At 63.2% G+C, this 57441-nt stretch carries 57 protein-coding genes and 1 pseudogene (2 of these 58 only partly in view); 36 read left to right on the top strand and 22 right to left on the bottom strand.

Annotated features, from left to right (window positions below):
* The 15 genes from M1D32_RS10620 to M1D32_RS10550 all read left to right on the top strand — a co-directional run.
* Window positions 1-1010 carry the 3' portion of an ABC transporter ATP-binding protein gene (locus tag M1D32_RS10620; protein WP_458778654.1) on the top strand. It extends 805 nt beyond the left edge of the window, so the window shows 1010 of its 1815 coding nt (coding positions 806-1815); its start codon lies beyond the left edge, outside the window; it ends in the stop codon at window positions 1008-1010.
* On the top strand, window positions 1007-1387 hold the full coding sequence (locus tag M1D32_RS10615) for a GntR family transcriptional regulator (protein WP_458778653.1): 381 nt from the start codon (window positions 1007-1009) through the stop codon (window positions 1385-1387). The genes M1D32_RS10620 and M1D32_RS10615 overlap by 4 nt, the downstream gene beginning before the upstream one ends.
* Before the next feature lie 48 nt (window positions 1388-1435).
* Window positions 1436-4360 (top strand): excinuclease ABC subunit UvrA, encoded by a 2925-nt coding sequence (gene uvrA, locus M1D32_RS10610; RefSeq protein WP_458778652.1) that lies wholly within the window; start codon window positions 1436-1438, stop codon window positions 4358-4360.
* 67 nt (window positions 4361-4427) lie between these two features.
* The gene (locus M1D32_RS10605; protein WP_458778651.1) at window positions 4428-5144 is read left to right on the top strand and encodes an HAD hydrolase-like protein; all 717 of its coding nucleotides are present in this window, start codon (window positions 4428-4430) and stop codon (window positions 5142-5144) included.
* Window positions 5131-5799, top strand: coding sequence for a lysophospholipid acyltransferase family protein (locus M1D32_RS10600; RefSeq protein WP_458778650.1), 669 nt, complete (start codon window positions 5131-5133; stop codon window positions 5797-5799). Before M1D32_RS10605 ends, M1D32_RS10600 begins: the two co-directional genes overlap by 14 nt.
* Before the next feature lie 90 nt (window positions 5800-5889).
* Window positions 5890-7935 carry an excinuclease ABC subunit UvrC gene (gene uvrC, locus M1D32_RS10595; RefSeq protein ID WP_458778649.1) on the top strand — a complete coding sequence of 682 codons (2046 nt, stop codon included), beginning with the start codon at window positions 5890-5892 and terminating at the stop codon, window positions 7933-7935.
* Window positions 7936-8046: 111 nt separating this feature from the next.
* Window positions 8047-8970, top strand: coding sequence for an RNase adapter RapZ (rapZ, locus tag M1D32_RS10590; RefSeq protein ID WP_458778648.1), 924 nt, complete (start codon window positions 8047-8049; stop codon window positions 8968-8970).
* The gene (locus M1D32_RS10585) at window positions 8970-9986 is read left to right on the top strand and encodes a gluconeogenesis factor YvcK family protein (protein WP_458778647.1); all 1017 of its coding nucleotides are present in this window, start codon (window positions 8970-8972) and stop codon (window positions 9984-9986) included. Before rapZ ends, M1D32_RS10585 begins: the two co-directional genes overlap by 1 nt.
* 9 nt (window positions 9987-9995) lie before the next feature.
* On the top strand, window positions 9996-10976 hold the full coding sequence (gene whiA / locus M1D32_RS10580; protein ID WP_458778646.1) for a DNA-binding protein WhiA: 981 nt from the start codon (window positions 9996-9998) through the stop codon (window positions 10974-10976).
* A 99-nt stretch (window positions 10977-11075) separates the two neighbouring features.
* Window positions 11076-11702, top strand: coding sequence for a superoxide dismutase (locus M1D32_RS10575; protein ID WP_102978081.1), 627 nt, complete (start codon window positions 11076-11078; stop codon window positions 11700-11702).
* Between the two features lie 262 nt (window positions 11703-11964).
* Window positions 11965-12975 (top strand): type I glyceraldehyde-3-phosphate dehydrogenase, encoded by a 1011-nt coding sequence (gene gap / locus M1D32_RS10570; protein ID WP_163163533.1) that lies wholly within the window; start codon window positions 11965-11967, stop codon window positions 12973-12975.
* A gap of 10 nt (window positions 12976-12985) precedes the next feature.
* Complete coding sequence (locus M1D32_RS10565) at window positions 12986-14212, top strand: phosphoglycerate kinase (protein ID WP_458778645.1); 1227 nt, start codon at window positions 12986-12988, stop codon at window positions 14210-14212.
* 102 nt (window positions 14213-14314) lie between these two features.
* Entirely contained in the window at window positions 14315-15130 is an 816-nt protein-coding gene (tpiA, locus tag M1D32_RS10560; RefSeq protein WP_458778644.1) for a triose-phosphate isomerase, read from the top strand.
* A gap of 50 nt (window positions 15131-15180) precedes the next feature.
* A complete protein-coding gene (gene secG, locus M1D32_RS10555) occupies window positions 15181-15438 on the top strand; it encodes a preprotein translocase subunit SecG (RefSeq protein ID WP_307095161.1) in 258 nt (85 codons plus the stop codon).
* A 111-nt stretch (window positions 15439-15549) separates the two neighbouring features.
* Window positions 15550-15945 (top strand): RNA polymerase-binding protein RbpA, encoded by a 396-nt coding sequence (locus M1D32_RS10550; protein WP_458778643.1) that lies wholly within the window; start codon window positions 15550-15552, stop codon window positions 15943-15945.
* On the opposite strand, the gene pgl is transcribed toward M1D32_RS10550, so the two are convergent.
* The 6 genes from pgl to tkt are packed head-to-tail and all read right to left on the bottom strand — an operon-like array spanning window position 15898 to window position 24135.
* A complete protein-coding gene (gene pgl / locus M1D32_RS10545; protein WP_458782162.1) occupies window positions 15898-16668 on the bottom strand; it encodes a 6-phosphogluconolactonase in 771 nt (256 codons plus the stop codon). The genes M1D32_RS10550 and pgl overlap by 48 nt on opposite strands.
* A gap of 37 nt (window positions 16669-16705) precedes the next feature.
* On the bottom strand, window positions 16706-17647 hold the full coding sequence (locus tag M1D32_RS10540; protein WP_458778642.1) for a glucose-6-phosphate dehydrogenase assembly protein OpcA: 942 nt from the start codon (window positions 17645-17647) through the stop codon (window positions 16706-16708).
* The gene (zwf, locus tag M1D32_RS10535; protein ID WP_458778641.1) at window positions 17644-19218 is read right to left on the bottom strand and encodes a glucose-6-phosphate dehydrogenase; all 1575 of its coding nucleotides are present in this window, start codon (window positions 19216-19218) and stop codon (window positions 17644-17646) included. Before zwf ends, M1D32_RS10540 begins: the two co-directional genes overlap by 4 nt.
* A gap of 14 nt (window positions 19219-19232) precedes the next feature.
* The gene (locus M1D32_RS10530) at window positions 19233-20867 is read right to left on the bottom strand and encodes a glucose-6-phosphate isomerase (RefSeq protein WP_458778640.1); all 1635 of its coding nucleotides are present in this window, start codon (window positions 20865-20867) and stop codon (window positions 19233-19235) included.
* Between the two features lie 6 nt (window positions 20868-20873).
* On the bottom strand, window positions 20874-21989 hold the full coding sequence (gene tal / locus M1D32_RS10525) for a transaldolase (RefSeq protein ID WP_458778639.1): 1116 nt from the start codon (window positions 21987-21989) through the stop codon (window positions 20874-20876).
* 28 nt (window positions 21990-22017) lie between these two features.
* On the bottom strand, window positions 22018-24135 hold the full coding sequence (gene tkt / locus M1D32_RS10520) for a transketolase (protein ID WP_458782161.1): 2118 nt from the start codon (window positions 24133-24135) through the stop codon (window positions 22018-22020).
* Between the two features lie 513 nt (window positions 24136-24648).
* Between tkt and M1D32_RS10515 the strand changes: the two genes are divergently transcribed.
* The 3 genes from M1D32_RS10515 (at window position 24649) to M1D32_RS10505 (ending at window position 27204) form a co-directional block, all read left to right on the top strand.
* Window positions 24649-25608: a heme o synthase gene (locus tag M1D32_RS10515; RefSeq protein ID WP_458782160.1), complete on the top strand. Its 960-nt coding sequence runs from the start codon at window positions 24649-24651 to the stop codon at window positions 25606-25608.
* Between the two features lie 421 nt (window positions 25609-26029).
* Window positions 26030-26353 carry a helix-turn-helix domain-containing protein gene (locus tag M1D32_RS10510; RefSeq protein ID WP_458778638.1) on the top strand — a complete coding sequence of 108 codons (324 nt, stop codon included), beginning with the start codon at window positions 26030-26032 and terminating at the stop codon, window positions 26351-26353.
* 41 nt (window positions 26354-26394) lie between these two features.
* Entirely contained in the window at window positions 26395-27204 is an 810-nt protein-coding gene (locus tag M1D32_RS10505) for an IS3 family transposase (protein ID WP_458782098.1), read from the top strand.
* A 167-nt stretch (window positions 27205-27371) separates the two neighbouring features.
* On the opposite strand, the gene M1D32_RS10500 is transcribed toward M1D32_RS10505, so the two are convergent.
* Genes M1D32_RS10500 through M1D32_RS10490 form a run of 3 tightly spaced genes read right to left on the bottom strand, consistent with a single transcriptional unit; the run spans window position 27372 to window position 30110 of the window.
* On the bottom strand, window positions 27372-28316 hold the full coding sequence (locus tag M1D32_RS10500) for a COX15/CtaA family protein (RefSeq protein ID WP_458778637.1): 945 nt from the start codon (window positions 28314-28316) through the stop codon (window positions 27372-27374).
* A 7-nt stretch (window positions 28317-28323) separates the two neighbouring features.
* Entirely contained in the window at window positions 28324-29145 is an 822-nt protein-coding gene (locus M1D32_RS10495) for an ABC transporter permease (protein ID WP_458778636.1), read from the bottom strand.
* Window positions 29142-30110, bottom strand: a complete 969-nt coding sequence (locus M1D32_RS10490) for an ABC transporter ATP-binding protein (RefSeq protein WP_458778635.1) — start codon at window positions 30108-30110, stop codon at window positions 29142-29144. The genes M1D32_RS10495 and M1D32_RS10490 overlap by 4 nt, the downstream gene beginning before the upstream one ends.
* 203 nt (window positions 30111-30313) lie before the next feature.
* On the opposite strand from M1D32_RS10490, the gene M1D32_RS10485 reads away from it, so the two are divergent.
* From M1D32_RS10485 to M1D32_RS10460, 6 genes are all read left to right on the top strand, one after another.
* Window positions 30314-31147 (top strand): helix-turn-helix transcriptional regulator, encoded by an 834-nt coding sequence (locus tag M1D32_RS10485; protein ID WP_458778634.1) that lies wholly within the window; start codon window positions 30314-30316, stop codon window positions 31145-31147.
* Window positions 31147-32610 (top strand): Fe-S cluster assembly protein SufB, encoded by a 1464-nt coding sequence (gene sufB, locus M1D32_RS10480; RefSeq protein ID WP_458778633.1) that lies wholly within the window; start codon window positions 31147-31149, stop codon window positions 32608-32610. Before M1D32_RS10485 ends, sufB begins: the two co-directional genes overlap by 1 nt.
* Window positions 32611-32612: 2 nt before the next feature.
* On the top strand, window positions 32613-33896 hold the full coding sequence (gene sufD / locus M1D32_RS10475; protein ID WP_458778632.1) for a Fe-S cluster assembly protein SufD: 1284 nt from the start codon (window positions 32613-32615) through the stop codon (window positions 33894-33896).
* A 24-nt stretch (window positions 33897-33920) separates the two neighbouring features.
* A complete protein-coding gene (locus M1D32_RS10470) occupies window positions 33921-34280 on the top strand; it encodes a non-heme iron oxygenase ferredoxin subunit (protein ID WP_458778631.1) in 360 nt (119 codons plus the stop codon).
* 79 nt (window positions 34281-34359) lie between these two features.
* A complete protein-coding gene (gene sufC, locus M1D32_RS10465; protein WP_458778630.1) occupies window positions 34360-35148 on the top strand; it encodes a Fe-S cluster assembly ATPase SufC in 789 nt (262 codons plus the stop codon).
* A 14-nt stretch (window positions 35149-35162) separates the two neighbouring features.
* The gene (locus M1D32_RS10460) at window positions 35163-35495 is read left to right on the top strand and encodes a metal-sulfur cluster assembly factor (protein WP_458778629.1); all 333 of its coding nucleotides are present in this window, start codon (window positions 35163-35165) and stop codon (window positions 35493-35495) included.
* 71 nt (window positions 35496-35566) lie between these two features.
* On the opposite strand, the gene ypfJ is transcribed toward M1D32_RS10460, so the two are convergent.
* A complete protein-coding gene (gene ypfJ, locus M1D32_RS10455) occupies window positions 35567-36448 on the bottom strand; it encodes a KPN_02809 family neutral zinc metallopeptidase (RefSeq protein ID WP_458778628.1) in 882 nt (293 codons plus the stop codon).
* 59 nt (window positions 36449-36507) lie between these two features.
* Here ypfJ and M1D32_RS10450 point away from each other — a divergent pair, with 59 nt between their 5' ends.
* Together M1D32_RS10450 and M1D32_RS10445 are read left to right on the top strand one after the other, a co-directional pair.
* Complete coding sequence (locus M1D32_RS10450; protein ID WP_458778627.1) at window positions 36508-37914, top strand: class I adenylate-forming enzyme family protein; 1407 nt, start codon at window positions 36508-36510, stop codon at window positions 37912-37914.
* Complete coding sequence (locus tag M1D32_RS10445; protein WP_458778626.1) at window positions 37907-39082, top strand: thiolase family protein; 1176 nt, start codon at window positions 37907-37909, stop codon at window positions 39080-39082. The genes M1D32_RS10450 and M1D32_RS10445 overlap by 8 nt, the downstream gene beginning before the upstream one ends.
* A 16-nt stretch (window positions 39083-39098) precedes the next feature.
* On the opposite strand, the gene M1D32_RS10440 is transcribed toward M1D32_RS10445, so the two are convergent.
* The 4 genes and pseudogenes from M1D32_RS10440 to M1D32_RS10425 all read right to left on the bottom strand — a co-directional run bounded on the left by M1D32_RS10440 (window position 39099) and on the right by M1D32_RS10425 (window position 41815).
* Window positions 39099-39722 (bottom strand): energy-coupling factor transporter transmembrane component T family protein, encoded by a 624-nt coding sequence (locus M1D32_RS10440; protein ID WP_458778625.1) that lies wholly within the window; start codon window positions 39720-39722, stop codon window positions 39099-39101.
* Window positions 39719-40450, bottom strand: a complete 732-nt coding sequence (locus M1D32_RS10435; protein WP_458778624.1) for an energy-coupling factor ABC transporter ATP-binding protein — start codon at window positions 40448-40450, stop codon at window positions 39719-39721. The genes M1D32_RS10440 and M1D32_RS10435 overlap by 4 nt, the downstream gene beginning before the upstream one ends.
* Before the next feature lie 11 nt (window positions 40451-40461).
* Window positions 40462-41106 carry a biotin transporter BioY gene (locus M1D32_RS10430; RefSeq protein WP_458778623.1) on the bottom strand — a complete coding sequence of 215 codons (645 nt, stop codon included), beginning with the start codon at window positions 41104-41106 and terminating at the stop codon, window positions 40462-40464.
* Window positions 41107-41251: 145 nt separating this feature from the next.
* Window positions 41252-41815 (bottom strand): annotated as a pseudogene (locus M1D32_RS10425) (recombinase family protein).
* 674 nt (window positions 41816-42489) lie between these two features.
* On the opposite strand from M1D32_RS10425, the gene M1D32_RS10420 reads away from it, so the two are divergent.
* The 4 genes from M1D32_RS10420 to M1D32_RS10405 all read left to right on the top strand — a co-directional run bounded on the left by M1D32_RS10420 (window position 42490) and on the right by M1D32_RS10405 (window position 44354).
* Window positions 42490-43212, top strand: coding sequence for a hypothetical protein (locus tag M1D32_RS10420; RefSeq protein ID WP_458778622.1), 723 nt, complete (start codon window positions 42490-42492; stop codon window positions 43210-43212).
* Window positions 43213-43455: 243 nt separating this feature from the next.
* A complete protein-coding gene (locus M1D32_RS10415; protein WP_458778621.1) occupies window positions 43456-43608 on the top strand; it encodes a hypothetical protein in 153 nt (50 codons plus the stop codon).
* 71 nt (window positions 43609-43679) lie between these two features.
* Window positions 43680-43919, top strand: coding sequence for a hypothetical protein (locus tag M1D32_RS10410; protein WP_458778620.1), 240 nt, complete (start codon window positions 43680-43682; stop codon window positions 43917-43919).
* A 51-nt stretch (window positions 43920-43970) separates the two neighbouring features.
* Window positions 43971-44354, top strand: a complete 384-nt coding sequence (locus M1D32_RS10405) for a hypothetical protein (RefSeq protein ID WP_458778619.1) — start codon at window positions 43971-43973, stop codon at window positions 44352-44354.
* A gap of 844 nt (window positions 44355-45198) precedes the next feature.
* On the opposite strand, the gene M1D32_RS10400 is transcribed toward M1D32_RS10405, so the two are convergent.
* The 4 genes from M1D32_RS10400 to M1D32_RS10385 all read right to left on the bottom strand — a co-directional run bounded on the left by M1D32_RS10400 (window position 45199) and on the right by M1D32_RS10385 (window position 47400).
* Complete coding sequence (locus tag M1D32_RS10400) at window positions 45199-45429, bottom strand: hypothetical protein (protein ID WP_458778618.1); 231 nt, start codon at window positions 45427-45429, stop codon at window positions 45199-45201.
* A 31-nt stretch (window positions 45430-45460) separates the two neighbouring features.
* Entirely contained in the window at window positions 45461-45691 is a 231-nt protein-coding gene (locus M1D32_RS10395; protein WP_458778617.1) for a hypothetical protein, read from the bottom strand.
* A gap of 578 nt (window positions 45692-46269) precedes the next feature.
* Entirely contained in the window at window positions 46270-46731 is a 462-nt protein-coding gene (locus M1D32_RS10390; RefSeq protein WP_458778616.1) for a hypothetical protein, read from the bottom strand.
* A 378-nt stretch (window positions 46732-47109) separates the two neighbouring features.
* Window positions 47110-47400 (bottom strand): hypothetical protein, encoded by a 291-nt coding sequence (locus tag M1D32_RS10385; RefSeq protein WP_458778615.1) that lies wholly within the window; start codon window positions 47398-47400, stop codon window positions 47110-47112.
* Between the two features lie 208 nt (window positions 47401-47608).
* Here M1D32_RS10385 and M1D32_RS10380 point away from each other — a divergent pair, with 208 nt between their 5' ends.
* Entirely contained in the window at window positions 47609-48688 is a 1080-nt protein-coding gene (locus M1D32_RS10380) for a hypothetical protein (RefSeq protein WP_458778614.1), read from the top strand.
* Window positions 48689-48719: 31 nt separating this feature from the next.
* Here M1D32_RS10380 and M1D32_RS10375 read toward each other — a convergent pair whose 3' ends face one another.
* Window positions 48720-48923, bottom strand: coding sequence for a hypothetical protein (locus tag M1D32_RS10375; protein WP_458782159.1), 204 nt, complete (start codon window positions 48921-48923; stop codon window positions 48720-48722).
* Window positions 48924-49305: 382 nt separating this feature from the next.
* On the opposite strand from M1D32_RS10375, the gene M1D32_RS10370 reads away from it, so the two are divergent.
* The gene (locus M1D32_RS10370) at window positions 49306-50139 is read left to right on the top strand and encodes a hypothetical protein (RefSeq protein ID WP_458778613.1); all 834 of its coding nucleotides are present in this window, start codon (window positions 49306-49308) and stop codon (window positions 50137-50139) included.
* Between the two features lie 135 nt (window positions 50140-50274).
* On the opposite strand, the gene M1D32_RS10365 is transcribed toward M1D32_RS10370, so the two are convergent.
* Entirely contained in the window at window positions 50275-50595 is a 321-nt protein-coding gene (locus M1D32_RS10365; RefSeq protein ID WP_458778612.1) for a HEAT repeat domain-containing protein, read from the bottom strand.
* 569 nt (window positions 50596-51164) lie between these two features.
* On the opposite strand from M1D32_RS10365, the gene M1D32_RS10360 reads away from it, so the two are divergent.
* The 3 genes from M1D32_RS10360 to M1D32_RS10350 all read left to right on the top strand — a co-directional run bounded on the left by M1D32_RS10360 (window position 51165) and on the right by M1D32_RS10350 (window position 53193).
* Window positions 51165-51878, top strand: coding sequence for a hypothetical protein (locus tag M1D32_RS10360; protein WP_458778611.1), 714 nt, complete (start codon window positions 51165-51167; stop codon window positions 51876-51878).
* A 240-nt stretch (window positions 51879-52118) separates the two neighbouring features.
* Complete coding sequence (locus M1D32_RS10355) at window positions 52119-52322, top strand: hypothetical protein (protein WP_458778610.1); 204 nt, start codon at window positions 52119-52121, stop codon at window positions 52320-52322.
* A gap of 148 nt (window positions 52323-52470) precedes the next feature.
* Window positions 52471-53193 carry an AAA family ATPase gene (locus M1D32_RS10350; RefSeq protein ID WP_458778609.1) on the top strand — a complete coding sequence of 241 codons (723 nt, stop codon included), beginning with the start codon at window positions 52471-52473 and terminating at the stop codon, window positions 53191-53193.
* 894 nt (window positions 53194-54087) lie between these two features.
* On the opposite strand, the gene M1D32_RS10345 is transcribed toward M1D32_RS10350, so the two are convergent.
* Window positions 54088-54636 (bottom strand): hypothetical protein, encoded by a 549-nt coding sequence (locus M1D32_RS10345; protein WP_458778608.1) that lies wholly within the window; start codon window positions 54634-54636, stop codon window positions 54088-54090.
* Window positions 54637-55012: 376 nt separating this feature from the next.
* Here M1D32_RS10345 and M1D32_RS10340 point away from each other — a divergent pair, with 376 nt between their 5' ends.
* Window positions 55013-56227 (top strand): YncE family protein, encoded by a 1215-nt coding sequence (locus tag M1D32_RS10340; RefSeq protein WP_458778607.1) that lies wholly within the window; start codon window positions 55013-55015, stop codon window positions 56225-56227.
* 370 nt (window positions 56228-56597) lie between these two features.
* Here the strand turns inward: M1D32_RS10340 and M1D32_RS10335 are convergent, their stop codons facing one another.
* Window positions 56598-57441 carry the 3' portion of a vanadium-dependent haloperoxidase gene (locus M1D32_RS10335; protein ID WP_458778606.1) on the bottom strand. The gene runs 539 nt beyond the window's last position, so only the last 844 of its 1383 coding nucleotides appear in the window; its start codon lies off the right edge, out of view; it ends in the stop codon at window positions 56598-56600.

Genomic DNA, 57441 nt, shown 5'->3' with positions numbered 1-57441 from the left:
CCAATCTCAACTACATCGCGGTGGCAGTGGTCGGTGCCCTCCAGGTCATTGCTGGCGCCATGACCATCGGCGGCATCCAGGCCTTCATCCAGTTCAGCAGGCTCTTTACCCAGCCTGTCGGCCAGATTGGAGGCATGCTCAACCTCATGCAGTCCTGCATGGCTTCAGCAGCCCGTGTCTTCGCCCTGCTCGATGCGGGGGAGGAGCCCGCGGACCCGCCGGCACCGGATACGGTCACTGCGTCGCGCGGCCGCATCGTTTTTGATGACGTGACGTTCAGCTATCCGGACGCAGCGCCGGCGGTCCGCAACCTCACCTTTGCGGTGGAGCCGGGCCGGACGGTGGCGATTGTTGGTCACACCGGTGCGGGCAAGAGCACGGTGATTAACCTCCTGCTGCGGTTCTGCGAACCAGGTTCAGGACGGATCAGCATCGATGGGACGGACACCGCGGCCATGTCCAGGGACTTCCTGCGGGGGCAATTCGGGGTAGTGCTCCAGGACGCGTGGCTCTTTGCCGGCACCATCCGGGAGAACATCGCCTATGGAAATCCCGGCGCCGCAGAGGCCGACATCCAGGCGGCGGCGGAGGCCAGCTATGTGGACCGCTTTGTCAGGTCCCTGCCCCACGGGTATGACACCGTGCTGGAGAACGGCGGCGACGGGCTGAGCCAGGGCCAGCGGCAGCTGATCACTATCGCCAGGGCCCAGTTGGCCGGCCGGGCGGTGCTGATCCTCGATGAAGCAACGAGTTCGGTGGATTCAAGGACAGAACTGCTGATCCGCCAGGCCATGAAGCGGTTGCGCCGCGGCAGGACCAGCTTCGTAATTGCGCACCGTTTGTCCACGGTGCGCGACGCTGATCTAATCGTGGTCATGGACCACGGACGCATCGTTGAGCAGGGCAGCCACCAGGACCTCCTGGCTGCCAACGGCTACTACGCACGCCTTTACAACGCCCAGTTCGCCCGGCAGGCAGGACGGTCCGGGGTTCTCGAGGCCGGCATTTGAGCCCGGCATCCGGCTTCCCGGGCTCATGGAAGCCGAACGCGGCCAGCTCCGTACCGCTGTTCGAGCAGCTGCGGCTCCAGGTCATTCACCTGGCCGACGGCGGGAAGCTGCCGCCGGGCACCCGCCTTCCTGCCGTGAGGGCACTGGCGGAGCAATTGGACGTCGCACCGCATACGGTGGCCAGGGCATACAAGGAGCTCGAGGCGGCCGGCGTCGTGGCCACCCGCGGGAGGAACGGCACCGTAGTCTGTGCGCGTGACGAACGTCTCGGTGGACTTTCCGAAGCTGCGGCAGCCTATGCTGCCGCGGCGAAAGCCCAGGGTGCCTCGTTCGCCGAGGCGGTGCAGCTTCTGGCGGCAGCGTACGACGGCGCCTGACGGGCTCCCGCGTGGAGGTTCGAAGAAGTTTTCGATTAGCATTAGTGGGTGCCTAAAGCCGTAGCTGAAGAATCTGCCATCCAATCCGTTGAAGTCGCCGTAGCCAAAGCTGCGCCGCCGAAGCGCCCGGACCTCTCCCGCCTCGTTGTCAAGGGCGCCCGTGAGCACAACCTGCGCAACGTGGACCTGGACCTGCCGCGCGACGCCATGATCGTCTTCACCGGTTTGTCCGGCTCCGGCAAGTCCTCGCTCGCCTTCGACACCATTTTCGCTGAGGGCCAGCGCCGCTACGTCGAATCCCTCTCCGCCTACGCCCGGCAGTTCCTGGGCCAGGTGGACAAGCCCGACGTCGACTTCATCGAGGGGCTGTCGCCGGCCGTCTCCATCGACCAGAAGTCCACCAGCAAAAACCCCCGCTCAACCGTGGGAACCATCACCGAGATCTACGACTACATGCGTTTGCTCTGGGCGCGTGTCGGCCGGCCGCACTGCCCCGTATGCGGGGAGCCCGTGGCCAAGCAGACGCCGCAGCAGATCGTTGACCAGCTTCTTGAGCTGGACGAGGGCACGCGTTTCCAGGTCCTCGCTCCCGTGGTGCGTGGACGGAAGGGGGAGTTTGTCGACCTCTTCAAGGAACTCACCGCCAAGGGGTACTCCCGTGCCCGCGTGGACGGAAACCTGGTCCAGCTGAGCGACCCGCCAAAGCTGGGCAAGCAGTTCAAGCACACCATCGAAGTTGTGGTCGACCGCCTGGTCGTCAAGGAAGGCATCAGCCAGCGGCTGACCGACTCCATCGAAACGGCCCTCGGCCTCGCCGAGGGCCGGGTCCTGGCGGAATTCGTGGACCTGGACGCTGACGATCCCCACCGGCTCCGGGCGTTCTCCGAGAACCTGGCGTGCCCGAATGAACATCCGCTGGCCATCGACGAAATCGAGCCACGGTCGTTCTCCTTCAACAATCCCTTCGGCGCCTGTGCGGCCTGCAGCGGCATCGGCACCAAGCTGGAGGTGGACGAGGAACTCATCGTCCCCAACCCGGAACTCTCGCTCTCCGAGGGTGCCATCGCTCCCTGGTCCCTGGGTACGGCCACCACTGAATACTGGAACAGGCTCCTGGAAGGCCTCGCGAAAGAACTCGGCTTCTCCATGACTACGCCGTGGGAAAAGCTGGGCAGCGACGTCCGCCAGACGGTGCTGCACGGCAAGGACCACAAGGTTGTGGTGCAGTACAAGAACCGGTTCGGACGGGAACGGAAGTACAGCACCGGCTTCGAAGGTGCCATCCAGTACGTCCACCGCAAGCACGGCGAGACCGATTCCGACTGGGCCCGCGACCGCTACGAAGAGTACATGCGGCAGATTCCCTGCCCTGCGTGCAACGGCGCCCGCCTCAACCCCGCTTCCCTGTCGGTGCTCATCAACGGCAAGTCCATTGCCGACGTCGCCGCCCTCCCCATGCGCGACTGCGCTGAATTCCTGAACAACCTGGTACTCACCGGCCGTGAGGCGCAGATCGCGCACCAGGTGCTCAAGGAAATCCAGGCGCGGCTGACCTTCCTGCTCGACGTCGGACTGGAATACCTGAACCTTGAACGGCCGTCCGCCACCCTCTCCGGCGGCGAAGCCCAGCGCATCCGGCTTGCCACCCAGATCGGCTCCGGCCTGGTGGGTGTCCTGTATGTCCTCGACGAACCCTCCATCGGGCTGCACCAGCGCGACAACCGACGCCTGATCGACACCCTTACCCGGCTCCGGGACATGGGCAACACGCTCATCGTAGTGGAGCACGACGAAGACACCATCCATGTGGCGGACTGGGTGGTGGACATCGGACCGGGGGCCGGCGAACACGGCGGCCAGGTAGTCCACTCCGGCTCGTACAAGGAGCTGCTGGAAAACACGTCATCGCTGACCGGCGACTACCTGTCCGGGCGCAAGAAGATCGAGGTTCCGAACAAGCGCCGGAAGTATGACAAGAAGCGCGAACTGAAGGTCATCGGCGCCCGGGAGAACAACCTCCTCAACGTTGATGCCGCGTTCCCGTTGGGCCTCTTCACGGCCGTCACCGGCGTGAGCGGTTCCGGCAAGTCCACCCTGGTGAACGAAATCCTGTACAAGGTGCTGGCCAACAAGCTCAACGGCGCCAAGCAGGTGGCCGGCCGGCACAAGACCGTCCAGGGCCTGGAGCACCTGGACAAGGTGGTGCACGTTGACCAGAGCCCCATCGGCCGCACGCCGCGCTCCAACCCGGCCACGTACACGGGCGTCTTTGACAACATCCGCAAGCTTTTCGCGGAGACCACTGAAGCGAAAGTCCGCGGCTACCTTCCGGGCCGGTTCTCCTTCAACGTCAAGGGCGGGCGCTGCGAAGCCTGCTCCGGTGACGGCACCCTGAAGATCGAAATGAACTTCCTGCCGGACGTGTATGTTCCGTGCGAGGTGTGCCACGGCGCCCGGTACAACCGCGAGACTCTGGAAGTGCATTACAAGGGCAAGACCATCGCGGACGTGCTCAACATGCCCATCGAGGAGGGCGCGGAGTTCTTTGCCGCCTTCTCTCCGATCGCGCGCCACCTGAACACCCTGGTGGACGTAGGCCTGGGCTACGTCCGCCTTGGCCAGCCGGCAACCACGCTGTCCGGCGGCGAGGCCCAGCGCGTCAAGCTCGCAGCGGAACTGCAGAAGCGTTCGAACGGCCGCAGCGTCTATGTCCTGGACGAGCCCACTACGGGCCTCCACTTCGAGGACATCCGCAAGCTGCTGATGGTCCTGCAGGGCCTGGTGGACAAAGGCAACACGGTGATCACCATCGAACACAACCTGGACGTCATCAAGAGTGCCGACTGGATTGTTGACCTTGGTCCAGACGGTGGCTCGGGAGGCGGACAGATTGTCGCTTCCGGTACTCCTGAGCAGCTGGCCAAGTCCACCACCAGCCACACTGCGACTTTCCTCGCCGAAATCCTGCCGTAAGGAGCGAGGTATTCCCCGGCGGGTATGCGAGTTTCAGGCATGCGTGCTGTCGTGAGAAACTAACCCGGTGACTCAAACAACAGTGCCCGTGATCTTTGACCTGGACGGCACTCTTGTCGACCCGGCCGGTGGGATAACAGATGGAATTGCTTCGGCCCTTCGCGGGCTGGGGCTTCCGGTTCCCGGCCAGGACCTGCTCGAAGCGATGATCGGCCCCAAGCTGAGCGACTCGCTGCTCAACGTGGCCCAGGTACCGGCGGAATTCCTGAACGACGTCATCCGCCGCTACCGCGAGTATTACGTGTCTACCGGAATCGCCCAAGGCAAGCTGTACCCGGGTGTCCGGGAGGTCCTGGAGTCCTTCGTTGCCGCAGGCCGGCCCATCGCTGTGGCAACCCAGAAACCGCAGGGGTTGGCCCGCACGGTGCTGGAGCACCATGGGATCGACGTTTTGTTCCACGGCATCCACGGCTCGGCAGATGATGAATCCGCCGTGAAAGGCGTTCCGCTGGGAAAGACGGAGATCATTGCGGCCGCCTTGAAAGACCTGGGCACGCAGCACGCGCTGATGGTCGGGGACAGGGCCCAGGATGTCGCCGGCGCCATTGCCAACGGCCTGGACTGCATCGGCGTTGCTTGGGGCTTTGCCCCTGACGGGGAACTGGAAACAGCGGGAGCCGTGGCTGTGGTGGAAACCGCCGCGGAGCTGGTGGGCACCATCGACCGGATACAGGCCATCCACACGGCCGCCATGAGCGAGGTGACGAACGATGGCACTTTTTGATGCTGTCCGCTGGACCACGCGAAGCCTGATCTCCGGCTCCTGCCGCCCCACCGTCATCGGGCTGGAAAACGTTCCCACCGACGGTCCGTTTATTGTGGCACCCAACCACCTCTCCTTCTTCGACAGCGTCATCGTCCAGGCGCTGATGCCGCGCCCGGTGGCCTTCTTCGCCAAGGCCGAGTACTTCACCACCGGCGGCGTCAAAGGCAAGGTCATGAAGTCCTTCTTCGAATCCGTGGGCTCCATCCCCGTGGAACGCGGTGAGCAGGCCGCCAGCGTCCAGGCGCTCAGGACCCTTCTGGACATCCTCGAGTCAGGCAAGGGCATCGGGATCTACCCGGAAGGCACCCGCTCCCGGGACGGCATCCTCTACCGCGGACGCACCGGCGTAGGGTGGCTGGCGCTGACCACCGGAGCCCCGGTGATCCCGGTGGGCCTGATCGGAACGGAAAACCTGCAGCGTGCAGGCGAAAAGGGCGTCCGGCCGCAGCATTTCACCATGAAAGTGGGGGAGCCGCTGTACTTCGACAAGACGGGACCGGACCATTCGCTCCCGGCGCGCAGGGAAGTCACCGACCGGATCATGGACGCCATTGCCGAACTGAGCGGCCAGGAACGCTCCACCAGCTACAACCAGAGCAAGATCACCGAGTAGGAAACCGCCCGGCCTCTTGTCAAGGCCGGCAATGCATGGGGGAGCCGCCTCGTGGCAGAGGTACCCGGTGCGCCTCAGTAGAATGGATAGGTGGCAAATCCAGCAAGTTACCGCCCCCAGACGGGCGAGATTCCCACCAACCCGGGGGTCTACCGGTTCCGTGACCCCAACGGGCGGGTCATCTACGTCGGCAAGGCGAAAAGCCTCCGCTCCCGGTTGAACTCGTACTTCGCCAACCCGGCCGGATTACTGCCCAAGACCTATGCAATGGTCCACGCGGCCAGCACTGTGGAATGGACCGTGGTGGGCAGCGAGCTGGAATCGCTGCAGCTGGAATACACCTGGATCAAGGAATTCAAGCCCAGGTTCAACGTGGTCTTCCGCGACGACAAGACCTACCCCTACCTCGCGGTGACCATGGGTGAAAAGTACCCGCGCGTGCAGGTGATGCGTGGCGACCGGAGGAAGGGCACGCGCTACTTTGGCCCCTACACCGCTGGTGCTATCCGGGAAACCATGGATACGCTGCTCCGCGTCTTCCCGGTGCGCAGCTGCAGTGCCGGTGTCTTCAAGCGCGCCGAGGCAAGCGGGCGGCCCTGCCTGCTGGGGTACATCGACAAGTGCTCGGCACCCTGCGTGGGCCGGATCTCCCCGGACGACCACCGCGCCCTTGCCGACGATTTCTGCGCTTTTATGGGCGGGGAGGCGAAGCGCTTCATCGCCAAGCTCGAAAAGCAGATGGCGGAAGCGGTAGCCGAGCTTAACTACGAGCGGGCGGCCCGGCTGCGCGACGACATCGCAGCGCTGCGCAAGGTCTTCGAGCGGAATGCCGTGGTGCTGGCGGAAGACACCGACGCCGATATTTTCGCCCTGCATGAGGACGAACTGGAAGCCGCAGTGCAGGTGTTCCACGTCCGCGGCGGCCGGGTCCGCGGCCAGCGCGGCTGGGTGGTTGAGAAGGTGGAGGATTCCACCACGCCGGACCTCGTGGAACACCTCCTGCAGCAGGTCTACGGAGATGAGGGGCACGGCCACGGCAGGCTGCCCCGTGAAGTCCTGGTGCCGGTCGCGCCCAGCAATGCCGCGGAACTGACCGAGTGGCTGGGCGGCATGCGCGGGGCCAAGGTTGATATCCGGGTACCGCAGCGGGGGGACAAGGCCGCCCTCATGTCCACTGTGCGCGAGAACGCCGAGCACGCGTTGAAGCTGCACAAGACCCGCCGGGCAGGGGACATTACAGTGCGGTCGCAGGCGCTCCAGGAACTGCAGGAAGCGCTGGACCTTCCGGTGCCCTTGCTCCGCATTGAATGCTTCGACGTCTCCCACGTCCAGGGCACCAACGTGGTGGCCTCGATGGTGGTGGTGGAGGACGGACTCCCCAAGAAGTCCGACTACCGGAAGTTCTCCATCACGGGCGCCGCGGCCACCGATGACACTGCTGCCATGCACGACGTCCTGACCAGGCGGTTCCGCCATTACCTGCAGGACAAGTCGGCGCAGGTGGACGAAGCCGTGCTGAACTCGAGCGCCGACCAAGCGGACCCGGTTTCACCGGGGCAGCTGCAACCGGGGGAGCTGGAACAGGCCAAGGACGTTGCCCTGCTGGACACCACCACGCCGACGCCACGCGCCAAGTTCGCCTACCCGCCCAACCTCGTGGTGGTGGACGGCGGCAAGCCCCAGGTCAACGCCGCCGCCCGGGCGCTGGCAGATCTGGGCATTGACGACGTCTACGTTGTGGGCCTGGCCAAGCGCCTGGAGGAAGTCTGGCTGCCGGACAGCGACTTCCCGGTGATCCTGCCCCGGACATCGCAGGGGTTGTACTTGCTGCAGCGGATCCGTGACGAGGCCCACAGGTTCGCCATCTCGTTCCACCGGCAGAAGCGCGGGAAGGCCATGACTGTTTCCGCCCTGGACGGGGTGCCGGGCCTCGGCGCCTCCAAACGCAAGGCTCTTTTGGCGCACTTTGGTTCCGTGAAGGGAGTCAAGGCGGCTTCGGTGGCGGAACTTTCCGAAGCCAAGGGGATTGGACCTGCCCTCGCCAGCGCCATTGTCAACCATTTCTCCGCCAGCGGACCGGAGGCAGCCGCCGAACCCGCCATCAACATGACCACCGGTGAAGTCATCGAAACCTAGCAGACACTGCTGAAACTTAGCGGTGTTCAAAGAATCTTAGCTAGGGTTGAGGGCGGGGTGTCGGCCGATGCGGCCCGCCCACAAACCACGAGCAGAAACGGGGCGGACTTAATGGCAGACACAACGGCGGAATCCGGAGCAGGGGAGGACGGGATGCTCCCGGTCAAGCCGCTCGAAGCGGAACTGCTGGTGGTCACCGGGATGTCCGGAGCGGGACGCAGCACAGCTGCTGACGCGCTTGAGGACCACGGCTGGTACGTCGTGGAGAACCTTCCGCCGCAGATGCTGGGCACCCTCGCCGAGCTCGTCTCCCACGCGCCCCAGTCGATCCCGCGGCTGGCAGTGGTTGTGGACGTCCGCAGCAAGGGCCTGTTCGCGGACATCCGCGCCGCGCTCGGCGCGCTGGCCGCCAGCGGCGTGACCTTCCGCGTCCTCTTCCTCGACGCCAGCGACGACGTCCTGGTCCGGCGGTTCGAACAGGGGCGCCGGCCCCATCCCCTGCAGGGCGGCGGCCGCATCCTCGACGGCATCGCCGCCGAACGCGACCTGCTGCAGGAACTGCGCGACAGCTCCGATGTCGTACTGGATACCTCGGGCTACAACGTCCACGGCCTCGCCACCGCCATCACCGAACTCTTCAGCGAAACAGGGCCCGTGGCCCTGCGGCTGAACGTTATGAGCTTCGGCTTCAAGTACGGCCTTCCCGTGGACTCAAACTACGTGGCAGACGTCCGGTTCATCCCCAACCCGCACTGGGTGCCGCAGCTGCGGCCCCACACCGGGCTGGACAAGGACGTCAGCGACTACGTGCTCGAAGCCGAGGGCGTCAAGAACTTCGTGGACCGCTATGTCATGGCACTGGAACCGGTGCTGGACGGTTACCGCCGCGAGAACAAGCACTACGCCACTATCGCCGTGGGCTGCACCGGCGGCAAGCACCGCTCGGTGGCAGTCGCCGTCGAACTGTCCAAGAAGCTGGCCCAGTACCCGCGCGTCACGGTGACCACCACCCACCGGGACCTGGGCCGCGAGTAATGTCGGTTTTTACCGGTGCACTGCCGCTGGTTCCGCCTGCCGGGATGGCGGCCGCCCAGCAGGACAAGGGGCCGAATGTTGTTGCCCTGGGCGGCGGCCACGGGCTGTCCGCGTCGCTCTCGGCACTGCGGCTGCTCACCTCGCAGCTCACTGCGATCGTCACCGTAGCGGACGACGGCGGTTCTTCCGGGCGCCTGCGGGACGAGTATGGCGTCCTCCCGCCGGGGGACCTCCGGATGGCGCTGTCCGCCCTGTGCGACGACACCGACTGGGGACGCACCTGGCGTGACGTGATGCAGCACCGCTTCCGCCCCGGAAAGGGACCCGGCGGCTCGCTGGATGACCATGCCACGGGCAACCTGCTGATCGTCACGCTGTGGGAGCTGCTGGGCGATGCGGTTGCCGGACTGCGGTGGGCGGGGGCGCTGCTGGGCGCCCGCGGCCAGGTCCTGCCCATGTCCACGGAGCCGCTCACCATCGAGGGCGACGTCCGGGTCACCGCTCCCGACGGTACCTGGCAACTGGAGACCATCCGGGGACAGGCACGCTGCGCCGTGGCGGGCTCACTGGAGCAGGTGCGACTCCTGCCGGAGGCAGCGCCCGCCTGCGCAGAAGCATTGAGCGCCATCGAGCTCGCGGACTGGGTGATCCTGGGCCCGGGGTCCTGGTACACCTCTGTGCTGCCGCACCTGCTGCTCCCTGAGATGCGGCAGGCATTGTGCCATACCCCCGCCAAGCGCTGCCTGACCATGAACCTGGCCACGGACACCAAGGAAACATCCGGCATGACGGCGGCCGATCACCTGCACGTCCTGCGGCGCTACGCGCCCGAATTCAACGTCGATGTCGTCCTGGCAGACCCCGCCTCAGTTCCCGACCGGCAGGAGTTCGAGAAGGCCGCCGCGATGATCGGCGCCGAGGTGGTCTTGGGTAAAGTAGGGGCGTCGGGCCGCCGACCCGTCCATGACCCCCTGCGTCTGGCCACGGCGTACAACGACATTTTTGGGAACAGTTAGGAAGGTGCCATGGCACTGACAGCATCAGTCAAGGAAGAACTGTCCCGTCTGGACATCAAGAAGTCATCAGTCCGCAAGGCGGAAGTCTCCGCCATGCTCCGCTTTGCCGGCGGGCTCCACATCATCTCCGGCCGGATCGTGATCGAGGCCGAAGTGGACCTGGCCTCCACCGCCCGCCGCCTCCGCGCTGCCATCGCGGAAGTCTATGGGCACCAGAGCGAAATCATCGTGGTTTCGGCCGGGGGACTGCGGCGCGCCAGCCGTTATGTCGTCCGGGTAGTGCGCGACGGCGAGGCACTGGCCCGCCAGACCGGCCTCCTCGACGGCCGCGGCCGTCCGGTGCGGGGGCTGCCCTCCGCCGTCGTCAACGGTTCCGCAGCAGACGCCGAAGCCGTATGGCGCGGTGCCTTCCTGGTCCATGGCTCCCTCACCGAACCTGGACGGTCCTCCTCACTGGAGGTCACCTGCCCGGGACCGGAATCGGCGCTGGCACTGGTAGGTGCTGCCCGCCGCCTGGACATCCAGGCGAAAGCCCGCGAAGTGCGGGGAGTGGACCGGGTGGTGATCCGCGACGGCGACACCATCGCCGCCCTCCTCACCCGCATGGGCGCCCATGATGCGCTGATGGTCTGGGAGGAACGCCGGATGCGCAAGGAAGTACGGGCCACCGCCAACCGGCTTGCCAACTTTGACGATGCCAACCTGCGCCGCTCGGCCCAGGCGGCTGTGGCGGCAGGGGCCCGCGTGGACCGGGCATTGGAGATTCTGGGCGACGACGTCCCGGAGCACCTGAAGTACGCCGGCGAACTCCGGGTGGCGCACAAGCAGGCCAGCCTGGACGAACTGGGCCGCCTTGCCGATCCGGTGATGACCAAGGATGCCATTGCCGGAAGGATCCGCCGCCTGCTGGCCATGGCGGATAAACGTGCGCAGGACCTGGGCATCCCGGGGACGGATGCCAATGTGACGCCTGAAATGCTGGACGAGTAACAGCCCCCTAGAATCAAAAAGATTCCGGGTGCCAGACGCCCGGATGCACAATCCGAGAGTTACCAACCGGACTGACTGTCCACGATATTGGAGGATTTTGTGACCGAGTACGTTCTGCCCGAACTCAGCTACGATTACGCTGCCCTGGAGCCGCACATCTCAGCGCGCATCATGGAGCTGCACCACAGCAAGCACCACGCAACCTACGTTGCCGGAGCCAACAACGCCCTGGCCCAGCTGGCCGAGGCGCGCGAGAAGGGCGATTTCGCCAACATCAACCGCCTGTCCAAGGACCTTGCGTTCCACACCGGTGGCCACGTCAACCACTCTGTGTTCTGGAACAACCTGTCTCCGGACGGCGGCGACAAGCCCGAGGGTGAACTGGCAGCGGCCATCGACGACGCGTTCGGCTCCTTCGACGCCTTCCGCGCCCAGTTCTCCGCAGCCGCACTCGGCCTGCAGGGTTCGGGCTGGGGTTTCCTGGCGTACGAGCCGATCGGTGGAAACCTGGTCATCGAGCAGCTGTACGACCAGCAGGGCAACACCGCACTGGGCACCACCCCGCTGCTGATGCTGGACATGTGGGAGCACGCCTTCTACCTGGACTACGTCAATGTCAAGGCCGATTACGTCAAGGCATTCTGGAACATCGTGAACTGGGCCGACGTCGCCAAGCGCTTTGAGGCTGCACGTACGAACGCCACGGGACTCATCACCCTTCCGTAGTGACCCGCGCTTCACACGTATGTAACAAAGTTCACATTTAGGGGGTAAACCTCCCGGAATGTGGACCGTCCGCCCCCGCACTTGCGGGGGCGGACCCAGTTAAACGTAAGATAGGTCACGGAAGGCGGTTAGCCTTCAGCAATGAGGCTGGTCGCCCTCCGTCTGTAAATCATCTCTGCCCAATGGCGTGCGGGATCTGTTAGTTGGCTTGAACGCCCGCTCAACTAGTTGTGCTTCTGAAAGCACCAAGGAGACTGAAAAAGTGACGACCCGTATTGGTATCAACGGCTTTGGCCGTATTGGCCGCAACTACTTCCGCGCAGCACTCGCACAGGGCGCGGACCTGGAGATCGTTGCAGTCAACGACCTCACCAGCCCGGAGGCCCTGGCCCACCTGTTCAAGTACGACTCCGTCGGCGGCCGCCTGAAGGAAACCATCGAGGTCAAGGACGGCAACATCGTCGTCAACGGCAACGTCGTCAAGGTCCTGGCAGAGCGCGATCCCGCAAACCTTCCCTGGGGAGAGCTGGGAGTGGACATCGTCATCGAATCCACCGGCTTCTTCACCAAGGCCGCCGATGCTCAGAAGCACATCGACGCCGGCGCCAAGAAGGTCCTGATTTCCGCCCCCGCCTCGGATGAGGACATCACCATTGTGATGGGCGTGAACCACAAGCTGTACGACAACGCCACCCACCACATCATTTCCAACGCATCCTGCACCACCAACTGCCTGGGCCCGCTGGCCAAGGTGGTCAACGACGAGTTCGGCATCGAGCGCGGCCTCATGACCACCGTCCACGCCTACACTGCGGACCAGAACCTGCAGGACGGCCCGCACAAGGACCTCCGCCGCGCCCGCGCCGCCGCCGTCAACATGGTGCCCACCTCCACCGGTGCAGCCAAGGCAATCGGCCTGGTCCTGCCGGAGCTCAAGGGCAAGCTGGACGGCTACGCCATCCGCGTCCCCGTTCCCACGGGTTCCGCCACCGACCTCACCGTCACCGTCTCCCGTGAGACCACCGTGGAGGAAGTCAACGCCGCACTCAAGCGCGCAGCTGAGTCCGAGGACCTGCAGGGCTTCCTGACCTACACGGACGAGCCGATTGTCTCCTCCGACATCGTTGGCGATCCTGCCTCTTCGATCTTTGACTCCGGCCTCACCAAGGTGATCGGCAACCAGGTCAAGGTTGTTTCCTGGTATGACAACGAATGGGGCTACTCCAACCGCCTCGTCGACCTTACGGAGCTTGTGGCAGCCAAGCTGGGCTAGGGTTAGACACATGACACTTCACACCCTCAACGAACTCATCGCTGAAGGTGTCCGCGGGCGGTACATTCTGGTTCGAAGCGACCTGAATGTGCCGCTCGACGGCTCTACAGTTACTGACGACGGCCGCATTAAGGCCTCACTTCCAGTGCTGTCAAAGCTCACGGACGCCGGTGCCCGCGTGCTGGTAACAGCCCACCTCGGACGCCCCAAGGGCGCTCCGGAGGAAAAGTACTCCCTTCGCCCCGCCGTGGACCGCCTGGCCGAGCTGGCAGGCTTCAAGGTCTCCCTCGCCGAGGACACGGTAGGCAGCTCCGCCAAGGAAGCTGCAGCCTCCCTGCAGGAGGGCGAAGTGCTGGTTTTGGAGAACGTCCGGTTCGACGCCCGCGAAACCAGCAAGGACGACGCCGAGCGCGGCGCCTTCGCTGACGAGCTGGTGGCCCTGACCGGCGACAACGGTGCATACGTCGATGACGCCTTCGGTGCCGTGCACCGCAAGCACGCCAGCGTCTACGACGTCGCCACCCGGCTCCCGTCCTACCTCGGCGACCTCGTGCACACGGAGGTGGAGGTGCTCCGCAAGCTGACCGCAGACACCCAGCGCCCCTACGTGGTGGTGCTCGGCGGTTCCAAGGTCTCGGACAAGCTCGCAGTCATCGACAACCTACTCGGCAAGGCGGACACCATCCTGGTGGGCGGCGGCATGCTGTTCACGTTCCTCGCCGCATCCGGACACAAGGTCGCCTCCAGCCTGCTGGAGGAGGACCAGATCCCCGTAGTTCAGGACTACCTGAAGCGGGCAGCAGACGCCGGCACTGAGTTCGTAGTGCCCACGGATGTGGTCGTGGCGGAGAAGTTCGCTGCCGACGCGGCCCACGAAACCGTGCCGGCCGACGCCATCGAGGACAGCCGCTTCGGTGCCAACGGCATCGGCCTGGACATCGGTCCGGACTCGGCCGCTGCGTTTGCCGACAGGATCAAGGGTGCCAGGACTGTCTTCTGGAACGGCCCCATGGGTGTCTTCGAATTCGAAGCTTTCGCTGCCGGCACCCGTGCCATCGCACAGTCCCTGACCGACACCGGGGCGTTCACCGTGGTGGGAGGCGGGGATTCAGCAGCCGCCGTCCGCACCCTCGGTTTCGCTGACGACCAGTTCGGGCACATTTCCACCGGTGGCGGCGCCAGCCTGGAATACCTCGAAGGCAAGGAACTCCCGGGGCTCAGCGTCCTGGACCGGTAGCAGCACCACCGGCAGCAGTATCCTTTCCTTCAATCCTCCGGCCGGCAGGTTGCCCAGCGGCAGCCTGCCGGCCGAACAGTTATCAAGACTTAGGGAGAACATGTGACAACCTCAACGAACGGCGCCTTCGACCGTAAGCCCTTCATCGCGGGCAACTGGAAAATGAACATGGACCACGTGCAGGGCATCACCCTCCTGCAGAAACTCGCGTGGACCCTCTCCGACGCCAAGCACGACTACAGCCGGGTTGAGGTTGCCGTCTTCCCGCCGTTCACCGACCTCCGCGGCGTGCAGACCCTGGTCCAGGGTGACGACCTGGACGTTGCCTACGGCGGCCAGGACCTCTCGCAGTTCGACTCCGGTGCCTACACCGGCGACATCTCCGGCCAATTCCTAAACAAGCTGGGCTGCAAGTACGTCCTGGTGGGACACAGCGAACGCCGGACCATCCACAATGAGTCCGACGACGTGCTCAACGCCAAGGTCAAGGCCGCCTTCAAGCACAGCCTGGTTCCCGTGCTCTGCGTCGGTGAAGGGCTGGAAATCCGCCAGGCCGGCACCCACGTGGACCACACAGTCGCCCAGCTCCGTGCTGGTGTCGAAGGTCTTACCCCGGAGCAGGCCGGCGAGCTTGTGGTGGCCTACGAGCCAGTCTGGGCCATCGGCACCGGCGAAGTAGCGGGGCCTGGTGACGCCCAGGAAATGTGCGCCGCCATCCGCGCCGAGCTCGAGTCCCTGTTCGGCGCCGACGTCGCCGTGAAGACCCGCCTGCTGTACGGCGGCTCCGTCAAGGCCAACAATGCTGCCGCGATCCTGAAGGAACGCGACGTGGACGGCCTGTTGGTGGGTGGCGCAAGCCTTGATCCGGCCGAGTTTGCTAATATTGTCAGGTTCGAGAGTCACTTGGTGACGGACTAGTCCGTCCCGCCGCGCATACTCCCGCAATTCCAACTTTCTGAAAGGCCGTCGTGGACGTTCTTCATGTCATTCTGCAGATCCTCCTTGGCATCACCAGCCTCCTGCTGACGTTGCTCATCCTCCTCCATAAGGGACGGGGCGGCGGACTGTCCGACATGTTCGGTGGCGGCATGAGTTCCGGTCTGAGCTCCTCCGGCGTGGCCGAACGAAACCTCAACCGGTTCACGGTCATCCTCGGCGTTACGTGGGGCATCGTGATCATCGCCCTGGGGCTGATTATGCGGTTCACCGGCAGCGGCGACTCCTAAACCACTGCCAGGAGGATCCGCGTGGGGCACTCCCGTGGCGGAGATCTGCGAACTAAACTGTGGCTGTCGGTTTCCGGCAGCCACAGTTCTGTTTAAGAGGCAGGAGCCCCGATGGTACATCCAACGTCAGGTTTCCGGGGCACCCGCGCGGGTGTAACGGCAGGATCAGGACCAAGCCTTAAGGCAGACGAGGACCACGGCAAAACGCTCCCGCGCGTCCGGATTTCGTTCTGGTGCGCGAAGGGACATGAAACGCAGCTGGTCTTCCTCAAACTTCCTGACGACCAGCTTCCTGCCGTGTGGGACTGCCGGCGGTGCGGGTCCATGGCCGCGAGGGATGGCATGGCCGCTGCCGAGGCTGACGCGGCGGACGATGGCTACAAGAGCCATTTGGAATACGTTAAAGAGCGGCGCTCCAGCCAGGACGCCGAAGACCTCCTGGCTGGGGCGCTGGAAAAACTACGCGCCCGCAGCGTCCTTCCGGACGAGCTGCTGGGGGACGCGTGACGCCGCATTTTCATCGATGAGCCAGAGGGTCCGCGACGTTCCCCGCGGACCCGCGGCCGGTACCTGTACAGGGTTCGCGCCGGCCAGTGCCAGCCCCACCGCGCCGGCCTTGTCCTCGCCCGCAACAACCATCCACACTTCCGACGCCGTGTTGATGGCAGGCAGGGTCAGGGAAACGCGCAGCGGAGGCGGCTTGGGCGAATTCCGCACACCCACCACCGTCCGCTCCTTTTCCCGGATTCCGGCCTGCTCCGGAAACAGTGACGCCACATGCGCATCCGGTCCTACACCCAGCAGGACAACGTCCAGGCGGGGGAGTGCGGCCGGCTGTTCCGGCCGGTCGTCGGACATATCCGCAGCGTGCTCGGAAGCGGCAGCGTCCCGCAGTCTGCGGGCGTAGTCCTCGGCCGCCTCTTCCGGAGTGGCGAACTGGTCCGATGACCCCGGTTCATGAATCCGCTCCGGATCCACCGGAATATGGGAGAGCAAGGCCTCGTACGCCTGCTTCGTGTTCCGGTCGGCATCATCCGAGGAAACGAAGCGCTCATCTCCCCACCAGAAGTTAACCTTGGACCAGTCGACGGCGGGCGCCGCCGGAGAGTCAGCAACAGCCTTGAGCGTACCGATACCCACCGTGCCGCCGGTCAGGACCACGGTAGCTTCACCGTATTTGTCCTGGACATCAACAAGCTTGGTGATCAGGCGGGCCGCAATGGCCGCCATCAGCACGGACGAATCAGGATGAATGCTTACTCTTGGCTCAACGCTCACTGGGTCGGACGCTCCTTAGATTGGTACGTGGCAGTCCCATAGTAATCACTTCGCCGAACACTTCGTCCGGGTCCAGGCGGCGCAGCTCCTCTGCGAGGCAGTCGCGGAGACTGCGGCGCGGAAGCGAGATCCGCTGGGCAGGCTGTCCCGGCTGGGTCAGCTCGGCCACGGACAGTCCGGGGCGGAAGAGCTGGACGTCACCGCCGGGGCGCGTGAGGCGGACGCGGCGGATGCCGGTCCCGGCCGGGTCCGCCACGATGGTCACCGGTGCGTCCAGGGTGAGGGTGAGCCAGGCCGCGAGGAGGATTGTGCTCGGGGAGTCCGAGGCACCTTCAACCGCGACGGCGGTCACCGGCGAGGAGTCCACCTGGTCCAGGACTGCGGCGAGCTGGATCCGCCAGTTCGTGAGGCGGGTCCAGGCGAGGTCTGTGTCCCCGGCCCGGTAGGTGGCGTGGATGTTCTCCAGCGCCGCCTGGGGGTCCGGTTCGTTGGCGGAGTCGGTGATTCTGCGGTGGGCGATGCGGCCGATGGACGTTTCGCAGGCACTTTCCGGCGCGCCGTGCGGCCACCAGGCCACAATGGGTGCGTCCGGGAGCAGCAGCGCGGCCACGAGGGATTCGCTTTCGTGGGCGAGCTGGCCGTAGCCGCGCAGCACGATCACTTCCGAGGCACCGGCGTCCCCGCCCACGCGGATCTGCGCGTCCAGCCGGTCCGGGGCGTTCTTGCCGGCATCGGCCAGGACGATGATCCGGCAGGGGTGTTCGCGACTGGCCTCGTTCGCGGCCTCGATCGCTTCTTCCTCGAGCCCGGATTTGGTGACCACCACCAGGGTGAGCACCCGGCCCAGGGCGATCACGCCGCCCTGCTCGCGCAGGGCCATCAGCTTTTTGGAAACGTTCGAGGTGGTGGTGTCCGGCAGGTCTACAATCATGGCCTTCTCCAGGTTCGTCCGTCGCGGGCCAGCAGCTCATCAGCGCTGGCCGGGCCCCAGGAGCCCGGGGCGTAGGGCTCGGGCTGTTCATCCAGGGTGGCCCAGTACTCCTCGAACGGGTCAAGGATCTTCCAGGACAGTTCCACTTCCTCGTGCCGCGGGAACAGCGGCGGCTCTCCCAGGAGCACGTCCAGGATCAGCCGCTCGTATGCCTCCGGGGACGACTCCGTGAACGAGTGGCCGTAGCCGAAGTCCATGGTCACGTCGCGGACTTCCATCTGCGTGCCCGGGACCTTGGACCCGAACCGGATGGTCACGCCCTCGTCCGGCTGGACCCGGATCACTACGGCGTTCTGGCCGAAGTCATCCTCGCCGTGGTCACGGAACAACAGGTTCGGTGCACGCTTGAACACCACCGCGATCTCGGTCACGCGCCGGCCCAGGCGCTTGCCGGCCCGCAGGTAGAACGGCACACCGGACCAGCGGCGGGTATGGATGTCCACCCGGATCGCGGCGAACGTTTCGGTGGTGGAATCGGCCGGGATGCCCTCTTCCTCCAGGTAGCCCTGGACTTGCTCGCCGCCCTGCCAGCCGCCGGTGAACTGGCCGCGGGCCGAGTGCGTGGACAGGTCATCCGGGAGCTTGACGGCGGCGAGGACCTTTTCCTTCTCCGCGCGCAGGTCATCGGCGTTAAAGGAAATGGGTTCCTCCATCGCGGTCAGCGCCAGAAGCTGCAGCAGGTGGTTCTGGATCACGTCACGGGCCGCGCCCACGCCGTCGTAATACCCTGCCCGGCCACCAGTGCCGATGTCCTCGGCCATGGTGATCTGGACATGGTCCACATAGTTCGCGTTCCACAACGGCTCGAACAGCTGGTTCGCGAACCGCAACGCCAGGATGTTCTGGACCGTTTCCTTGCCCAGGTAGTGGTCGATCCGGAACACCGCGTCCGCGGGGAACACCGACTCCACAATGTCGTTCAGCTTCCGGGCCGACTCAAGGTCATGCCCGAACGGCTTCTCGATCACCACGCGGCGCCACTTCTCACCCTCAGCCTGCGCCAGGCCGTGCTTGGACAGCTGGCGGCAGACCTGCTCAAACGCCTTCGGCGGGATCGAGAGGTAGAACGCGTGGTTCCCCCGGGTGCCGCGGACATCGTCGAGTTCCTTGATGGTCTCGCCAAGCCGCTCGAACGCGCCGTCGTCGTCGAACTCACCCTGGACAAAACGGATGCCCTCGGACAGCTGGTTCCACACCGCCTCGTCAAACGGCGTGCGCGCGTAGGCCTGCACCGAGGCCTTCACCTGACCGGCGAAATCCTCATCAGTCCACTCCCGGCGCCCAAAACCCACCAGCGCAAAGCTCGGCGGCAGCAGCCCGCGATTGGCCAGGTCGTACACGGCCGGCATGAGTTTCTTCCGGGCAAGGTCACCGGTAACTCCGAAGAGCACCAGCGACGACGGACCGGCGATCCGGTTGAGGCGGCGGTCACGGGGATCCCGCAACGGATTACGCAGCGGCTTTCCGGGGCGCGCCGCCCCGGACGTCCTGCCGTATTCAGTTTCTGGCATGTTGCTTCTGTGCCTTAGCTTTCAGTAACGGAGGCTGACCTGGCGGACAGCGCAGCAATGATGTCCTGCAACTGTGCCACACCGGCAGCCCGGTCGGTCAGGTGCAGGCGAAGCACGGGACGGCCGTGCTCACTCAGGACCTGGGCGTCACCGGCGGCCTGCGCGGCAATCAGTTCCCCGAACGTGAAGGGACGGTCCGGGATGGAAAGATCCTCGGCCGAGGCAGCCGTGACCTGGAGGAACACACCGATGGCGGGGCCGCCCTTGTGGAACTGCCCCGTGGAGTGCAGGAACCGGGGACCCCAGCCAAACGTGACCGGGCGCCCCGAAACAGCAGCCAGCTCATCGCGGATGCCCTCGAGCTGCGCAAACGCAAGCCGGTCGAAGTAGGCCTGGACACTCAGGTAGCTGTCCGGCTGCAGGGTTTCCAGCAAGGCGCGCACGGCTTCTTCGGCCGTTGACGCACCATTCAGCCAGTCGCCGCCGCGGACCTCGACCGCGCCGTCAACGAAAGCCGCGGGGGTAGGTTCCGGCTGCGCGTCCAGCAGGCCGCGTGCCGCCACCTTTGCCGCCTCAACGTCGGGCTGGTCGAACGGGTTGATCCCCAGCAGGCGTCCGGCGACAGCCGTGGCGAACTCCCAGACCATCATCTGGGTGGGCAGCCCACCGGCGATGGCAACTTCGTTTTCACCGAGTTCGACGTCGGCCTCCGGGGCTACCAGCCGGACCACCAGCACGTCCTCTGCCCCGGAGGTTACCTCGGGCGAGGAGGGTCCAGCGACGACCGGGAGGACGCCGGTGCCCAGCTTGCCCGTGGATTCGGCGATGAGCTGCTCGGCCCAGTCAGCGAAGCCCACAATGCCCGAACCGTCCTCGGCAATGACGATCTTGTTGCGCAGCGGGCTGGTTCCGCCCAGCGCTGTTCCGAGCGCAAGGCCGATGTTCTCGGGTGCGTCCTCGTTCAGGACCTCGGCTGCTTCCTCGGCCTCATCCAGGAAGGCCTGGATGTCCACGCCGGCCAGGCCCGAGGGCACCAGGCCGAACGCGGTGAGCGCGGAGAAACGGCCGCCGACGTTGGGGTCCGCGTTGAAGACGGCCCGGTAGCCGGCTTCACGGGAGGCCTTGTCCAGCGGGGAGCCCGGATCCGTGACGATGATGATGCGGCTGGTGGCCTCGATGCCGGCGTCGTTGAACGCCTTCTCGAAGACCCGTCGCTGCGAATCCGTTTCAACGGTGGATCCGGACTTGGAGGAGACCACGATGGCGGTCTCCGCCAGCCGGTCCGTCAGGGCAGCACGGACCTGGTCCGGGTCCGTGCTGTCCAACACAGTCAGCTCGACGCCGGCGGTGCCCGCGATGACTTCTGGAGCCAGCGAGGACCCGCCCATGCCGCACAGCACGATGCGGGTGACGCCTTCGGCGCGGAGGGCGTCGCGGAGTTCCAGGATCTCTTTCACCAGCGGCTGGGAGACGGTGGCCGCCTCAACCCAGCCGAGGCGGATGGCAGACTCTGCTTCGGCGTCGGGACCCCACAGGGTGTGGTCCTTTGCGAAGATCCGGGTGGCGATGCGGTCCTCCACCAGGGCGGGGAGGTGCTGTTCCAGTGCCTGCTGTGCGGCACCTGTGGCTTCGTAGCTGAGTGTGCTCATTGTTGGTTAGGAAGCCTTCCGTGCAGAGGCGAGGGCGCCCTCAACGTCGCCGAGCAGTTCCTTCCAGCTGGCCACGAACTTGTCCAGGCCTTCGGATTCGAGGATCGCCACGACGTCGTTGTAGGAGATGCCGAGCTTTTCGAGCGCGTCCAGGGTGTTGTTGGCTTCGGTGTAGGTGCCGGTCACGGTGTCGCCGGTAATGACGCCGTGGTCAAAAGTGGCGTCCAGGGTCTTTTCCGGCATGGTGTTCACCACGCCGGGGGCGACGAGCTCGGTGACGTAAAGGGTGTCCGGGTAGGCCGGATCCTTCACGCCGGTGGAAGCCCACAGGGGACGCTGGGGGAGTGCGCCGGCTTCAGCCAGCAGGGCCCAGCGCTCGGTGGCGAAGAGCTCTTCGTAGACCTGGTAGGCCAGGCGGGCGTTGGCCAGGCCGGCCTTGCCCTTGAGTGCCTTGGCCTCTTCGGTGCCCAGGGCGTCGAGGCGCTTGTCGATCTCGGAGTCCACGCGGGAGACGAAGAACGAGGCCACCGAGTGGATCTTCGAGAGGTCGTGGCCGTTTTCCTTGGCCTGCTCCAGGCCGGACTGGAAGGCGTTGATGACGGCGCGGTAGCGCTCCAGGGAGAAGATCAGGGTCACGTTCACGCTGATGCCCTCGGCCAGGGTGGCGGTGATCGCTTCGAGGCCCTCGAGGGTGGCCGGGATCTTGATCAGGACGTTGTCCTTGTTGACCCTCTTGTACAGGTGCTTGGCTTCAGCGATGGTGCCTGCCGTGTCCCAGGCCAGGCGCGGGTCAACCTCGATGGACACGCGCCCGTCGACGCCGTTGGTTGCTGCTGCCACGGGGGCGAACAGGTCGCAGGCGTCGGCGACGTCGGTGGTGGTGATCTCGAAGATGGTGTCTTCGACGGACGCGCCGGCTGCTGCCTGCTTGGCGATCGTGGCATCGTAGTCGGTGCCTGAGGTGATCGCGGCGTGGAAGATCGACGGGTTGGTGGTCACACCAACCACGTTCTTCTCTTCGATCAGCTTGGCCAGGGTGCCGGTGTCCAGGCGTCCGCGGGAGAGGTCATCGAGCCAGATGGAAACTCCGGCGTCGGAGAGCTGCTGGGTGGGAGTAGTCATTGTTTTGTATCTCCTAGGAAATCGTTGGTTAGGCCTGGAGGCCTGCGAGGGAGTCCTTGGCGGCCGCAGCAACTGCTTCTGCGGTGATGCCGAACTCCTGGAAGAGGCGCTTGTAGTCGGCGGAAGCGCCGTAGTGCTCGAGGCTGATGGAACGGCCGGCGTCGCCGACGAATTCCTTCCAGCCCAGGGCCAGCCCTGCTTCAACGGACACACGGGCCTTGACGGCTGCGGGGAGCACTGACTCGCGGTAGGCGGCGTCCTGCTTGGTGAACCACTCAACGCAGGGCATGGACACAACACGGGCGGCGATGCCTTCGGCCTGCAGGGCTTCGCGGGCCTGGACGGCCAGCTGGACCTCCGAGCCGGTACCGATCAGGATCACGTCAGCCGGGACGGTGGCGCCGTCCTTTGACGCTTCGGCCAGCACGTAGCCGCCCTTGGCGACGCCGGCAACGGAACCGAACGTGTCGCCGTCGGCCGCTCCTTCGCCGCGTTCCCAGGTGGGGATGTTCTGGCGGGTCAGGACGATGCCGGCCGGGTTGGAGTGGTTTTCCAGCATCGTCTTCCAGGCCACGGCTACTTCGTTGGCGTCACCGGGGCGGACCACGTCCAGGCCCACGATGGCGCGCAGCGAGGCGAGCTGTTCCACCGGCTGGTGGGTGGGTCCGTCCTCGCCCAGGCCGATGGAGTCGTGCGTCCAGACGTACAGCGACGGGACACCCATCAGCGCGCCGAGGCGGATGGCCGGGCGCTGGTAATCGCTGAAGATCAGGAACGTGCCGGAGAACGCGCGGGTCCGGCCGTGCAGGCTGATGCCGTTCACGATCGAGGCTGCGGCGTGCTCGCGGATCCCGAAGTGCAGGACCCGGCCGTACGGGTTGCCCTTCCACGCGTCGGTCTGCTTCGACGCCGGAACGAACGACGGCGAGCCCTCGATGGTGGTGTTGTTCGACTCTGCAAGGTCGGCGGAACCGCCCCACAGTTCGGGCAGGACCGGGCCCAGGGCGTTCAGAACCTTGCCGGAGGCGGCACGGGTGGATACGTCCTTGCCGGCGGGGAAGACCGGAAGGGCCGCGTCAACATCGGTGGGCAGTTCCTTGGCCTCGATGCGCTGCAGCAGGGCCGCGCCTTCGGGGTTGGCCGCCTGCCAGGCGTTGAAGGACTCTTCCCATTCCTTGCGGGCGGCAGCACCGCGGTCCACGACGGCGCGGGCGTGGGCCAGGACGTCCTGGTCCACGTCAAAGGACTTCGCCGGGTCAAAGCCCAGGACCTCCTTCAGTGCTGCGACTTCCTCTGCACCAAGGGCCGAACCGTGGATCTTGCCCGTGTTCTGCTTCTTGGGCGCCGGGTAGCCGATGATGGTGCGCAGCGACACGATGGAGGGCTTGGACGTCTCAGCCTTGGCAGCGAGGAGCGCCGAGTAGAGCTCCTGGACGTCTTCCTTGTATTCGCCGGTCTTGGTCCAGTCCACGCGCTGGACGTGCCAGCCGTAGGCTTCGTAGCGCTTCAGGACATCCTCGGTGAACGCGATGTCGGTGTCGTCCTCGATGGAGATGTGGTTCTCGTCGTACACAACGACGAGGTTGCCCAGTTCCTGGTGGCCGGCCAGCGAGGAAGCCTCAGCCGTGACGCCTTCCTGGAGGTCGCCGTCGGACGCAATAACCCAAATGGTGTGGTCGAACGGGCTGGTGCCCGGGGCGGCGTCCGCATCGAACAGGCCACGCATCCGGCGCTGGGAATACGCGAAGCCGACCGAGGACGCCAGGCCCTGGCCCAGCGGGCCGGTGGTGATCTCGACGCCGGCAGTGTGCTTGTACTCCGGGTGGCCCGGGGTCAGCGAACCCCACGTCCGTAGCGCCTGAAGGTCCTTCAGTTCCAGGCCGTAACCGGAAAGGAACAGCTGGATGTACAGGGTGAGCGAAGTGTGGCCCGGGGACAGGACAAAGCGGTCACGGCCCAGCCAGTCAGGATTCCGCGGATCGTGCCGCATCAGCTTCTGGAAAAGCAGGTACGCAGCCGGCGCCAGGCTCATGGCCGTTCCGGGGTGGCCGTTGCCCACCTTCTCCACCGCATCTGCTGCGAGCACGCGGATGGTATCCACCGCGCGCTCGTCCAGGCTGGTCCAAGACAGTTCTTGCTCTTCCAAATGTGGCACGAAAACCGGGCCCCTCTCTGTGCTGATGGCAGATGGCACACGGGATCCGTTTAGAGGCACGCTGTGTGGCGCCCGCTGCGGTGTGTACCAGCCGTTCACCATCGAAACGTTGATCTTTCACTCAGCCACTGGCCAGCCCGGGAATGCGTTTTCCACTGCTTCCTTGCTGCGTGCTGATCTGGTGACAGCTTAGCTCTATTCCACTGTGCGGGCGGCTGAAATCTCACCTTTTGGACGCAATTTCGGCTTATATGAATCCGTCTGCAGTGAGGCTGAGTTAATCTGCTCGAATCGATGCGCGAGCGATCATCAGCACCAAATGACGGGCAGTTGGGAGGGGACCGGCACGGTATGATATTTGGAGGCCAACGCCGGGTGGCGGACCTTTTCTGAGTTCCCGCAGCTCCCGGTTGCGGGGCGGATCAGTGAATATGTTCCGCAGGCGCCGGACGGGCGGGCCGCATGACACAGCTGGACAGCCAGACAGAACTGCCAACAGAACGGGTGACTGCCACCGTGAGCACAACAGATACGCCGCTGAACGCGTCCCGGGCAACAAGCGCCGGGATTGCCCGCAAGGCAAAGGCGTATCTCGCCCTCACCAAGCCCCGCGTGATTGAGCTGCTGCTGGTGAGCACGCTGCCCACCATGATCTATGCGGAGCGGGGCTTCCCCTCGATCGGGCTCATCCTCGCCACGCTGGTTGGCGGCGCCTTCGCCGCCGGCAGTGCCGGAGCGTTTAACTGCTACATTGACCGCGACATCGACAAGCTGATGCACCGCACCGAGAACCGCCCGCTGGTCACCGGTGAAGTCACCCCGCGTGAAGCGCTGGTCTTCTCCTGGCTCCTGGGCGCGGCCGCCATAGCCATCCTCTGGTTCGGCGCCAATCCGCTGTCCGCCTGGCTGGGGCTGGGCGCCATCTTCTTCTATGTGGTGATCTACACGATCATCCTCAAGCGCCGCACCGCGCAGAATATCGTGTGGGGCGGTGCTGCAGGATGCTTCCCGGTACTGATCGCCTGGGCGGCTGTGACCAACTCGGTGGAATGGCCCGCGGTCATCCTCTTTATGGTGATCTTCCTCTGGACGCCGCCGCACTATTGGCCCCTGTCCATGCGTTACGGCGAGGACTACCGGAACGCCAAGGTCCCTATGCTGGGGGCAATCGCGGGTGCCAAAGTGGTCGCCGTGCAGGTAGTCCTGTACGCGTGGGCGATGGTTGCCTGCTCCCTGCTGATGGTTCCAGCCGGCGGTGCCGGCTGGGTCTACACGGCTACGGCTGTGCTGGCCGGGGCCTGGTTCCTCTACGAGTCGCACTCGCTGTACAACCGGGCCCAGCGAGAGGACATCTCCGACAAGCGGGCCATGAAGGTCTTCCACGGCTCCATCAGTTACCTGACCCTGCTGTTCATCGCACTGGCGGTTGATCCGTTCATTGGCCCTGCCGTCATGGCGGGCTAAGGGCCGCACGCTCTCTCACTTTCTGCAGGTTTTCCTGCGACGCTCTCTCACTTTTTGCAAGGTTTGGTGTGATCCTCTTTCACCTCTTAAGCCCTCCCTCACCTGATGACCAGTTCATAAGGTGAGGAAGGGCTTTTCTTGTGTCCCGGAGACTGCAGGAGGGTTTAAGAAAAGGCCCTCTACGTCAGGCTGGTTGTAAGTGAACTGCTCCCCGGAAGTTGGACTGAGAAATTCAGTTCCGACTTCCGGGGAGCAGTTTTATGCGTGCAAGTAGTTCATTATCTGAGGCGCAGCGTGAGGCGGCTGTAGCGTTGTTTGAGAGGGTATCGGGTATCGGGCGGTGGCTCGGTTGCTGGATGCGCCTTGGGTGCCGGTCAGGGCACTGTATGGGCGGTGGAGGATTCATGGGCAAGGAGTGCTGGTGAGCAGGCCGGTGAAGTCATACTCTTTCGAGTTCAAGCTGGCCTTGGTGCAGCGGTTCCTCGCGGGCAAGCCCGGTCCGGATCTGGCAGTGGAGGCTGGTTTGGCCTCCCGTGAGCTGCTGCAAAAGTGGGTCCGGGCGTATCGTCTGGAGGGTGAGGACGGGTTGCGGCCAAAGCCCAAAGGCAGACCGCGGAAACCTGATGCCCTGCCGCCAGCGGAACTGCCCGAGCTTGAGCGGTTGCGGCGGGAGAACGAGCGGCTGCGCGCCCAGGTGGCGTACCTGGGAAAACTGCGGGCCTTGAGGGAACAGGGACGACGGTAAGGTTCAGGCCGTCGTTGCCCTCAAGGCTGACTATCCGCTTGGTGTCCTGTTTGGACGTCGCCGGGCTGGCCCGATCCACGTTCTTCTATCACCAGCTCCGGCTCCATGGGCCCGATCCGAAAGAGAAGCTCAAAGCGGCGGTCACGGAGATCTTCGAAATGAACCATGGCCGGTACGGGCATCGGCGGGTCCATACGGAGCTACTCAAGCAAGGGTGGACGGTCGCGAAGAAGACCGTGCTGAAGCTGATGCAGGCACTCGGGTTGGCCTGCAAGGTCCGGCGCAGGAAGCGCTACAACTCCTACCAGGGCGACCAGGGCGCGGTAGCGCCCAACGTGCTGAAGCGGGAATTCGAGGCTGATGCACCGAACCAGAAGTGGGTAACCGACGTGACGGAGTTTCGCGTCGGTGACCGGAAGCTTTACCTCTCACCGGTCATGGACCTCTTCGACCGGCAGATCATTTCTTACTCGCTGGGCTTGTCCCCGAACCTGGCGCTCACCAACGATTCACTGCGTGAGGCCCTGACCTGCCTGCAGCCGGGTCAGCAGCCGCTGGTGCACTCGGACCAAGGTTTCCAATACCGCCATGCCTCCTGGCGCACCCTCATCGAGAACGCCGGCGGGGTCCAATCCATGTCCCGCAAGGGCAATTGCTACGACAACGCCGTCATGGAGAACTTCTTCGGCCACCTGAAGGAAGAACTCTTCCACCGCGTCCGATTCCTCAACACCGATGCACTGGCAGCTGCAATAGAGGAATACATCCACTGGTACAACAACAAAAGAATCTCCACAAAGCTCAAGGGCCTGAGCCCGGCGCAATACCGGGCCCAGACCCTTGCAGCCTAGAATCCCATTTAGCCAGTCCAACTAACGGGGACCAGTTCAAAGTGCGAGAGCGTGGGCTAATTTCCTGCAGTAAGTGCGAGAGCGTCGCATCTGCAGGCAAGCAAAAGGGCGCCCCGGTTCGGAAGGAACCGGGGCGCTTGGCATTGCAGATTGGGAAGCGGGCGGAACTACTCCACCGGGCTGGACCGGGCGATGTCCCAGGCGTTCGTTGCAGCGACCATCAGCAAAGCGGCACCCAGCATATGGGCGGCCACCAGCAGCGCGGGAATGCCGTTGTAGTACTGGGTGAAGCCGATGACGGCCTGAAGGAGTGTCACGCCGAGCAGTCCCAGGACTGCGGTGCGGAAGGACCCCTTGATCCGGCGCAGGAACACCAGCGCGAGTGCCACCAAGGTTCCAGCGGTGATGAGGTAGGCGGGAACGGCATGGATATGGGAGAACAGGTCCCAGTCCAGCCCGTTCCGGGGAGCGTCGGCGTCGCCAGCGTGCGGACCGGCGCCGGTCACCACCACGCCGAGCATCACGGCCAGCGCGGAGAAGAGCGCGACGGCGGCCGTCACCGGACGCATGATGCCCGGCAGGGCGGGGTGGGAGACGGTCCGGAACCGGCCTGTACGGCCAAATGCCCGGTTCACCAGCAGCGTGGCGAAGACCACCAGTGCCATGGACACCAGAAAGTGCAGGCCCACCACCCAGGGGTTGAGGTTTGTCAGGACAGTGATGCCGCCGATCACAGCCTGGGCCGGGATGCTGGCCAGCAGCCCGAGTGCCAGCAGGAAAAGGTCCCGGCGCTCCTTGCGGAGGTTCCACAGGTACACCAGCATCAGGGCGGCGACGGCGGCTAGGGCGAAGGTGAGGAGCCGGTTGCCGAATTCGATAAACCCGTGGATACCCATTTCCGGGGTGTTCACCAGTGAGGTGTCCGTGCAGCGCGGCCAGGTAGGGCAGCCCAGGCCGGAGGCCGTCAGCCGCACCGCACCGCCGGTAACCACCAGAAGGGTCTGGCCGATCAGGGAGGCAACGGCCAGGCGGCGGACCCGGAGGTCCACCGTGCGGGGCAGCCGGGACGACAGGCGGTTAACAAACTGGGGGAGGCGTGCAGCGGTGCTCACGGATATCTCAATTCCACTTGAACCAACGGATGGCTGCTGCCCCGGCAATGACCGTCCAAAGCAGCAGGATGAGGGTGGCGCCGCCATGGAGCGTGCCGTCGAGGAAAGCCTGGCGCAGGGACTCGCCCAGCGCGCCGGAGGGCAGGAACTCCACCATTGCCTGGGCACCGGCAGGCAGGCGTTCCGCGGGGATGACAATCCCGCCCAAGGCGCCCAGCAGGATCCAGAGCAGGTTGGTGATGGCCAGCGTGGCTTCAGGCCGGACGGTGCCGGCCACCAGCAGGCCCAAGGCCGTAAAGGCGGCGGCGCCCAGTGCCAGGAGGAACAGGCCGGAAACCCAGCCGGCTGCCTGCGGTTGCCATCCCAATGACAGGGCAACCGCACTGACCACCACCACCTGCAGGCAAAGGACTGCCAGGACCGACAGTGCTTTCCCGGCGATCAACCCGCCGCGTCCCAGGGGAGTGGTGGAAAGGAAACGGAGCACACCGTAACGCCGGTCAAACCCGGTGGCGATGCCCTGCCCGGTGAAAGCGGTAGACATGGCGCACAAGGCCAGGATCCCGGGCACGGCCACATCGATCCGGCTGCCCCCGAGTCCGTCCAGGAACGGAGTCACGGTCAGGCCGACAAGCGCCAGCAGCGGCAGCACTACTGCCAGGATCAGCTGTTCGCCGTTCCGCACCATGGCCAACGCCTCGTACTTGCCCTGCAGCAGAACGCGGCGCAGCAGCGAGGCAGGCTCCTGCCGGCCGGAAACGCCGCCCAGGCCGGTGACTGACGGATGGTCCAAAGCATCGCCGGCAGCCTCCGAAGCTGTTCCGTTCATCGGATGTCCTTTCCTGAAATATCCAGAAAGACGTCTTCAAGGCTACGCGCCTGCAGGCTCATCGAAGCGGGCATGATGTCGTGCGACTCCCACCACCGGGCCAGTGCTGCCAGGTGCCCCGGTGTCAGGCTGCCCGTGACGGAGTAGCTACCGGCGCGGTTCTCGGAGACGTTGATGCCCTCCGGAAGAAGCCCGGCAAAATCCAACCCCGGATCCGCCTCGAACTCCAGGGTTCTAATGTGTTCGGCCCCCGTTTCCACCGCGGGGTTGCGCTGAAGCAGTTCCTGGACAGTCCCCTCGGCCACGTTCCGGCCGCCGTCGATGATGTAAACATAGTCGGCCAGGCGCTGGGCGTCGTCCATCAGGTGCGTGGTGAGGACGATGCCCATCCCCGCGTCGCGCAGTTCGGCAATAAGGTCGAACACCAGCTGCCGCGACTGCGGGTCCAGTCCGGCGCTTGGTTCGTCAAGGAAGAGGACTTCCGGCCGGCCGATCAGCGCAGCGGCGAGGGCCAGGCGCTGCTTCTGCCCGCCGGAGAGCCGGCGGACCGTGGTCCGGCTGAAGGCGGCGATGCCCAGCCGTTCTATCAGGTCATCCACGGGCCAGGGCCGTGCGTAGAGCCCGGCAATGTGCCGCAGCAGGGGAACAGGCCTGGACGACGGCGGAAGCCCGCCGTCCTGGAGCATCACGCCAACCCGTGAGCGCAGTCCCGCCCCTGCCGTGGCGGGGTCCTCGCCCAGCAGGGAGATGGTGCCGCCGCTCCGCTTTTGCAGGCCCTGGGCGCATTCAAGGGTGGTGGTTTTTCCGGCACCGTTGGCGCCCAAGAGGGCCGTGACCTGACCGCGTTCAGCGACAAGGGAGACCCCACTCACCACCCGGAGCATTTTTCCGTCCAGGCTTGCAAGCGGGCCTACATCCTTAACTAGCCCGCTGATGGACAGAACCGGGGATTGGGGGGATCGCACCCGAATATTCTACGGGATGTAGTATTTTCCGACGTCCTTCGCGTGCGCAAGGACGGACCTCCACCGGTTTTTGTCCAGATACGCATGCTTCGACGTGGCCAGGCCAGTGAACATGGACAAAACTCCGAAGCCGGGCAGCTCAGGCCAGCCTGCCCTTACTGGAGCGGGGGACTAAATTACGACATGATTGTGTTGTGTATTCCATGAGCAATGCTACTGCTGTGCCCTTTGCCGGGCACGGGGCCTCACAGGCTCCCGCAGACCGTGGCCCCCTGGCCGCCGGTCCGGTGGCTGACGCCGATGAGCGCACCCGGGACCGCGTCCTCTCGGCAGTCCTGGAACACGGACCCGTCAGCGCCGCTGAACTCGGCGATTTGCTGGGATTCACTCCGGCGGCGGTGCGGCGGCACCTGGACCATTTATCCCGGGCAGGCGTTATTGAAGTCAAGCGCGTGGCAAAGTCCGGCGCCGGGGCAGGCCGTCCCGCACGGCGCTACGTCCTCAGCTCCCAGGGCCAGTCGAGCCTCGGCAACGACTACCTGGATATTGCCGCACTTGCGCTCCAGCAGCTCCAGAAAGTTGCCGGGCCGGACGCTGTGCGGGCCTTCGCCGTCGAGCGCTTCGAAGAGATGGAACGCCGGTACGCCCCGGAGATCAACAAAGCGGGACCGGACATCACCGAGCGCGCCAAGGCCCTGGCCGATGCCCTGAACCGTGACAACTTCGTGGCCTCGGCAGCCTCCATCGAAGCCAAGCCACCGCTCCCGGCGGCCCTCTCCAGCGTGCAGCTGTGCCAGGGCCACTGCCCCATCCAACAGCTCGCCGCCCGCTTCCCCGTGTTTTGCGACGTGGAGACCGAAGTGTTCTCGAGGCTGGTGGGCGTGGACGTACGCCGACTGTCCACACTGGCCCGCGGCGGGCACGTCTGCACCACCCACATACCCACAGGCCGGCTGTCTGCCCAGGGGCCCATAAAGCCCACAGCAGCCCCCGCCAGCCTGAATGAAGTAAACAACCATCAGCAAGAAAGGCCGTGATGACGGACCAACTATCAGAGAAAGCGGTAGCCGAAAACACTGTGATCTCGGAGATTCTGGAAAAGAATCCCGAGCTGCACGGCATCGGCAACTACGAGTACGGATGGGCTGACAAAAACGACGTCGGCGCCAACGCACGCCGTGGGCTCAACGAAGAAGTGGTCCGGGACATTTCGGCCAAGAAGAGCGAACCCCAGTGGATGCTCGACCTGCGCCTCAAGGGCCTGAAGTACTTCGACCGCAAGCCCATGCCCACCTGGGGTGCGGACCTGTCCGGCATCGACTTCGACAACATCAAGTACTTCGTCCGCTCCACCGAGAAGCAGGCTGCCACCTGGGAAGACCTGCCCGAGGACATCAAGAACACCTACGACAAGCTGGGCATCCCCGAGGCCGAAAAGCAGCGCCTGGTTTCCGGTGTCGCCGCCCAGTACGAGTCCGAGGTTGTTTACCACCAGCTGCGTGAGGACCTTGAGCGGCAGGGCGTTATCTTCCTGGACACCGATACTGCCCTGAAGGAACACCCGGAGATCTTCCAGGAATACTTCGGCACCGTGATCCCCGTTGGCGATAACAAGTTCGCGTCGCTGAACACCTCTGTTTGGTCCGGCGGCTCCTTCGTGTACGTCCCCAAGGGCGTCCACGTGGACATCCCGCTGCAGGCATACTTCCGCATCAACACCGAGAACATGGGCCAGTTCGAGCGGACCCTGATCATCGCGGACGAGGACTCCTACGTCCACTACATCGAAGGCTGCACGGCTCCGATCTACACCTCGGATTCCCTGCACTCCGCCGTGGTGGAAATCATTGTGAAGAAGGGCGCCCGCGTCCGGTACACCACCATCCAGAACTGGTCCAACAACGTGTACAACCTGGTGACCAAGCGTGCCATCTGCGAAGAGGGCGCCACCATGGAATGGGTCGACGGCAACATCGGCTCAAAGGTCACCATGAAGTACCCGGCCGTTTACCTCGTGGGTGAGCACGCCAAGGGCGAAACCCTGTCCATCGCTTTCGCCGGCGAGGGCCAGCACCAGGACACCGGTTCCAAGATGGTGCACATCGCGCCGAACACCAAGAGCTCCATCATTTCCAAGTCGGTGGCCCGCGGCGGCGGCCGTGCAGCGTACCGCGGCCTGGTGCAGGTCCGCGAAGGCGCCAAGCACTCGGCCAACACCGTCCGCTGTGACGCGCTGCTGGTTGACACCATCAGCCGCTCGGACACCTACCCGTACATCGACATCCGCGAGGACGACGTTGTCATGGGCCACGAGGCAACTGTTTCCCGGGTCAGCGAAGAACAGCTCTTCTACCTGATGTCCCGCGGCATGCGCGAAGACGAAGCCATGGCGATGATCGTCCGCGGCTTCATCGAGCCCATCGCCCGCGAGCTCCCCATGGAGTATGCACTTGAGCTGAACCGCCTGATTGAACTGCAGATGGAAGGGTCCGTCGGATAACGATGACTGAAATCACTACTGAAAAGGCACGCATCGGCGCGCCCTCAGCCCAGCCGTTCATCGACGGCTTCACCGAAGAAGGCGAGAGCCTCTCGCCGATCAATGCCGGCTCCAAGGCACCTCTTGCGGGGGCTTCGGCCAAGAGCCACTCCCACGGCGGCGGGGAAGGCGTGCCGGACAGCTCGCGCGCCGGGCGCCTGACGTCCTACAAGCTTGCCGACTTCAAGCCGCTCACCGGCATGGAGGAAGACTGGCGTTTCACCCCGCTGAAGCGCCTCCGCGGCCTGCACTCAGAGGTCCTGTCCGGTGCTGCACCCACCGTGGTGGTCACCGGTCCCGAGCAGGTCACCGTGGAAAGCGTCAACCGTGACGACCAGCGGATCGGTACCGCCGGTATCCCCGAGGACCGCGTGTCCGCAAACGCCTGGGAAAACTTCGCCGGTGCTACCGTCGTCACCATCCCGGCTGAATTCGAAGCCCTGACGGAGATCTCCGTCGACATCGAAGGCACCTCCCTCGACGCCGCCGCCCAGCACCTCGTGATAGTGGCGGAGAAGTTCTCAAAGGCAGTTGTGGTCCTGAACCACAGGGGATCGGCCGTCGTATCGGAAAACGTCGAGATCATCGTGGAAGACGGCGCCAACCTGACGGTTGTCTCCCTCCAGGAATGGAACGACGACGCCGTCCACGCCTCCTCCCAGCAGGCAAAGATCGGCCGCGACGCCAAGCTCAAGCACGTCATGGTCAGCCTCGGCGGCGACCTGGTCCGGGTTACGCCGTCGGCACGCTTCACCGCCCCCGGCGGCGAGGCCGAGCTGTTCGGCCTGTACTTCGCCGACGCCGGCCAGCACCTGGAACAGCGCCTGTTCGTGGACCACGCAGTGCCCAACTGCAAGTCCAACGTGCTCTACAAGGGCGCACTGCAGGGCCGGAACGCCCACGCCGTCTGGGTTGGTGACGTCCTGATCCGCAAGGAAGCAGAAGGCACCGACACCTACGAGGCCAACCGCAACCTGCTGCTGACCGACGGCGCCCGCGCCGATTCCGTGCCCAACCTCGAAATCGAGACCGGGCTGATCGAGGGTGCCGGCCACGCCAGCGCCACCGGCCGGATGGATGACGAGCACCTGTTCTACCTGATGGCCCGCGGCATCCCGGAGTCGGTTGCCCGCCGCCTGGTGGTCCGCGGCTTCCTGAACGAGATCATCCAGCAGATCAAGGTCCCCTCCATCGAGGAGCGGCTGACCGAAGCTGTTGAGCACGAACTCGCACTGACGGACAACTAGAAGTAACGGGGCACGGGTTTAAAGATGACTGACCAGCCAAAGGGCGAGCTTGTCTGCAAGGTGGATGAAATCCAGCTGAAGCAGGCGCTGCGGATCCTGATCGACGACTACCCTGTGGCGATCGTCAAGGACTCCATGGGGGAGATCCACGCAATCGGTGACACCTGCTCGCACGCGGACATTTCCCTGTCCGAGGGCGACGTGGAGGGCTGCGCCATCGAGTGCTGGGGCCACGGCTCCCAGTTCGACCTGCGCAGCGGGGAACCGTTGCAGCTGCCGGCCTACGATCCCGTTCCGGTGTTCGCCGTCGAGATCCGGGGAGATGAGGTCTATGTGGACGTCACCAACATCCTCAACGGCGCCGAAGCCCCCAACTTCAGCTAGCACCACAGAATTACGAACCAACTTCCAGACAGAGACCGCACCGCAGCCGCCAGGCACGGTGCAGAGGAGAACAAGACACATGTCTACTCTTGAGATCAAGGACCTGCACGTCAGCATTGACACCGAGCAGGGCACCAAGGAAATCCTGAAGGGCGTCAGCCTGACCATCCGGACCGGCGAAACCCACGCCATCATGGGTCCCAATGGTTCCGGCAAATCCACGCTGGCCTCCACTATCGCAGGCCACCCCCGCTACAACGTCACCAGCGGCTCCATCACCCTCGACGGCGAAGACGTCCTGGAAATGAGCGTTGACGAGCGTGCCCGCGCCGGCGTCTTCCTGGCCATGCAGTACCCGGTGGAGGTCCCCGGTGTCAGCATGACCAACTTCCTGCGCACCGCCAAGACCGCGATCGACGGCGAAGCCCCCAAGCTGCGCACCTGGACCAAGGACGTCAAGGCTGCCATGGAGCAGCTCCGTATCGACGCCGACTTCGCCCAGCGCAACGTCAACGAAGGCTTCTCCGGCGGCGAGAAGAAGCGGGTGGAAATCCTGCAGCTGGAACTCTTCAAGCCCAAGTTCGCCATTTTGGACGAGACCGACTCCGGCCTGGACGTTGACGCGCTGAAGGTTGTGTCTGAGGGTGTCAACCGTGCCCACGCCGAAGGCAAGATGGGCACGCTGCTCATCACCCACTACACGCGGATCCTGCGCTACATCAAGCCTGACTTCGTGCACGTGTTCGTGGACGGCCAGGTTGTTGAGGAGGGCGGCCCCGAGCTGGCCGACCGCCTGGAAGAAGAAGGCTACGACCGTTACGCGAAGGGCGCCGGCGCTGCCGCTGCGCCCGCCGCGGCACAGGCCTAGTAAAGGACTTTGCCATGACCGAAATCAACGCGTCCCGCACGAGCCTTGAGGACGTCGAAGAGGCGCTGAAGGATGTCATCGACCCGGAGCTCGGCGTCAACATTGTGGACCTCGGGCTGCTCTACGGCCTGAAGTACTCCGATGACGACGGCGCGCTGCTGATCGACATGACCCTGACCACCGCCGCCTGCCCGCTCACCGATGTCCTCGAGGAGCAGGTGGGCCAGGCCTTGGACGGCGTTGTTGATGACTGGCGCCTGAACTGGGTCTGGATGCCGCCATGGGGTCCGGAACGGATCACCGACGACGGCAAGGACCAGATGCGGGCCCTCGGCTTCAACATCTAAATAAAGTACGACGACGGCCGGTTACCTTCCCCGCGGAAGGTGACCGGCCGTCGTCGTCCCCAGCGGCCGCGTTAGAGGCTGGGTGCCGAGAAGGTGTCGCACTGGTTGATGTCGCCGGTTTCGTAGCCCTGGTAGAACCACCGCTGCCGCTGCTCGCTGGAGCCGTGGGTCCAGGCCTCGGGGGAGACGCGCCCGGTGGCGGCCTCCTGGATCCGGTCATCGCCAACGGCCGAGGCGGCGGACAGTGCGTCGTTCAGGTCCTGCGGCGTAAGTGCCTCGAGGAACGGCTGGCCTGCCGGGCCGGGCTGGGTTGATGCGTGTTTGGCCCACAGCCCCGCATAGCAGTCGGCCTGCAGCTCAACGCGGACGGCGCCGGACTCAGGGCCTTGCGGATCCTGCTGTGCGCGGTCAAGGATTCCGAGTACGTTCTGGATGTGGTGCCCAAACTCGTGGGCCACTACATACTCCTGCGCCAGCGGTCCTCCGGAGGAGCCGAAGCGGTCCACGAGCTCCTGGAAGAAGCCGGGATCGAAGTAGGCGGTGGTGTCTGCCGGACAGTAGAACGGGCCAACGGCACTCGAAGCCGTCCCACAACCTGTATTGACCCCCTGCTCGAAAATCACCGTCGTCGGCCGCGGGTACTGCACGTTGTACTGCTGCAAATAGGCGGGCCAGAACGCGTTCAGGCTGTTCACGGTGCCGGTAATGCGGCAGTCAATCCGCGCGTCTGCGTCGGCGCCGGTCTCACAGGCCGGGGCGGTGCCCTGGGCCGCCGGCGGCGCCTGGCCCGCCCCGGCCAGACCCTCCAGCAACTGGGGGTTGACACCCAAGAGCGCTGCGATGAGCAGGATGAGGCCGCCGCCGATGCCACCGCCAACCTTTGCTCCGCGGCCCATGCCGCGCCGGTCCTGGACCTGCGAAGGATCCAGCTGCACATTGTCGTTGAAACTCATAAAGTCACATTACCCGCGGACCCGAAACTCAATCCGTGCCGGCCGGTAAAGTTGATCCGATGCCTTTCCTCAACAGAATCCAGCGATGGGCCGAAGAACGGCCGCACGACACCGCCGTCGTGGTCACCGGTCAACGCCTCGCGTGGGCGGAGCTCCGTGATTCCGCTGCCACGCTCGTGGCTGAAACGAAGGCCGTCACGGCGCTCTGCGAAGCCAACTCAGTCGACTTTGTGGTCAATTTCTCCTCAGCTGTCGCAGGCGGGCGCCAGTGCGCCGTCCTTGATCCCGCCTGGCCTGTGGCACTGCAGGATGACATTGTTAGCCGTATCGAGTCATCGGCACAGCCCGCCGCGGTGTCCGCGGACGAGGAATTGGCCGACGGCGCGCCGGAGTCCACCTTCCTCATCGGCCTCACCTCCGGAACCACCTCCGTCCCTAAGGCCTTCACCCGGTCCCGGCGGTCCTGGCAGGAGTCCTTCGACGCGTCCATCGAGTTCTTCGGGCTCCGCCCGGATGATGTCACGTTGGCACCGGGACCGTTGGCAGCCAGCCTTAACCTCTACGCCCTGGCCGAGTGCCTCTACGCCGGCTCCGAATTCCAGACCCTCGAAACGTTCGATGTGGGCGATGTCCACGCGGCCATCTCGCACGACCGGGTCACCCGGCTGGTGCTGGTGCCCACCATGCTGAGGATGCTCAGCGAGCGTGGACTGACGGGATGCGTGGACGCCTCCGGGCTCCGCACCATCATCTGTGCCGGCTCGAAACTCGATGCGCGGACACTCGAAGCTGCCCGCCGCTGGGCCCCGAACGCCACCATCTTCGAGTACTACGGCGCCTCGGAACTGAGCTTTGTGTCGGGGGCGGGCCTGGCTGCGGGCGAAGAGGCAGCCGCGGGCGGGACCGGCATCGGACGTCCCTTTCCGGGCGTGGACGTGAAGATCCTCGATGACTCGGGTGCAGCCCTTCCGGACGGGACCGCCGGCCACATCTGCGTACGGAGCCCCATGGTGAGCAACGGCTACCTCTGGGGCGATGACGGTCAGGCTTTAAGATCCTTCGACGGATGGTTCACTGTGGGGGACCAAGGCTACCTGGAGGCAGGGGAACTCCACATCCTGGGGCGCCGTTCGGACATGATTCTCACGGCCGGCAAAAACGTGTATCCACACGAGGTGGAGCTCGCACTGGCGGCCGTGCCGGGCGTCGCTGCCGCCGTGGCCACCGGGATGCGGGATGACCTGCGGGGGCAGCGGGTGGTGGCCGGAGTTGTCCCGTCCGCCGGGGCTGTTACCGCAACACAACTGAAGGCGGGCCTGGACAGTATCCTGGCCCGGGACAAGTGGCCGCTTCAGTACTATGAGGTCAGCGAGTTGCCCACCACCGACCGCGGCAAGGTCAGCCGGAACCTGCTGCTGGAGTGGATCAGCTCGGGGGATCACAGGATCCGGAACCTGGGTGCCTGAGCTTCTTCCGCCGGACCGCCAGCCCGTGATCATCGCGGCCCGCCGCACCCCTGTATGCCGCACTAACGGAGTGTTGCGGCAACTGCGCGCGCACGAGCTTCTCGCGCCTGTCCTGCGGGAGCTCGTCGCGGGCCAGGGAATGGAGCCGGGTGCTGTCACGGATGTGGTGATAGGCAACGCGGTTGGCGGCGGCGGAAACGTGGCCCGGCTTGCACTGCTGGAGGCGGGCCTACCCGTCACGGTGCCCGGCCTCACTGTGGACCGCCAGTGCGGCTCAGGCCTTGACGCGATCGTCCTCGCGGCCGGGCTGGTGGCGGCCGGGGGCAACCCGCTGTATCTGGCGGGGGGAGTGGAAAGCACCAGCAGCGCACCCCTGCGCGCACACCGGAACGACGACGGCGGGCCGGAGTTTTACGCGCGCGCACAGTTTGTGCCGGACACCTTCGGCGACCCGGACATGGGCGTGGCCGCGGAAAACGTGGCACGGAAGTTCGGCGTCGGCAGGGAACGCCAGGATGAGTTTGCACTCCGCAGCCACCGCTTGGCCCTTGCCGCCGCAGAAGCCGGATATTTTGACCGCGAGCTGGTCCCGCTGGAGACATCTGCCGGTGCCGTTGCTGCGGACGACGGTCCACGGCGGGGCCTGAGCGGGGCGGTGATGGCACGGTTCCCGCCCGCCTTTGTGGACGGGGGAACTGTCACCGCCGGAAACTCCTGCTTCGACGCGGACGCTGCCTCCGCCGTCGTTATCACTTCGCTGCAGCGGGCCCGGGAAACGGGCGCCGCGGACGGTCTGCTGGTGCTCGGCACCGGGACGGCTGGCGTGGACCCCGAGCTGCTGGGCGTCGGTGCCGCCGCTGCTGCGCGCAACGTGCTGACGGCCGCGGGCATGGAAGCGGATGAGCTGGACCTGGTGGAATTCAATGAGGCGTTCGCGTCGCAGACGCTTGCCTGCCTTGATGAGCTGGGAATTGACGCTCAGCGGGTGAATCTCGACGGCGGCGCGCTGGCTTTGGGGCACGCGTACGGGGCGTCGGGGGCTGTGCTGGTGACCCGGCTGCTGGCCCAGGCGCGGAGGAACGGAATGCCGGGGAGCCGGGCGCTGGCCATGATCAGCAGCGCCGGCGGAATGGGTACCGCTGCCCTGCTGCAGTACGAGCGGCTCTAGAGCGCTCTCCCGGATATTAGTCTTCGGCGTCACCCAGGCCGCGGGCGGCGAGTGCTTCCCCCGTCTGCCGGGCGAAGGCCACGGAGGTGATGAACACCGGCAGGATCAGGGCGCGCGGATTGCGCTCCAGTCCCCGGGCCCTTGCCGAGTCCCTGACGTCGGCGAACGTTCCGGCGATGTAGGGGATGCTTCGGAGCATGATGCCGATGGTGAGGGCAAACCGCTCGGGGTCCGCGCCGAAGCGCCGGAAGGGGGTGGCCGCTTTGACCACTCCGTCCAGCAGGCGCTGCACCGGAGTGGTGGCGGTCAGCAGCGATGCCGCCACCACACAAACGAGGATGTTCACTACGATCCGGGCAGCGGTTGGTGCTCCGAGCTGCCACCACTGGAAGAGCCCGATCACCAACAGGACGGCGGCGAGCGGGCGGACAGCAGCCCAGAGGCGTTTAAGGCCGGCGCCGGCCAGCAGGAAGAGGCCGGTAAGCCCTCCCAGTACAGCCAGCGAAATCCGCCAGTCGACGATGATGAACGAGGCCAGCCCGCAGCTGAACACCAGGAGGAACTTCAGCGCCAGCGGCGCCCGGTGAATGGGGGAGTTGCCCGGCACGTAGTTGGCCAGGAGGAAGCCGTGGCCCCTCATCGGTTGCCCTGTCCCTGAGCCTGAAGGCCGTCCATGCAGAGGGCGCGGTATGTCGCCACGGCAGCCGCCGGGCCGCCGTCGAACGCGACTTCTCCCTGTTCGATGACCAGCACCCGGTCCATTTCCAGGGCGAGGTCGAGGTCGTGGGTGGACATGATGATCTGCTGGTCCAGCCCGGACAGGGTCCGGCGGAGGAGTTCACGGTTGCGGAGGTCAAGGAGGGTGGACGGCTCGTCCAGGACCAGCACCGCGGGGTTTACGGCGAGCACGGCGGCGAGCGCCATGAGCTGGCGTTCACCGCCGGAGAGCTCGTAGATGCTCTGGTCCGCCAGGTGCAGAAGCCCCAAACGTTCAAGCGCTGCATCCGCCTGGTTCCGCCGCTCGGCGCCGTTTTTGACAGATCGGCGGAGTGACAGTTCCACGTCCTCCCGGCCCGTGGGCATCACCAGCTGGGACAGGGGATCGGTGAAGACAAAGCCGACGTTCCGCCGCACTTTGCGGACGGCACGGACAGTATCGTCGCCGTCGACGGAGACCGTGCCCGCCGTTGGGTGGACGAGGCCGTTGACCAGGCGCAGCAGCGTGGACTTCCCGGAACCGTTGGCGCCGATAACGCCGACGCGCCGTTCCTCGAGCCGGAGGTTGACGTCCTGGAGAAGGACTTTGGGCTGCGGGGAGTGGTCCGTCTCGACGGCGACGGTCACCTGATCAAAGGTTACGGCGGGCATTGGTCAGTTCCTCAGGCCTTCGCAGGCTGGGTGATGCTCCGCCGGACGCGGCGCACCAGGATGTCCGGGAAGGCGCGGTGGAGTGCGACGGCGATGACTGCTGCCAGGACGTTCTTGATGATGTCTCCCGGGTAGAAGACGACGTCGCTCAGGAAGGCCTGTTCGAGGGTTGCCTTGGTGTTCAGCACGATACCCGCGATGCCCAGTGAGTGCACGAACACAACGCTGGTGACAGTGGCGGCCAGGAACAGCCACAAGGCCCGGGCTTTGGTGGTCCGGCGGATGACCACTGTGGCGAGCCATCCCACGATGCCGGCGGCGATGGGGAACGCGATGATGTAGCCCGCTGAGGGGCCGGCGAGGATGCCTAGGCCGCTGCGGCCCTGGCTGAAGATGGGCAGGCCGGCCAGGCCCAGCAGGACGTAGAGTCCGACGGCGGCGAAGCCCCTTCCGGGGCCCAGCACCAGACCGGTGAGCATCACGGCAAGGGTCTGGAAGGTGATGGGCACGCCGAAGCCGTTGACGGCCAGGCCGGGCACCAGTGCTGCGCCGGCGACAAGGGCGGCGAAGACGGCGATCAGCCCAAGGTCGGTGGCGTTCCAGCGGCGGCGCCCGGTCTTCAAGGTGGTTTTGACGGCAGTGTCAGTGTTGCTCATGGCAGTCCTGTCGGGGTTGTACAAGCGGAATCTAATGTACTGCCGACGTTACTGCGGCGCGAATGCCCCTATTTTGTAGGGGGTCTACTAAAGCCGGTGCCAGCCGCTGAGGACTGGGCACAACGGTGCTTTGATTTTGGCTGCACTATTGGTCTGGCTTGGGTCTCTTGGCCTCTGCGGCTGCTTCCTTGGTACGGGCACGGTCGAGTGCGCGGTAGACAGTGGAGCGCCCTACCGAAAACAGTTCCGCCAGCTCACATGGTGTGTTCGCCGTTGCCGTGCAATTGGACCAGGAGTGCTTCCTGTTTGGGGGAAAGCTTGGGCTTTTTTCCCGTAGCCGACCTTTCGCCTTGGCAATCTTCATCCCCTCCTTTGTTCGTAACCTGATGAGGTCGCCTTCGAATTCGGCAACCATGGCGAGGACATTGAACAGGAGCTTGCCCATGGGGTCGGTGGGATCAGAAACGGAGCCGCCGATACTGAGCTTTACCTCCCGTGCGGCTAAATCGTCAGCAATTGGGTAGACGTCCCGCACCGAGCGGGCGAGGCGATCGAGTTTGGTGACGATGGACGTGTCCCCGGCTCTTGATGCTGCGAGGGCTTAGCGGAGGCCCGGGCGGTTGGTGTTGGTACCGGTGAGTCCGTGATCCACGTATATCCGGCTTGGTTCGACTCCGAGGGACAAGGGAGCTTCGCGTTGCACGGTCACGTCCTGCTCATCAGTAGAAACTCTGGCGTATCAATCATTATTGAGTTCATGAGCAGCAGTGTCGTATAGCCGCCCTTCACCGGACAATGCACCGGACGGGACCTACGGGACGGATTTTCGTCGGGTTAGTGGCGTCGCAGGTCATGAGGGCTTTTTTTGGCGCAGGACCGGCTTACGGGATGGTGTGCGGGCAGGCCTCTTCCGAACCGGCCACCGGGAGCAGAGGCTTCTCTGACGTCGTGTGTGTATTGAATCTATGTTTCTTGCACTAGGACGAGTAGCGCCGATGAATGTACCCTTGGCCCGAGTTCTGGAAGAGAATTAGGGGGAAAAATGGGCAGATTCTTTGAAGGACCTTGGGTGCTAGGGCTGGTGTTCCTCATCGTATGCGTCGTCATTGCCGTTGCACTTGTACTTTTCGTTGTTCGACTAGCTAACAAGTCCATGCGCAAAGAAAAACCCTCAAGGAATGAGGAACGATTCTAAGCCTTCTGCGCTGGCTAATGATTCCTGTCGACGTTAGGTTGAGACCATAAAGAATCCGCGTCCACAATGCCCCTTGGTCCCCGAAACTACTCCAAAGCTTGGGTTGTGAGACTCGCGTCCCAAAGGAGGCTGTGGCCGTGGTTGCGTAAACTTCAGTCGGTGATAACTACTAATGGGGGAGCTGCGGGATGTGTGCGGCAACTGACTGGAGCCAGAGGATCTGGCCTGACTACGAGGACTTACCTCGGGATGTAATGGGGTACCACGTCCAGTGCAGATCAGATTCTCTCCTGATCCAGCCCGACGTGTCCACGATGTCAGAAGCTGTCGGGACCTTTCTGGGTAGGCTCGGCGTCAAGAATGCCGAAGCGACGGTGGTGCCCATTGGAGCGACTTCGGGTGGGCCTGGACTTATCGAAGGCATTGACCCCTTCACGAAGCTGTTTGGCCAAGTTGGTGCGGTGGTTAAGTTTGTGCTGGCCTGGCGGGCGCGAGTGGCGACACTGGAGCGCAAAAGGCTTCGCCCGGCCGTAACGGTGACCCTCCTTGCGGATCATGTGCCCCTACTCCGACAAACGGCTGCTACTTACCACGACACCGCAACGCTGATCGTCACGTTCCTACCAGAACTACTGCGGGAGTTGCAGGAGTCGTACCCGTCGTTCAACGTTACGATCCGCGTAAGAGCCAGAAGCTTGAAGGCGGAACACGTAGACATCCAGGTTGGCAACGGATTGGACCTGACTGACCAGCACGTTATGAAGATTTTGAAGTGGCTCAGGATGGACATGGATTCCATGACGGTCCGACACGTTGAGAACTGGTTCTCATTCCCGGTTGTAAAACAGATCAAAGGAAGGGCCTTCACTGCCCGTCAGTTTTCTGGCAAGGCCATGATGGGTGGGGGGTAGACCCCTTTCGCGGTTAATTCCCGCCCCATGTGACCTAACCTGCCCGTAGCGGGTTCCTGGAATGGCGAACCGCGGCGTACCGGCTAACGGGAGGTGTGCGGACAGTCCTCTTCCGAACCGATGACCGGGAGCAGGGGCTTCGTTCGCGTCCTGGTGTATCGAATCTCCGTTTCTTGCACTAGGACGAGTAGCGCGATGAATGTAGCCTTGGCCCAGTTCTGAAAGGCGAATTAGGGGTAATAAATGGGCAGATTCTTTGAAGGACCCTGGGCGCTAGGGCTGGTGTTCCTCATCGTATGCGTCGTCGTTGCCGTTGCACTTGTACTTTTCGTTGTTCGACTAGCTAACAAGTCCAAGCGCGTAGAGAAACCCTCCAAGAATGAGGAACGCTTCTAAGCCCGGCAACATCGCTCGCAGCCCACCTAAGCGCTTAAGTGTCGAGACTGAACGTGGTTGAAGGAGATGCTATGGCTGATCGTTTTCAGGATATGCCACCAAAGATGAGGCGCTTCCTGAGGGTTACTACCTACTTGGCAACGCCGATCATGGTTATCGGAGTAGTTCTGGGTACGTTTGTGGACTTCCGCCTCATAGTCATCGGGGTCGCGTTAGTAGCAATCGCCGTTTTTGTGCCGTTGGGTATAGCGGCTAATCGGGAGAAAAATGAACTAGCCAAGCGGCAAGGGAACCAAGAGGACACGCCTTAGAACGGAGGCCCGGTGAGACCCGGAAAGGAAGCCAGGGAGCCACCTTTCGAGGTGCTCTTCGCCGTTTGGGCGATGATGGCGGCCATTTTGGTTGTAGACATTCTTGCCCTTCTGGCAATCCTGCAAATACCGACAGAACCGAAGCAGGCATGGGTTCCCTGGCTCATCGGGTTCATCCTGTTGCTACTTTCCGTGATCGGCGCCAGCTTCGTGCAAACCCTCAAAGATGGTGATCGCAACATGCGCTATTACCTGAGCTACACCATCTTGCTGTGTGGATTCGGGTTCTCATGGCCACCGTCTTGGAAATGGCTGATCTTTCTGGTCCCGCTGGTCATTATTGGCCCACTTTGGCTCCCGCGAGCCCGACGCTTCTTCGACGAAGCACCGGATGACTCGGCTACCGATTCTGCGGGTCCCGGAAAATTAACCTGAGTGGCAGGTCCTGAAAGCATCCAGCAGACGGGGGGCCGGATATTTTGCACAGCCGCCTTCCTTGAAGCCAGGGTCTTCATCGCCATACAAACGGTGAGAGTGCTTTCGGCGGCAGCCTCCGCCTGTCTCATTGAACGTTCGCGTGTCGATCCGGCCTCCGTCCAGCACGGATTTTCTCCTGGGGCTGGATCAGTCAAGGTTGGCACCTTACAGTCGGCACTGAGGCTTCAGGGATGGAGGCGCCACCAGTGATCAGCCTATTGATGGGATCTGAGCCAGAAGACGGACTGGTTCATCTGCATGTTTGGAGCGAAACGGCCATAGTTCCATGGGTCACGGGGGTCTCTTATCGGGCCGGAAATTTCGGCATGCAATTGACTGCGAACACGGATCTCTTAGGATCCGGCGTTCTAGCAATTGAGACGGTCAGCTTCATCACAGGGAAAAGCCCCGAATTTTACGCCCCGACCAGTGCCTTCTTAACGCCCGACGGGACTATTGAGTTTCTCCGCATGGCAGCTCGAACAAATCAGAACGTCGCCAATCTGGAAATGATCCTGCCGACCACTCTTAGGAACTCAGAGTGGCCGGGTCCGAGCATCTTTTCCGAGCCAGCGAGTCTCTTCGTAGACACCTGGTATATGGGTCGAGCGGTTGAAGACCCAGCAATTCTGCGAGTAAGTTTCTCGACCAAGTAGTGGATCCATTAGCCCTGACGGTGAAAGGCCAACGATGGACCACACGTCCTAGCGGTCCTGATTACGGTGACCTACTCATGCGCGCTCGTTAGTGGCGAGAGCCTGTCCCGTGGAGGCTTCCCCTATGGCCCTTTTTGACTATCTGCTCACGCAATGAGTGAGTTGAAGGCTAGGAAGACGCCGAAGCCGATGAACATGATGCTTCCTCCAATGATGATCCGCTGCAGTAGAGCAAGGGTCCGATCACGATTAGCACGCACGATGCGGGCTTGTTTCAACGCCGCATATTGCATCAGCGACAGGGGTTTCCTGCCGACAATCATGGCGAGGCCGGCTAGGACGACGAAGACGCCTGGGAGATACGACGGCATACTCATGTGCTCCTACGCACGGCGCGGATGACGGGTCTCATGAGAGCAGATTGACGATGCCGGAGACTAGGAAACCCAGGCCAATAACCACGCACAATACGATGTATAGCAATCGACTCGTTTTGGCGTACTTGATGACACCCGGATGTTCAGCATTAGGCGAAACCGCTTCCAAGAGCTGCAATCTCCTGCGATCCGCCCTGCGCGTGAGAAAGGCACTGAGGATACCCGCGGCCAGGAGCACAAGCCCGAAAATCAACTCGCCCATCTGGAACCTTCCGCAGCATGAATGAACTCGTACACCCGCTAACAATGATCTTAGACACGACGGAGCTACCAAATCTCGGGGGGGGGCAGAAACGATTTGTCACCCTGGTCAATTTGCACGACCGCGCTTAGGCCCACGAATAGCAGAGCTCGTGCGCTTGAATCGCCGAAAGCGTCCGTAGAGCGTTGGCCGACGTAGACGTCGATGATGTCGGTCAGAGGGAGGTGTTTCGGCTCGCATTGCACTGAGCTGCGTGGACCGTAATGGCGACGCTGACAATCAAACTAAGGAACAAAGCCAGGAACCCGACAGTGGCAGCTACGAAGTAGCTCGCGGGCTTAGGCACCGTATCGACTACAGGCTCCATAAAAACCCAGATGGTGGCACCAGCGGTAACTCCCAAAACTGCGATAAGGCCAGTAAGGACCCAAGCCGCAATTGCAAGAATGATCAACTTCATAACTCCCCCAAATTCGGGGGCTGCCCCCGTCGTGCTTTGATCCTAGCCGTGAGAGTGCTCTGAAGATGATTGGTCCCAGTAGCCGTTCGTCATGGAAGCAGGGAGATTCTAGTTTTGCTCAACGAGCAGTCTTTGATCGTAGACGCAGCAGCTGATACGCCAGCCAGATTGTGCCGAGGATCGGAAGAAGGGGAAATGTCGGCCGGCCAGTCGCGACGAGGACGGCGAAAGCGATCCAGAGAATAGCAGTGATCGCCGCCAAGGAAATGAGCGTCTTGCGTGTGACCGGAAAGGATGGCAGCACAATGCCTTCGTCGCGGAGTCTGCGCGATTCAAGGACTACCCTGCGGATTAATGGACCGAAGACAGCAGCCAAACCCACAAGAGCCAATACCGTGCGCCAGGGTTGTGGGACGTTTAGTGCATCCAAGGCACTACCCAGCACCGCACCCAGGAGGAAAAACCACCACATTCCCCAGACAACAAGTTGTCTTCGTCTCGGCGGCATACCGTCGAGTGAATCAGGCGGCCAAGACTGCCACTCATATTTGTTGTCATTCGTGCCTGCCCCCGGGGTCATGCGCTTAGCCTAGCCCGATGACCTAAATTACAGACTCGCGCACGTTCATGGGACATCATTTGCAAAACAGCTGTTCAGACTGAACTCCGTGTCGTATGGGGTTCTCCAAAACGCAGCGGCTGAGAAGTGAGGAGTCCTCGGACCGAGGCCACCACGACAGGTTGCCCCGGAAGTGGAAACGAGAAAGTGCTTTGGGAGCGTCCGTCTGGTCTGCCGTTAGGGTGAGTCCATGATGAAGGTGATTTCGGCACCGGACGGTTAGTCCTGAGTGCTGCTCAGCCTGGAGGTCGGCTAGGAAAGTAAGAACCGTTGAGAGTCCACCGCCGAGTCGCGGGTGGACCACATGCCGTTCGCCTTGAAGGATGGGGCAGCAAGCTTTCAATCGTTGGCCGGCGGGGTCATCAGGAATGATCCCAGCTGTTTGCCGGCATCTGCCGTCGTCCAAAAGGAGACTTGCTGTTGACCTTCGGGGGTTTCGATATTTACTTCAATGGCGAAGCCCGGCACATCTCCTACCGTCCGGCTAACGCCGAACCCATTCATGCGGTTCTGCGGGAGGTCTTCTCCCATCAGAATGCGAGGATCCTCGGCACCCGTGCCACCATGCAGCATCCAACTGGCACCCTGCTGCAAAGCGGCACGATGTCCGTCGCATACAGGAGCTTCCATCCGGGACCCTGGGATCAACTCGAACGCGCCAGTAGGGGCCTCAGAGCAGCGCAACACAGAACAAGTCGCCATGCTTGCGATGGTATCTACCACCACTCCAAACCGAAGCATTCCGAGGGTTCTCCAAATCCGCGGAAACAGTGCCGTAAAGGGTTCCTCTATCAGGGGCTGAACGTTCTGGCCGAGAACGCCTGTGCGCCTTAGCTGTATGTTTGCGATTGTGGATAATCCTGATAAATCGGCCGAGGAGTTCAAATGGCTCCCTGAAGCGCTGGAATCCGTTGCGTTACGGCTAGCCCGAGCTGACGAATGCGCCTTCAAAATCGGCGACATTGGATCCAAATGGTCCTTGGAAGGGCCCTTGGAATTCGAACAGGTCCGGCGAGGAAAGGAAGTGCAGACGTTCCTGAAGTCGCTGCGACCCGTACCTGCCGAAGCGTCCTTGTTATTCAGCGAGGCCGTAAATCATCTTCGTGCGTCGATCGACAACGTCGTTTGGCACCTCATTGAGGAAGCTCATGGTCAATTGACCGGGTACGTAGCGAAGCAAATTGCTATGCCGATCACCGACTCGCAAACGAGCCTAGACAGGTGGGCGGCACCGAAGGTCGCCAAAGGCGTTACAGCGTTCGGCCGCGAAGCCACGTTGGGCAAGCGGATCCGGTTGCTCCAGCCTTTTGTTGACGTTGCCAGCGAAGTACCTTCGTTAGGCAGAACGCTGGCCCGGATGACGGGGCTGGAAGTCGAGTCGGCTCATCCGCTTAAACTCCTTCAGGCCTACTCAAATGGTGATAAACATCGGTCCGTCCGCCTAACAACGGCCAGAACCTTCAGTTCTACTGATGCCAGGCCGCTGACTGGGCAGAACCTCGCCCATCAGGAACTTAGGGTGGGTGATGCCATGGGACCGCCCACCCCCTGGGGGCAACTGGCTATATTGGAAACCAACACAGCTGTGATGGTTCAACGCCCCGACCCTTACTCCGCTTGGGTAAACCCCGTCAAAGAGCTCAACGCCATGAGGCAACATGTCAGCAAAGTGGTCATCCCTGTTTTGCTCACGGGCCTGCAAATGCCTAAGGGCTTGCCACCCCTTGTCGACTTTGGGGATAACGGCCTATCCAATCGCGGACGCCTTTTGGCCGGCCAGTGGGATGACGCTGAAGCGCGACTGGCCGATATAGTTCAGGCACGATTCCACGAAGCCCTGGCCCGGGACGTTCGATTCGCTCCTGTTGTGGAGGCGGCCGGTCCACACGACGCAGACAGTACCGCGGCAAATCATTAGGGCTTCGACGAATGTTCCGATGGCCCTTCGTTTAAAAACGCTCCACGCGGTCGGCAACCAAGGAGAACTCGTCCTGCTGCGCTTCGTGCCAAGTGAGCATAACGTCCTCGCCTGGGACAAGCTCAAGAAACTCGTTTGCCCTTTGGACGATGGAGGAAAAATGAGCGAAGCACTCTGCGGCTACTCCCTCGATCCGGATAGATCCCCACCCTTCATCGCGGTGCCAGGTCTTCACCGTTCCCTTGCTCAAAATTTCATCCACGTCAACGATGATAGCTACCTCCTTTCCGTGGCCGATCTGGTGGACATAGGTGACGACCAGAAGTACGTCCCGTAAGTGGTTCACTCATCGGGTATCGGTTGTGTGCTGGTGCGAGGATGATCTGATGACGCCAAGTATTGATCTGCTTCCGCAAGGTCCTCGAGGCCGCCGCCTGTGCCTTGAGTTGGCTATGGAGCTCGATCAGGAGGTTAGAAACGCGGCCTTCTGGTTAGCCTATGAACTCGATAGTGGCAGGGGCACCTCCAGGGTTGTGCTGTCCGCTGTTTCCTCCGATGACGTGCAGGCCAAGCCCCCTGCTCCATCCCTGGAGTGGCTGGCGGCGAGGCTAAGATCCTTGGACTTCACAGACCTCAAGGAAAGTCAGTTGCAGGGGGCCCTTGAGCGGTCCGTTGACAGTGCAAGGTATTGGCAACCGCCCGACGGAGAGGACGTCCTGGCCGGACTCCCGGAGGTAGCCGAAGCGCTGTCCCCGGTCGCCCAACAGTTCATCGCCTCGCCCCGGATGCAATGGTGCTGGCAACCCCGCCAGGTAGAGCAGTGGGCGATCGACTGGCGTCATGCCGACGATCCCGCACCCCTACCGAAAAACCCAGGAAGGACGCTGACAGAATGGGCGTGCAAGGAACGCGGGGAGGAAGTGACGGCGGCGCGAGAACGCCCCAACGACCCCACCGCGAACGTTTCCGGAACCTGGTGGTCCATCCCGCACGGGCTGATACAAACCGTCGGGCAACTCCCTGCCGGGCTTAGCCTGGTTGAAGATTCCCTTGGGTGGGAGCACGCCACCACGGTTCCCGTTCGCGGATCCGGCAAGGTACTTGAGATAAACACAGCAGAGGACTGGGTAAACCTCTGCCGCAAGTTCCCCCTGGAAGTCACAGCGTCCAGGCGACACGACTGGTTCCACACCACGGGACGACATGGAAGATGGGTAATCCCGGACTGGGAAAAAGTCGCTGGCGAATGGGACGCCACGCACCTGACCGTCATGGGCTACCTGAATGCCGCGGGGCGCCCACTTGAGGTCGACCTCGAAACGGCAACGGTCATTGCGGGCTGGGACCCTGACAGCACGATCTGGTTGACGGATGTAGCGCGTGAATGGATCGGACCCCGGCAGCAATGGCAGCGAGACTCCAACCGCGACGAATGGATTCGAACACAATAATCAGGACAGTGAACGCGACGTCCGCCACGACTTCGACGTTTTTTATGTGGCGCAGGACTGCGCGGAACCTACTTGAGCAAGGCATGTAATCGTCCCGTAGATGGTTCCCGCTTCGAGGCGCTGCGCCGCCTCTGCCTAATTAGGGGTGCCCTTTTTCATCTTCATTAGGCCTCGCTTGGCATCTTTACGCACCCAGGCGCGTTTGTCTCCAAGCATGGCTTCAAGTCCGGCAGCTGCATCAGGGTGTGCCAGCTTAGCCAAGGAACTTGTCGCGTGACCGTTGACGTCTTCCTCGGGCAGAAGGGATAGAAGTAGGTTGATCGCCTCGGGCCGTCGAGATTTACCAAGCCCCAGCACGACCATCTGCCGCGAGTCCCCGTAATCGCGGTTAGATGCGATAGCCGCAAGATCGTCAAAGTATGTATCGTCCCACATGGTCTTAAGGGCGTTTCCCACTGCCCATCTCACGGACGAGGTGAGGGGCTTACCGTCTAGAGGCAAGCTTTCAAATTCCTTAAGGAGAGCGGGCAGCGCAGTTTCTCGTGCCCAAGGGTATGAGTGAGAGTGCCCTGACAATTTGTTCCTTGAGTAATATGTCGTCAGTCTGAAGCCAGCGCAGAAGAATTGGAACGGCCTTGGTGTATCGCCTCCCCGAATTTCGGAGGCCAGCTAGGGGCGTGTCCGGAAACCCGGCTGCATTGAGCTCCGAAAGAAGAACTTGCTGATCACCTATCTTTTCCGCGGACATGGAAGAACATTAACAGCCTCGCGAAGAACTTCGTCAGATCCTCGGCTCGGTCAAGCCTTCCGCACTGATGTCTCGATGGACGTTTCCCAAACAGCCGATTAGATGGGAGACGAATACTTGAGTAACTCTTCGTTTTCTACGGGAAGTAGTTAGTAGAAGATGAAACGGGTAGTGATTACTCTGTTAGGTCCTGCCGGGCAGAGCCGCCCGGAGGGTCCGGTTCCGGGACGCGCCCCGAAACCTCGGGGCGGGCCGGTCCATTTAAGGGGATCAGTCCATGCACAGGCGCATCACCATAGCCCTCCTCCTAACGACGTTCCTAGCCCTCGCGGGATGCGGAACAAAAACCGGCACCGCAACGGCAACTTCTTCAGCACCGGCCCCCAACCCAACACCCAGCCCGGCAAAGACCTACACGGATGCGGACCTTAGCTCCCTCCTCGCCACCCTTAAGGATGCCCAGGGGCGCCCTCTGACCGTGGTTCCCGCAGCGCAGATCGACCAGGGCATCATCAAAGCCAAAGAGATCCTGAAGAATGCGGTCTTCACGCCACCGGAGTGCAATGTTTTCGCCGACAGCAACTCCCAGATCCCCGAAGACAGCACCTACGCCGCCGGCACCACCGTGTCAGCCGCAGAAAATACGACGATCGTAGTCACCGCCATCGCCCTCAACGACGCCAAGGAAATGGCTGACCAACTAGAAGCTTCACGAAACTCCGCGGCCGCGTGCAGCAACTTCACCGCTGAACTGGCCGGACAGAAGATCACCACCGAAGTCCAGCAGATAGACGCCAAGACGACCGGGGACCAATCCTTCGCCGCGCTGGCCAAACAAAGCCTTTCCACCGGTGAAAACCAAACAGCGCTGACCATGACGGGCATTAAGGGAAACCTGGCCGCCACGGCAGTGAAAGCCGGACCTGCAGTTACCCCGAACGATGCACCCGAACTAGCCCAGCTGATCGACACCGTCCTCGCCCACGGCTAATAAACGGTTACAGATCCGCTCCCACCTACAGCTGCCGTTAAGTGGAGAAAAAGAAGAATCCTTGGATTCGGCTGGTTTTGAATAACCAACAAGCCCGCTGCCACGCGTTTGGCTAGAGTTGTCGCGTAGGGGGTTCCTCCGCTGAAGGAAGAGGGTACTGGGCCTGATGCGGCTGATGGGGATGCCAGTGCTGTCCTGCATCGGATTATCCTGCGCGAGGCAGCGGTTCCCCTTCTGACAGTGCTGTTCCTCTCGATCCGACTCGGGTTCTTCATTGCCTGGCTGATGGTCACCAGCATCGACGACAGTTATAAAGTCACCTGGCCGGCGCCTGATTACTTCATTGCCCTAGGCCTCAGCCTGCTCCTGGCACTGGGAGCCGTGGCGGCTACATTCAGTCTCATCCGAAGCAACACTGCGATGGCAATTACACGCTTCGAATGAAGCACGCTCAGGCTAAGGACGAGTCAGTATCGCGTCCGAAGCAGAGCCAGGATGTAGAAGGTGGATCAGCATCCCATTTGAGGTTCGGCGGAGTAGATGCTCACGAGTCCAAGTCGGGGCCTCCACGGGTGCCTGCAACAATGGGCGGGTGCCTATCAACACCTATCCAATCCAACGGCTTGCAGAGGATCACAGTAATGTCCTGGACCGCAGCCAGTGGCCGGCCGTGCTACCTGCCGTAGCAGCAATTCTGGACGATGGGCTCGATCTAACGCCCGCCACCATATTTGTTGGTGAGAACGGTGCTGGAAAGTCGACACTGGTAGAAGCGATCGCTCTGGCTTACGGCTTATCTCCTGAAGGTGGATCTACAGGTGCGCGTCACACGACCAGATCAACCGAATCGGTGCTTGCCGATCACCTACAGATCATTAGGAATGCAGGAACAACTCGACGTGGCTACTTCCTGCGCGCAGAGACGATGCATGGCTTCTTCACCTACCTGGAGAAGAACCCGAGCACGTCACGTCGTGACATCGCCTTCCATGATATGTCCCACGGTGAATCGTTCCTGCAGCTAGCCGTTGACCGATTTCGCGGAGACGGACTGTGGGTGCTCGATGAACCAGAATCTGCGTTGTCCTTCACCGGATGCCTCACACTCTTGGCTGTACTAAAAGAGCTTTTGGCTAACGGCCATTCGCAGGTAGTCATGTCTACCCACTCGCCACTTCTGGCGTCCCTCCCTGGTGCCCAAATTCTGGAAGTCGGCCCTTGGGGCCTGCGGCCGAACAGCTGGGAAGACCTCGACCTTGTCAGAAGCTGGCGGTCATTCTTGGAGTCGCCAGAACGCTACCTTCGACACATCTAACGGCAGAAAGCAGTGCGGAGACCTCATTTCGATCTCAGGCTCGTCCGCTAAGGGTTCCGCTGACTTTGCGAAGCATCTGGTGCAATGTAGTTACCGCCCGAAGAACTAAAGGAAACATCGCGAGCCACTAGCTCTCGACCAAGCGGCGAGAGCGCGTCAGATACCGGGGGAAAAGATCGTGATTTCCCCGCTGGTTAGCTCTTGATCCACGCATTCCGCGACTCGCATGGCATCCGCCTCCGATGATCCTGCATGCAGACGTACTGCAAGGTGGGAAGCAGGCATGTCGGCACTTATGCTGGCACTTTCTACGCTTGGGTCGTTCTCGCAGGTATCCAAGGACTCATAGACGGGGAAACTAACAGCGACGCCCCAGCGGCCGTCGGCCGAGGCAGTTCGCGGGTAGTCTGCTGGCGAATTTGGCGCACAAGCTGCCAGCAGCACCACCAGTAATGGAGTGAATATCTGTTTCCGCATGGAGTCCCCCGAAAGCTAACAGCCCGTACATCTAACTCTATTGGGGCGGCCCACCCTGCACCTGTTCCGCTTTGACCTGTCCTGAAACCGCTGCGCCTCGAAACCCTAGGGTCTCAAGACACGTCTGGGCATTTGTGAATAGGGGTACCGAGCGAAAGGGAACTTGTGCATAGGAGTACCGGCCAACCAGTGGTCACAACCCGTCCACACAAACCCTGAAATTCCAGGGAAGTTTGTGCAGCCAGCTTCTGAAAACGACAACAACTGCCTGTTGCAAAAGTCGTCCGTACAACTGGAGGGCCCCAGCCTGGGCTTGAGTTTTCTTGTATGGGATGCGTATCGAGACACTGAGGCTATGAGATATCCCGGTGTGTTCAGAGAAGGAGTCGGCGCCCGCAGGCGGGATCGCCTCCCGCATCAGCTGGTCATTTGTCGGAGCTTGAACACGATCGAGTCGAAGACGGCGCGTGCCTCTCTTGTCAGCTCCGGATTGATCGATTCGTGGAATTGGACCACCCAGAACATGGCGCGCTGGCCATTCAGGTGGACTACCCGGTAGGTTTCGCGCTCAGCGGTGCTCGAGTACCAGCGTGAGCATTCGTTTGAGATTGATGAGTGGATGCAGAACTTGTCGCGGTCGCAGGCTTTGAAATCCACGTCGCCCTCCACAGAGTGGTCGAACTCGACGCCGGAGTAATCGCCCACCATGACCTCAACGGGAGGGGTGCTGGCCGTTGACGTCTGCGCCGTCATTGCGTCGACAAAGGCCTTAGCCGACGAATTGACCTCGACGAGCGCGCCCTCCCACTTGCATGCGTCCCTCGGCACATAGAGCGCGGGCCACCAACCCACGAAGACCCCCAAATCATCCGGGTGATCCGGGTCGTCCTTTAACAGGCCATCGCCCTCTTCATTCACCCAGCCGTCTGGGACGGTGATCTCGAAATCTTCTTTGAAGCTGGTCACGAGGTATGTACCGGGGGCGATGTCGCCGCTGTCCGGCAGCGGTGGGACCGTGGGCACCCCCGGTGGGACCGTGCGAGCCTCCGTAGTCGGTGCGGGGGATGGCGCCTCCGTGGCAGTGCACGCCGAAAGGCCGAGGCAAACGGACAAGACTGATGTCATGGAGATGAAATGGCGTAGCAGCACACGCATGTAGGCCTCCAAAGGGAACCCTTATGCTGCGGACGTTACGCCCAGCCAACACCGACCGCAAGGGGATGCCAAAAGCAAATGCTCCCCCATTTTGGATATTGGAAGGCCTGTCCTGGTAACTAGTAGGCTTCTTCGGGTTGGCTTTGCGCCCAAGCATTAACGGGGAATCTATTGGGGGAAAAATTTCATGAAGTACCGCTGGGCCACGTTCACCGCCATTCTCGGAGCAATTTTGTGCTTGGGTTCTGCGCCGGCAGTGGCAGCACCTGATGAAGCAATCCACACTGACGGCACACCCGTTCGGGCGGCCATTGCTGCAGACGGCACCGCCTTTCTCGGAAACTACGGCCAGGGCGGAGGAGTCTTTGTGGTTCCCTCGGGTGCCACCAGCCCGTCCCGCACCATCAGCACGGGAGGCCACCGCGTCACCGGGCTGGCGCTCGACCCGGACGGAATATTGTATGTGGCCATTGTCGACGACGCCCCCGACCAGGACGCCGTCGGAGTCATCCCGGCCGGCGCGGCCGCTGTGGAACGGACCATTCCGGTGCCGGCAGGTCGCCATCCGCTGGCCGCCGGTTCCGACGGGACGGTGTACGTGGCGAACTCCGCGGGCAACACCGTCTCAGTCATCGCGCCGAACGGAACCGCGGTGGACCGGACTATCGAAGTGGGGGCAGGCCCGGCAGAAATAGCGGTGGCGAAGGACGGAACGGCCTTCGTGTCCAACCAGATCGCCGGCACGGTCTCCGTGATACCGGCTGGGGCGGATACAGTCGCACGGACCATTGAGCTGATCTCGGACACCGGAACTTCCGAGGAACCGCATGGGATCGCTGCCGGACCTGACGGAACCGTCTATGTGGCCAACATCAAGTCAGATGAAGTTGCCGTCATCAAACCCGGCGCCGACACTGCGGCCGGCCGGATTTATGTCGGGGGCGGGCCGCAGGACGTGGCCCTCGCGCCGGACGGATCGCTGTATGTGACGAGCCTGCTGACCCAGGAGCTGTCCGTGATCCGCCCTCACGCCAAAGAAGTGGGAAGCTCCATCCCCGCTGACGGCGGTCCCGGTCACCTCGCTGTGGCCCCCGATGGTTCTGTCATCGTGATCAGCCCCGGTTCCGCTCCGGGCAAAGGCTCGGTGGTCCGGTACTCCGCGGCAGCCCTGGCGGCGAAGCCGCAGGGACCGACGGCTGCTGCAGCGCCGGCGTCCGGGGCTGCCCCCGCGGCAGCCCCGGACGGGGATACGACGGCTCAGCCAACCGGCGGCTCCGCGAGTGTCCTGCCCGCCGTGGCAGGCGGGGTGGCAGCAGCCTTCGCTGCCATCGCCGTTGGGTCTCTGGTGAAGGGCCGCCGCAAGAGGGCGGGCGTGGCTGCCGGCGGCAGTCAGGGACCGTAGCGGGCTGCAACAACCTGCTGATCGTTAACAGGACAGTCCTCCTTGCGGGCGGATTCGCAATCCACGAGCCCCGGACCTGGCTTACTTAAGTGGAGGTAGGGTCGCTGACTACCAATAACGCGCACGATCCGTTCCGCGATGGGACATACCGGACGGTGTGGACCGACGAAGGGCTGGAGCTGGAGTTTGTGTCCGATTATATGAATCCCGCCCGAAATGAACACCAGTTCGTTGAGCACCGGCAGTAGCGGAGCAGTCACACCGGCCCAATTTATGGCGGCCATGACGTCTGATTCAGATTTCCTCAACCGATCCTGACCGCAAATGAACCAAATCAGTTGCTGAAAGTGATCGCGTCAGTCGCAGGACGCTACCGACAAGGCGCCGGCTGGAAGTAATGACCGCTGAGCCACGACGCCACCTCCTTGCCGATCTCGGCACCCTGTACGGTGGCGGTGCGGAAGTGGATGCCGCCCCAGACTCGAGAATCAACGATCTCCTGTATCGCCGCGGAGAATCCGTCGAAGTGCCGTGGCGCACCCGGGAAGCGACCGGAGTTCACGTCGAAGGCAACGTCGTCCGTGTCGAAGAACTCCTGCGCCGCGTGGAGAGTGGCGCCGCTGACGCAGCTGTGACCGGACGGGTGCTCCGGGAACGGCGGTGTGCCGAGCGGCGGGACGGTCACTGTCGATGGATCGAAGAGCGGTTTCCATGTCGGATCGGCTTCCGTCTCCGGATTGCCGTCGGTGTCGGCCTCGCGGATCGCCGCCATCGGCCGCCAGAAGTTCCAGTAGTACCTGTCGTTCCAGCAAGCGACCGCGCCATCAGCAGCGGCGAGGTTGGTCATCGCGAAGAGTCGAGCCGCGTCGGCCAGGTCGAGTCCGTGCTCCACGGTAAGGCTGCGGAACACGCCGTTCCAGAGTGCCACCGGCGGGGCTTGCCAGAAGATGGCAGCAGTGGCCTGGTCGTCGGTTCGAGTGGTACTCACAAGCGAGCCGACCTCCTTGACCTCGTTGAAGTCCGCTGTGTACTCGGCACTTCTCAGCGGGTTGGGACCCTCCGAGCGGAAGTGGTCGGGACTCTCGATGATGAACGGTTGGAGATTGGCCACCCAGGCATCCGGATCGCGCGCATCGGGTGCGACGGGCCGCCAATCGCCGGGATCGGGTCCGATGTCGAACTCGAACGGGACCATGAACCCGTCGTCAGTGCGG

The organism is Arthrobacter sp. D3-16 (assembly GCF_054408515.1).
The sequence above is the reverse complement of the archived record's forward strand: the minus strand, read 5'-3'. Positions and strand labels throughout refer to the sequence as shown.

Bases quoted from the DNA above. Each gene is read 5' to 3' on its own strand.
- M1D32_RS10600 (WP_458778650.1), top strand. From the start codon at position 5,131: ATGGCACTTTTTGATGCTGTCCGCTGGACCACGCGAAGCCTGATCTCC.
- rapZ (WP_458778648.1), top strand. From the start codon at position 8,047: ATGGCAGACACAACGGCGGAATCCGGAGCAGGGGAGGACGGGATGCTC.
- M1D32_RS10585 (WP_458778647.1), top strand. From the start codon at position 8,970: ATGTCGGTTTTTACCGGTGCACTGCCGCTGGTTCCGCCTGCCGGGATG.
- whiA (WP_458778646.1), top strand. From the start codon at position 9,996: ATGGCACTGACAGCATCAGTCAAGGAAGAACTGTCCCGTCTGGACATC.
- M1D32_RS10565 (WP_458778645.1), top strand. From the start codon at position 12,986: ATGACACTTCACACCCTCAACGAACTCATCGCTGAAGGTGTCCGCGGG.
- M1D32_RS10550 (WP_458778643.1), top strand. From the start codon at position 15,550: ATGGTACATCCAACGTCAGGTTTCCGGGGCACCCGCGCGGGTGTAACG.
- pgl (WP_458782162.1), bottom strand. From the start codon at position 16,668: ATGGCGGCCATTGCGGCCCGCCTGATCACCAAGCTTGTTGATGTCCAG.
- M1D32_RS10540 (WP_458778642.1), bottom strand. From the start codon at position 17,647: ATGATTGTAGACCTGCCGGACACCACCACCTCGAACGTTTCCAAAAAG.
- zwf (WP_458778641.1), bottom strand. From the start codon at position 19,218: ATGCCAGAAACTGAATACGGCAGGACGTCCGGGGCGGCGCGCCCCGGA.
- M1D32_RS10530 (WP_458778640.1), bottom strand. From the start codon at position 20,867: ATGAGCACACTCAGCTACGAAGCCACAGGTGCCGCACAGCAGGCACTG.
- tal (WP_458778639.1), bottom strand. From the start codon at position 21,989: ATGACTACTCCCACCCAGCAGCTCTCCGACGCCGGAGTTTCCATCTGG.
- M1D32_RS10495 (WP_458778636.1), bottom strand. From the start codon at position 29,145: ATGAACGGAACAGCTTCGGAGGCTGCCGGCGATGCTTTGGACCATCCG.
- M1D32_RS10485 (WP_458778634.1), top strand. From the start codon at position 30,314: ATGAGCAATGCTACTGCTGTGCCCTTTGCCGGGCACGGGGCCTCACAG.
- sufB (WP_458778633.1), top strand. From the start codon at position 31,147: ATGACGGACCAACTATCAGAGAAAGCGGTAGCCGAAAACACTGTGATC.
- sufD (WP_458778632.1), top strand. From the start codon at position 32,613: ATGACTGAAATCACTACTGAAAAGGCACGCATCGGCGCGCCCTCAGCC.
- M1D32_RS10470 (WP_458778631.1), top strand. From the start codon at position 33,921: ATGACTGACCAGCCAAAGGGCGAGCTTGTCTGCAAGGTGGATGAAATC.
- sufC (WP_458778630.1), top strand. From the start codon at position 34,360: ATGTCTACTCTTGAGATCAAGGACCTGCACGTCAGCATTGACACCGAG.
- M1D32_RS10460 (WP_458778629.1), top strand. From the start codon at position 35,163: ATGACCGAAATCAACGCGTCCCGCACGAGCCTTGAGGACGTCGAAGAG.
- ypfJ (WP_458778628.1), bottom strand. From the start codon at position 36,448: ATGAGTTTCAACGACAATGTGCAGCTGGATCCTTCGCAGGTCCAGGAC.
- M1D32_RS10450 (WP_458778627.1), top strand. From the start codon at position 36,508: ATGCCTTTCCTCAACAGAATCCAGCGATGGGCCGAAGAACGGCCGCAC.
- M1D32_RS10440 (WP_458778625.1), bottom strand. From the start codon at position 39,722: ATGAGGGGCCACGGCTTCCTCCTGGCCAACTACGTGCCGGGCAACTCC.
- M1D32_RS10435 (WP_458778624.1), bottom strand. From the start codon at position 40,450: ATGCCCGCCGTAACCTTTGATCAGGTGACCGTCGCCGTCGAGACGGAC.
- M1D32_RS10430 (WP_458778623.1), bottom strand. From the start codon at position 41,106: ATGAGCAACACTGACACTGCCGTCAAAACCACCTTGAAGACCGGGCGC.
- M1D32_RS10420 (WP_458778622.1), top strand. From the start codon at position 42,490: ATGTGTGCGGCAACTGACTGGAGCCAGAGGATCTGGCCTGACTACGAG.
- M1D32_RS10415 (WP_458778621.1), top strand. From the start codon at position 43,456: ATGGGCAGATTCTTTGAAGGACCCTGGGCGCTAGGGCTGGTGTTCCTC.
- M1D32_RS10410 (WP_458778620.1), top strand. From the start codon at position 43,680: ATGGCTGATCGTTTTCAGGATATGCCACCAAAGATGAGGCGCTTCCTG.
- M1D32_RS10400 (WP_458778618.1), bottom strand. From the start codon at position 45,429: ATGAGTATGCCGTCGTATCTCCCAGGCGTCTTCGTCGTCCTAGCCGGC.
- M1D32_RS10395 (WP_458778617.1), bottom strand. From the start codon at position 45,691: ATGGGCGAGTTGATTTTCGGGCTTGTGCTCCTGGCCGCGGGTATCCTC.
- M1D32_RS10390 (WP_458778616.1), bottom strand. From the start codon at position 46,731: ATGACCCCGGGGGCAGGCACGAATGACAACAAATATGAGTGGCAGTCT.
- M1D32_RS10385 (WP_458778615.1), bottom strand. From the start codon at position 47,400: ATGGAAGCTCCTGTATGCGACGGACATCGTGCCGCTTTGCAGCAGGGT.
- M1D32_RS10380 (WP_458778614.1), top strand. From the start codon at position 47,609: ATGTTTGCGATTGTGGATAATCCTGATAAATCGGCCGAGGAGTTCAAA.
- M1D32_RS10360 (WP_458778611.1), top strand. From the start codon at position 51,165: ATGCACAGGCGCATCACCATAGCCCTCCTCCTAACGACGTTCCTAGCC.
- M1D32_RS10340 (WP_458778607.1), top strand. From the start codon at position 55,013: ATGAAGTACCGCTGGGCCACGTTCACCGCCATTCTCGGAGCAATTTTG.